A 55,981-nucleotide genomic window follows, 5' to 3' on the forward strand; every position below is an offset into this window, starting at 1 on the left:
AACCGAGACCACGCCGCACCCGCCCTCCCGCGAAGCGGGTTCGTGCATGGGGCGCGTTTCTGCCAGAATGTCATTTCCGCGGCATCGCAGCCGATGGGCGCTCCCGCTTTTGCGCGGCAATCCGGAACGGCGCATTGACAGCGCCATATCCCCGATACCCGGCCGAGCGCTGGACGACTTCAAAGAAGAAACCCTCCCCGATATTGGTCGAATAAAGCTGGAAGAACTCGCCATTGGCGTCGCGGTCATATAGCACATTGGCGCGTTTGAGCGCGTCGACCGTTTTCTGCGGCAGCGCCAGCCGGGCCTGCAGGTCCTGGTAATAGTTGGGCGAGATTTCCAGCGTCTGCATGCCATTGGCGGCTAGGGCGGCGGCGGTGGCAAGGATGTCATTGCTGGCAAAGGCCAGGTGCTGGATGCTCGAGCCGAAGGTTTCGGCGATGAAACGCCCAGCCAGCGTGCGGTGGCTTTCGGCCCCGTTGAGAGTGAGGCGCAGCGAGCCTTCTTCGTTCTCAATGACCTGGCTGCGGATGAGACCGGCCGGATCGACGACATCGACCATCGGGCTTTTCTCGGCCACGAAGATCGAGCGATAGAACAGGATCCAGGTCAGCATTTCCTCGTAGTTCATGGTCTGCGCAACATGGTCGATGCTTTTGAGGCCCGCATCCATCCCGGCCAGCGGGTCCTCGACGGTCTCGAACTCTATGTCCCAGACCCGGCCGAGCGGGCTTTTTTCGTCCAGGAAATAGATCACGCCACCGCCAATGCCACGGATGGCCGGTATGCTGAGTTGGTCGGGGCCGACGCGCTGGCTGAACAGCGGAGCACCCATGGCCTGGGCGCGCGCGACGGTTGCTGCCGCGTCCTCGACCAGCAGCCCCAGCGCATAGGCCGACGTGCCGTGCGTGAGATAGGCGGCGTGCGCCATGCCCTCGCGCTCGGTATTGACGACGATGTTGATATCGCCCGTGCTGAAGCGTTCGACGGCCTTGCGCCGGTGCCTTCCGGTAAGGCGAAAGCCGAGCTGGCGCAGGTGGCCGGATAGCGCGCTGGCCTCGTCCTCGTCGGCCGCGAATTCGACAAAGGCGACGCCCTGGACGGCGACGCGCGGCGGGAGCACCGGCACATCCAGAGCAATGCCGGGCTCGGCCTGGCGCACCTGATCCATCAGATAGACCAGCGAGCGATGTCCGTCGGCGGCAATGGCCCGCGGCGAGCCGCTGCGGAACTGGTCGTTGAAGATCTCCAGCGACACCGGACCGTTGTAGCCGGTGGCTGCCACGGCGCGCATGAAGTCGGTCACCGGCAGGTCGCCTTCCCCGGGCATGTTGCGAAAATGGCGGCTCCAATAGAGCAGGTCCATGTCGATGCGCGGTGCATCGGCGAGCTGCACGATGAAGATCTTGTCGCCCGGAATGGCCCGGATGGAATCGGGGTCGATGCCGCGCGACAGTGTGTGGAAGCTGTCGAGGATCAGTCCGACATTGGCGTGGTCGGCCCGCCGCACGATTTCCCACGCGTCGCGATGGTCATTGACGTGCCTTCCCCAAGCCAGGGCCTCGTAGCCCACCCGCAGTCCCCGCTTTGCAGCGCGTTCGCCCAGCGCCCGCAAATCCGCGGCTGCCCGGTCGATACCGCCCAGCGCCAGGGGCGAGACATTGGAGCAGATCAGGATCAGATCCGTCCCCAGCTCGCCCATCAGGTCGAACTTGCGCTCCGCACGCTCGAAGGCTTGGCCACGCTGGGGCTCCGGCAAGCCCTCGAAATCTCGGAATGGCTGAAACAGCGTAATCGTCAGTCCCAGGTCCGCCACCCTTTTGGCAACCTCGCGCGGCGACTGGTCATAGGCGAGAAAGTCGTTCTCGAAGATCTCGACCCCGTCAAAACCCGCCGCAGCGATGGCCTCTAGTTTTTCCGGCAGATCGCCGCTGATCGACACTGTCGCAATCGAGGTTTTCAAGGTCGCGCTCCCTTTTCAGACGAGAGTACGAACTAGTTAGTACATTTGCAAGGAGGCATCGGCCCGCAGTGGGAGCCTGACAGCAAGCGCCATTTCAGTGTCAGTGTGGCGTCGCCTGCAGTCGTCCCAATTGCTCTTGGACGAGGTGGATGGGTCTTGTGGCCTGCGACCTATGGCCCCGTCAGCTTCTCCGCTAGGACGACAAATCTCAGTACCATCTCGACCGTCTGCCTGCGCAACGATTCCTGAAAAGCCGGGCTGCCGACGTCCTTGCCAAAAATCTTGGAAAAGGTTGCCCGGTTGGCGACATTGAAAAAGCACAGGGCACTGATCTGCCAGTGGATTTCCAGCGGCTCAAGCCCCGGGCGAAACACCCCTTCGGCCAAACCCTTGGCATAGATTGCCTCGATATTGCCGATGGCCGTGACATTGAGGTCGGCAATGACGTCGGAACGCGCCAGGAATTCGGCATGATGGATATTCTCGATCATCACCATGCGGATGAATTCTTCATGCTGGTGATGGTGGTCGAAGGTAAATTCGACCAGCCGCTGCAGCGCCTCGATCGGCGGCAGACCCGCAATATCAAGCTTGGCTTCGCCGTCGCGGACCTGGCGATAGGCATTCTCAAGGGCGCTGAGATAGAGGCCCTCCTTGTTGCCGAAATAGTAGTATATCATCCGCTTGGACGAACGCGTCTTGGCAGCGATTTCATCGATCCGCGCGCCAGACAGGCCATTGAGGGCAAATTCCTGCGCTGCGACCTCGATGATATTCTGCCGGGTGCCCTCCGGATCCTGAATGCGCGTTGCCCCGTCGCGGGCCTTGGATCGGGATGATGAAACCGGAACATTCATTCGTTCAGAGCCTTCCTGGGCGGCAATTGACTAAACTAACCAGTTCGTACATTTTGCTCAAATCGTCTGTCAGCCATTTATCGGGTGCGGCGTGCCAAACACAAGTCCGCCGCTGCGTATCGCGCAACAGGGCGGCAGGGAGACGGGACTTGCATACTGCCAGCACGCCGCGGGAATCGCCGCTGTTCAGCGCCATTCTGCAGGGCCGTCGGCCGCGTCCTGGCGCCATAACGGTCGGGCTGATTGGTCGGGGCATTGCCGCGTCGCTCTCCCCACTGATGCATGAGCGCGAGGGCGAGCGCCTGGGCCTCGATTACCACTATCACCTGATCGATTTCGATCTGCTGGGCCTTGAGGATGCCGCCTTGCCGGTAGTCCTGGCGGAGGCGCGCGCGCTTGGCTTTTCCGGGCTCAACGTGACCTACCCGTTCAAGCAGGCAATGCTGCCGCTGCTTGACGATCTGGCGCCGGATGCCGCGGCCATCGGGGCGGTCAATACCGTTGTGATGGGCAACCGCACCATTGGCCACAATACCGATAGCTGGGGCTTTGGTGAAAGCTTCCGCCAGGGTCTGCGGGGCGCCCCGCTCCATCAGGTGCTCCAACTCGGTTCGGGTGGGGCAGGCGCCGCCGTTGCCTGGGCGCTACTGCAGGCCGGCGCCGTTGGCCTTGCCATCTATGACACCGATCCTGCCCGGGCGCACGCGCTGGCGGCGCGTCTGCGGGATCGGCTCGGCGCCGATGCCGAGGCGGTGAATGACGTGGCGGCAGCGGCAGCAAGGGCCGACGGCATCGTCAACACCACCCCGGTGGGTATGACCAAGATGCCGGGCCTGCCCTTGGCGGCCAACCTCATCGCGGCCCGCCACTGGGTTGCCGACGTGGTCTATTTCCCGCTCGAAACCGAGCTGGTGGCGCTGTCGCGGGCCAAGGGGTGCCGGGTTCTGCCCGGCGGTGGCATGGCGGTCTACCAGGCGGTCCGCGCCTTCGAGCTGTTCGCCGGCATCAAGCCTGAGGCCGAAGCCATGGCCGCCACGTTCAGCGCAGCCGTTGCGGCTGATCGCTAGATTCGACCCGAAGCCAGCACATGATCCACACCGGCCTTGATGTGGCTGCTGAGCATGATGACGCAGGGCTCGACATCGCGCCGCATTGCCAGCTCGAACAGCGCCCGGTGATCGTCCATGACCGCGGCACCGCGAAAGGAAGCGGCCAGCAGGTGGTAGCGGATGAAGCGGTCGAATACCGCCGCGTGCAGCGCCAGCAGCGTTTGCGAACCACAGGCCGAAATCAGCGCATTGTGAAAGGCGAAGTCGTAGCGCACCCATTGCAGGGTCCGGTCCATATCGCCATTGAGCAACTGCGTTTCCACCACCGACAGCTTGTGCTGGGCTGCCACCACGCGCCCCTCCCAATCCAGATCGCCCGCGCTCAGCGATAGCCGCAGCGCGTGACTCTCCAGCAGCAGCCGCAGATCGGCCACTTCGCGCAGATTGGCCGGGGTCGCCGGTGCGACCTCGAATCCGCGCTGGCCCTCCGCAACCACCAGGCTTTCGCTGGCCAGCCGGTTGAGGATTTCGCGGAGGGTGCTGACGCTGGCCCCGTAACGGGCCTTGAGCTGGTCGAGCTTGAGTTTTCTTGATGGCGGTAAAATCCCGGCAATGATGTCGCCGCGGATGCGCTTGAACGTGACGTCCGCCACGCCCTCTTCAATGTCCTGCCGATCTTCCTGCACCCTGGCCTCCAAGCATTCGTCATGCCGCCCGACGCACGGACAAGTCGGCATAAAATATCATATAATAAAAGAAATGCATGACGAAACTGCTTTACCCCGTTAAATTGCCGCCAAGCAAAAGCAGGGCATTGACTTGAACGAACTATTTCGTACATTGTGCCGTAGGACGAAAAACGACGGCTTCAGGCCGCACGTCCGCAGAGCATGCCCGCTAGAGGCGGGCGACAATTGGGAGGATGAAAATGCGTTTTGGATTGACGCGCCGTGCAGTGCTGCTTGGTGGTCTGATGCTAGCGGCAGCGATGCCCGCCATGGCCCAGGACAAGCCCGTGCTGCGGTTCTCGGCGGTGTTCTCGGAGCAGGATATTCGCGCCGAAATGGTAGGTCTGTTTTCCAGCCAGATCGCTGACGATTTCACGTTCGAGCCCTACTACGGCGGCAACCTGTTCAAGCAGGGCACCGAACTGGTGGCGCTGCAGCGTGGCAATCTCGAAATGGGCAACATCGCGCCACAGGACATTTCGAACCAGATCCCGGCCTGGTCCGTGCTGACCTCGGCCTATCTGTTCCGCGACGCGGCGCACCTGCGCACCTTCTTTGACAGCGATGTCGGCGCCGAATTCAAGGCGATGGCCGAAGAACAGCTGGGTATCCACATTCTCGGGCCGACCTATTTCGGCGCCCGTCAGGTTGGGCTGCGCATTGACAAGGAAATCAAGAGCCCGGCCGACATGGCCGGCATCAAGCTGCGCATGCCCGGCGGCGACGCCTGGCAGTTCCTGGGCGAGGCGCTCGGCGCCAATCCGACGCCGATGGCCTATGCCGAAGTCTATACGGGCCTGCAGACCGGGGCCATCGACGGCCAGGACAACCCGCTCCCCAATGTCGAGAATATGAAGTTCTACGAAGTGATGAAGCAGATCGTTTTGACCTCGCACCTGGTGGGCTATGACTTGCTGGTGATCTCCAAGGCCTCCTGGGATGCCATGACACCCGAGCAGCAGACGGCCGTCGAGGCTGCCGCCACTGTGGCTATTGACTTCAGCCAGCAGGAGCACCTTGACCGTGAAGCCGAGTTGGCAGAGCGCTTCAAGAGCGCCGGCCTCAACGTCTATGAGCCCGATATCGCGGCGTTCCGTGCCCATGCCCAGCAGAGGTATCTTGAATCGGACCTGGCCAAGGATTGGCCCGAAGGCGTAATCGAGCGCATCAACGCGCTCTAGGGCCCTTCTCTAAAAGCTGGTGGCGCGCCCCTTAGCGCCGCCAGCCTCGAAACCGCCGCTGCGGAGACTGATCCATGAATTCCCGACTGGCCGGTATCGGCGCATGGCTGCATGCCCGGGCCGAGAACATCCTCGCCGCCATGCTTGCCGTGATGTTCGCGGTCTTCATCCTGCAGATCGTCTTCCGCTACGCGCTGAACCTGCCGATCGGCTGGACCCATGAAGTCAGCGTGGTGCTGTGGGTGTGGCTGGTGCTGTTCGGCACGGCCTTCGTGGTGCGCGACCACGAGGAAATCCGCTTCGACCTGATCTACGGAACGGCCAGCCCCCGCGTCTTTCGCGTCATGGTCGTGCTGACGGCGATCACCGTCATCGCCCTGTTCCTGATTTCCCTGCCCGCGGTCATCGACTACGTCACCTTCATGAAGGTGCAATCGACGGCCTATCTCGATATCCGGTTCGACTACCTCTACGCCATCTACCCCATCTTTGCGGTTGCCGTCATCGTCAAGCAATTTTGGGCCGGGTGCCGCGCCATCTGGGGCAAGCAAGCGCGGGATGTCGATCCGACCAAAGTGAGTTCGGGCGTATGACCCTGTCGCTAGCTTTTAATGCCGCGTTGATCGTCATCATCGTGACCGCTGTGCTGGGCCTGCCCATGGGGCTGTCGATGATCTGCGGCTCGATTCTTTATCTGCTGATCCGCGGCCAGGACATGGGCATCGTCGCCGAGCAACTGCTCAACGGCATGTATTCCAATTACATCATGCTGGCCGTGCCGCTGTTCATCCTCGCCGCCGAGATCATGAATTCCGGTTCACTGTCGGAACGACTGCTGAAGTGGTGCGACGCCATTGTCGGGCGGTTCCGCGGCGGTCTGGCCCAGGTCAATGTGCTGCAATCCATCGTCTTTGCCGGCATGTCCGGCTCGGCCGTCGCCGACGCCGCCGGCAGCGGCAAGATGATGCAATTCATGATGACCAAGGATGGCAAGTATACCCCCAGCTATGCGGCGGCGCTGACGGCGGTGACAGCCGTGATCGGCCCGATCATTCCCCCCTCGATCCCCATGGTGCTCTACGCGCTGATCTCGGACGCCTCGATCGGCTACCTGTTTCTGGCCGGCATCATTCCCGGCCTGCTGATGGCCGGCGCCATGATGGTGCTGATCGCCATTACTGCCCGGCTGAAGAATTTCCCCGTCGAGCCACCCACGCCCCTGCGCCAGTTGCCGCGCATGACCTGGGAGGCGCTGCCGGTCCTGCTGATGCCGGCCGTGCTGATGTTCGGCATCTATGGCGGCATCACCACGCCCACCGAAGCCGCTGCCATTGCCGCTTTCTACGCCCTGATCATTTCGGTCGTCATCTATCGCAGCGTCAGCGCCCGGGACTTCTATGCGTCACTGCTGACCAGCGCCAAGACCACCGCCTCGATTGGCATGCTGATCGCCGGGGCCCTGGTGTTCAACTATGTCGTGACGGTGGAAAATATCCCGCGCAGTCTCAGCACCATGCTAATCGCCTGGGACCTTGACCCGATCACCTTCCTGATCGCCGTCAACATCCTGCTGATCGTGCTGGGCTGCCTGCTGGAAGGTACCACCATACTTTTGGTCATCGTGCCAATTTTCATCCCCACGGCGCAGGCTCTGGGCATCGACATGGTGCATTTCGGCGTGGTGGTGGTGGTCAACATCATGCTCGGCCTGATCACCCCGCCCTTCGGGCTACTGCTGTTCATCATGACGCGTATCTCGGGCGCCTCGATGCGCGAACTGGTCACCGACGTATTTCCCTTCCTCCTCGCCCTGATCGGCGCCCTGCTGCTGTTCACCTTCGTCCCCGAGACCGTGCTTTGGCTGCCCCGCACCTTTGGCTATGGAGGCTAGTGCCATGAAACCAATCTATGTGCTCAACGGTCCCAATCTCAACCGCCTGGGCAAGCGCGAGCCCGCCATCTACGGCACCACGACCTTGGCAGAGGTCGAAGACCTCTGCCGCGCGAGCAGCGGCGACACGCCCATCGAGTTTCATCAGACCAACAGCGAGGAAAAGCTGATTGATCTGGTACATGAGGCGATTGACGAGGGCGCAGGGATCATCATCAATCCGGCCGCTTTCACCTTCACCTCGCTGGCACTGCTCGATGCGCTCAAGATGTTCGAAGGACCGGTGATCGAGTTTCACATTTCCAACATCCACAAGCGCGAGCCGATCTACCATCGCTCCTACGTGTCAATGCGCGCCGATGTTGTCATGGCCGGCCTGGGCGCAAAGGGCTATGCCACTGCCGTACGCGCCATGTTGGACTTGGTCGGCGGGCGCTAATCGCAAGGAAAGTCTTGCCCCTAGGATGTGGGCTTTCAGGCTTGGCATGTGAACCTGGCGACGGCCGGAATGGGGCGCGTTGCCGATTGTCGGATAGCCGTTCGTCCGCGCTAAGGCCGATTGCGTCGCGGTCGCCGCCTGATCATCAAGGCTTTGATGCCAGCAACCAGAACAAAGAACAGGGTAGCCGCCGCAACGATCCCGATGATTGGTCCATTTCCAATATCGCGTCCAGACGGGCATGCGTCGGCGCAATTCAAAGTTGACCAAAAGTAAATCCAGAGCCCCATGAGTCATACGGTGCCGGGCAATAGAACCAACAAAAGCAGGGGCCAGTTCCGAGCCGACAGTAGAAAGCCTGATGCTACAATGATGGCAGATGCCCAAAATTAGATGTTTTCCACATGGCTACCACTCTGCCACTTCACCGGTGAGCTGCGTCTCGCCTTGAGTTTTCGGCATCTGCAGAACCACAGCGTGACCCTCCCGTATCGAGTCAATGACAACGCTGAGATCGCCATCGGAAGCTGGCCGGCTCACGTTGCCGAAATACTCGGCAGTGAGCTGCTGTACCGAGACACGGCGAAGATCATAGGCAGCTTCGATCTCTGGGGCGCGGATAGCGTACAGGGTCGAGTGATTGTCGACGAGATCGCGTTCGGTGATGGTTTCAGCGAAGCGACCTCCAGAGATACGGGAACCGTGGTCGCCGTGCAGGACAATCGTAGCGTCGAAAAATGCGGGACTATCGGCCAAGCGCATGAGAAAGGCATCCAGCTTTCCCAGCAAGCAGGTCATCTGCTTGAAATAGGTGCGGTAGTGTCTGGCGCGGGCGTCATCCAGCTCCACGTCTGAAAGGTGTTCGTCATCGAGATTGTATGGAAGTTCCCACCCTTGTTGCGGTGCGCAGGAAGCATCGAGAATGTAGGGCGCATGTGGACTGAGCAAATGAGCGAAATAGTTGCTGTTGCCTTCTGACCGAACCACATCGTCGGAAAAGTGGTCAAACCAGGCCGGGAATGCGTGGACGTCGAAATACTCGGGGACCGCCTTGTTGAGGTCCAAACGTAAGGTAGCCGCCAGGAGTTGTATTCCGCCACGTGCCAACAGACTGCCAGACAGGGCCTCCCTGAGCGTGAAGAGGGTCTCGGCAGGACCGAGACCAAGCTGTGTGACCCATTCCCCCTGAGCGTCATAGGACTGCAGAGTTTCGCATCGCGTGGGCACGGAACTGCAAAAATTGATGTGCTTGGTCTGGTAGACAACGAGTGGCTTTGAAAGCGCCAGCTCTTCAAACAGCACCGACTGAACGACGCCATTGTTGCTGTGTCGAAGAACCATCCCCCAGCTATTGTCGTCAACGTCGTAGTTCAGCGTATTGGGTATCGAGCGAACCGTGAGCGAATGGCGACTGAAGGCGCTGCCGAACAAGCGGAAACCGTGCTTGTCGAACAGTTGGCGCACCGCCTGATAGGCCTTCTCACCGCCCTCGATATCCTTCGGAATACCCTCTGGGCCGATCATTTCGTCGAGCACGATGTAAATGAATGGCGGTGCTTCTTTCTGCGTTCCGCCCGACGCGCCGGCTTGCGCTGCAGGGGCCAAGAACGACAGGTGGACCTGTGGCGCGACAGTCGACAGCAGGAGCGCCAGAGCGCCGGCAAACAAAATTTTCGGAAGCTGCTGGCGAAGAAGCCAGAAGGTGGCGGCAAGGCAGGCCCAGAGCCCCAATGCCCAGGGGAGGTGAGCCAGCAGAAGGGATGCATCGAACCGATAGGTCGATAGGTCAATCAGAAGCAGGACTACCGAACCTAGCAGAACGGCTTGCAGGATCTGCCACGGACGGTCCTCCGCTTTGGTGCCTAACCAAGCCATGGCGGAGCCCAGCAGCAGGGCCAACGCGGCAATACCACCGCTCAGCAGCCAAAAGTGGATGCCCAGGGGCAGCTTTAATGTTGTGTAGGCGTGTACCATCGGGGGCAGGAAGGCAAGTAGCGGCAGGACGAAGAGAAGCACCCGGTCTGTGCCGGCGGTTCGTCCCTGATCGATGCGGTTCGCTGTCTCGTCGCCCACCGTATTGCTACTTCTGAAACACAAACATGCGGCGCCCCGACGCCGATATCTGTTCCTCGCGCACGATCCTGGCGCGCGCTGCGAGCAAATGCCGGAAGTTGCCTTCGCTATAATCGGGGAAGATGTCCTCGCGCAGCGCCAGCATCGTCTTGATCGTGGGGTCGTCTTTGGGGACGAACTCCACGACGCCCTGGGGAGCGGTGGACATTATGAAGTCGAGGGTCTGATCAAGTGGCACATTGTGCGCGATCGCCAGATGGTGCTCGAAGGCCAGCGCCAGTACCGCATCCGCCTCGAAGCGTTTTGCAAACCCCATGCGTTCCGATTGCAGCCAGCCCTGATCCGGGCTCGGATTGCGCGCATCGAGAAAGAGCGGGAGAAAATTCAGGTTCTCGGCCTTGGCACGGGAATGGGCACCATCGAGGGCCTGTTGATCAAAATCGAATCCAACGACGCGGCCCACGCCATTATCGAGGCAGATCCTGGCATAGTCGCCGGTGTTGCAGCCCAGATCAATGACCGACCTCGCGCCGCTCGAAGCGACGAAGTCGGCCACGAACTGTCGCTTTGCTCCGCCGTCTAGTTCTGAATATGTATTGTTGGCTGCGTAACTTGCCCAAGTGGTCGGGCGTGTGCCGGCGGGCGTCATCCGGCCGATCCACCTGAGCAATTGCTGCAGCATGGCCCTGAACTGGGCCTTCGGGAGTTGCCGCTGCCGCAGCGTCTGACCCAGGTCGACACGCGACACGGCGGATTGTTGGAACCGGTCTTGCAGCAGGATGTGAACCAGGACATTCCACGACAACCGCCGTTTCAGGGGCAGGAGCCGGGCGAGGTCGGCAACCGGAATGCCTTCTAATGTTCCTCGATACCAGGCGTTGTGCGCCACGCCGAGTGCAGACCGCAGCACCAGTGGGTTCAGGAACTGCTCGCAGAACTGGCGATGCGCCAGCCAGAATTCGCCTTCGCGATAGGGGCGGATAGATAAGTGGTCGAGAAAGACCGGGCGATGTCCATCATATTGTATATTGTAGGCGGACGCGTCCGTGAGCGTAAAGCCTTGGTCCAGCAGCCGGATCAAGAGCTCCAGCTGGAAAATCGCAGCGTCCTTTAGCAGAGAGAACGACCACTCATAGGGATGCGAAATGACTTCAAGCCGAGGATGCTGAAGCAGATGCACCATGCCGGCATCGGCTTCAACGGACGAAGGCGCGATCCTCTCATAGGGCACCAGCATGCCATCGGATACGAGGCCGTCCAGCACACCGGCGGTCACTGCGGCCTCATAATTCGAGGAGCCAGCCGCGCTCACGCTGCGGTAGATCAGATCGCCTGATTCAAAGACGCCGCCGGCGGGATCTCGAAAAGACCCTGCGACGCGCCGCAACGCTCTCTGTGATGTCACTTGCTGCGGGCGCGACCAGCAAAGATCGAGGTGAGCTTCTTCCAATAGACCGAGATTGTTGCCGCTCCAACCGCCACGCCGCCGATAATCCCCTGCAGGATCATGCTGCCGGTACCCGGATCCAGATAGGCGAACGCAGGAGAGTGAAGTGCCAAGTAAAATAGCAGCGATACTGTAGAAACCCGCATCGAAATTGCCCTTAATCAATGGAATGCTTCAAAGCGTACAAGCCGCACCCTAAGAAAGGGTAACTCCCGCTGCGTCAATGACGGCGGCAGTTCAACGGATTTTCACCTACTGCCGAAGCTACAAGATGGCAGGACCTTTTGTGTTCCCCGAAACAAGCTTATGAGTTCCGGAGCAAACGCTGCGCCAAAAAGACGTATTGACGCCGCCGTGGGTTCGGGCGTATTCGCCGTCTCAGGACATCTCGCCCTAACGCGAGACGCATAGACCTGGGAGGGTCGCTGAAGATGGCTCCAATGCCCCTGACCGCGCCGGCGGTAAAACCGGCCAATCCAAATTTCTCGTCGGGCCCCTGTGCCAAGCGTCCCGGGTGGACGGTTGAAGCGCTGGCCAATGCGCTGGTCGGTCGGTCGCACCGCTCCAAGCCGGGCAAGGCGCGTATTCAGCGCGCCATCGACCTGACCCGGCAATTGCTGGAAGTTCCCGCCGATTACCGCATCGGCATTGTCCCCGCCTCCGATACCGGCGCTGTGGAAATGGCCTTGTGGTCGATGCTCGGCGCGCGGGGCGTCGACATGCTGGCCTGGGAAAGCTTTGGCGAAGGCTGGGTCACCGACGTGTCCAAGCAGCTCAAGCTGGACGATGTCCGCATCATCAAGGCGCCCTATGGCGAACTGCCCGATCTCGGTCAGGTGGATTTTGACCGTGACGTGGTGTTCACCTGGAACGGCACGACCTCGGGCGTGCGGGTTGCCAATGGCGACTGGATCGCGGCCGATCGTCAGGGCCTGACCATTTGCGATGCGACCTCGGCCGCCTTCGCGCAGAACCTTGATTTCGCCAAGCTCGATGTGGTGACCTTCTCCTGGCAGAAGGCGCTGGGCGGTGAAGCCGCCCATGGTGTGCTGATCCTGTCGCCCCGTGCGGTCGAGCGGCTGGAGACCTTCAAGCCCGATCGTCCGCTGCCCAAGATCTTCCGCCTGACCAAGGGCGGCAAGCTGCTGGAAGAAGTGTTCCAGGCCGCCACCATCAATACGCCCTCGATGATCTGCATCGAAGACGCCATTGATGCGATGGAATGGGGTCTGTCGCTGGGTGGCCTCAGTGCCATGCAGGCGCGCGCCGACGCCAATTTCAAGGTGCTGGCCGACTGGGTCGCCAAGACCGGGTGGGTCGAGTTCCTGGCCAAGGATGAGGCTAACCGCTCCAACACCTCGGTGTGCTTCTCGATCGTCGATCCGGCGATCACGGCGCTCGATGACGCGGCGCAGGCCGCGTTTGCCAAGGCCATCGTGGCGCGGCTCGACAAGGCCGGCGTGGCCTATGACATCGGCGCCTACAAGGACGCGCCGTCGGGTCTGCGCATCTGGGCCGGCTGCACCATCGAAACGGCCGATCTGGCCGCGCTGGTGCCGTGGCTCGATTTCGCCTTCGCCGAAGAAAAGGCCGCGCTCGACAAGGCCGCTGCCTAACTCAATAGACCCCCACCCTTGATCCCTCCCCACAAGGGGGAGGGAGACGATGGAGCCGAAGCCTCTGCCGGCGCAGCTCCTGTGCATCCCTCCCCCTTGTGGGGAGGGAATGAGGGTGGGGGACGGTTTCACATCAAATTCAGGGATTACCCAATGCCCAAGGTTCTCGTTTCCGACAAGCTCAGCATGGCCGCCGTCCAGATCTTCAAGGACAATGGCGTCGAGGTCGACTATTTGCCCGATCTGGGCAAGGACAAGGAAAAGCTGCTCGAAGTCATCGGCCAGTATGATGGTCTGGCGATCCGGTCGGCCACCAAGATGACCGAGAAGGTCATTGCCGCGGCGACCAGGCTCAAGGTCATCGGCCGCGCCGGCATCGGTGTCGACAATGTCGATATCCCTGCTGCGACCAAGAAGGGCATCATCGTGATGAACACGCCCTTCGGCAATTCCATCACCACCGCCGAACACGCCATCGCCATGATGATGGCGCTGGCGCGCCAGCTGCCCGAGGCCGATGCATCGACCCGTGCCGGCAAGTGGGAGAAGAACCGCTTCATGGGTGTTGAAGTCACCAACAAGACGCTTGGCCTGATCGGCGCGGGCAATATCGGCTCAATCGTGGCCGACCGCGCGCAGGGCCTCAAGATGAAGGTTGTCGCCTTTGATCCCTTCCTGACGCCTGATCGCGCGCTGGAGATCGGCGTCGAGAAGGTGACGCTTGATGAGCTGCTGGCGCGCGCCGACTTCATCACGCTGCACACGCCGCTGATCGACGCGACGCGCAACATCATTGACGCTGCTGCGCTGGCCAAGACCAAGAAGGGCGTGCGGATCATCAATTGTGCCCGTGGCGGCCTGATCGATGAAGCCGCGCTCTACGAAGCCCTCAAGTCGGGGCAGGTGGCGGGTGCGGCGCTGGACGTGTTCCTCGAGGAACCCGCCACGGCCAACCCGTTGTTTGAAATGCCCAACGTGATCTGCACCCCGCATCTGGGTGCCTCCACCGGCGAAGCCCAGGAGAATGTGGCGCTGCAGGTGGCCGAGCAGATCTCGGCCTATCTCAATGCCGGCGAAATCAGCAATGCGCTGAACTTCCCATCGATCTCGGCCGAAGAAGCACCACGCCTGACCCCGTTCATCAAGCTGGCCGAAATGCTCGGCTCGTTTGCCGGCCAGATGACGGAAACGGCGATCAAGGGCATCAAGATCGAGTTCGAGGGCGATGTCGCCAGCATGAATACCCGCCCCATGGTGGCCTCGGCAGTCTATGGCGTGATGCGGCCGATGATGCCTGATGTGAACATGGTTTCGGCGCCGCAGATCGCCAAGGATCGGGGCATTGGCGTGGAAGTGGTGACGCGTGAGCAGCAGGGCGCCTATGAAAACTACATCCGCCTGACGGTTGTCACCGAGCGTCAGGAACGCGCGGTGGCGGGGACGGTGTTTGCCAGCGGCAAGCCGCGGATTATCCAGGTCAAGAACATCAATATGGAGGCCGAACTGACGCCATCCATGCTGTATGTGACCAATGAGGACAAGCCCGGCCATATTGGCCGGCTGGGCACGCTGCTGGGGACGCTTGGCATCAATATCGCCAACTTCAATCTGGGCCGCGCCGAACAGGGTGCGGACGCGATCGCGCTGGTGTCGATTGACGGGCAGCTGACCGAGGCGCAGCTCGCCGAGATCGCTTCGCTCGAGGGCGTCAAGCAGGCCAAGGCGCTGCGCTTCTAGGCTTTGACCGCGCTTGAACTATGAATGGGTCGGCGCTCTGGCGCCGGCCTTTTTGTTGCCGGCCCCCCGCGGGCCAACTTGTCCTTCTTGTCCCCGTCGCGAAAACCGCGCGCATACTTGCTCCCGTTCCCGCCAACACGCGGCCCCGACGCAGGGCCGGGCGGGAAGGCTGAAGACGGGGGCGCCCGTTTGGCCGGGCAGACAGTCGGCAACCGGGCTTGCAATACTAGTCCCGCTTGAACCGGACCCGGTGAGGAAACTCCAGATCCGTGATGGGCGGCCCTTGGCTCCCCGAGTAGTAAACTGGATCGAGCCAAAGGCCGCCCATTACCCGTGAAAACCGCAAGCGCAAGCCGGGCGGCGTTTCGGCGCGCGCCGGCATTGCAGCGCCGTCGGGCGATGCTCTAGCGCATGCGGCGGGCGGCCCATTCGGCCATGGCGATGCCGGCGATGATGATGGCGGCGGCGAGGTAATGATAGAGTTCGAGCCGTTCGCCCAGAATGATCACCGACCCCAGCGTGCCAAAGACCGGGATCAGATTATGGCTGGGGGCCGCCCGGTTGGCGCCCACCAGTTCGACGCCGCGGGCGTAAAAGATCTGGCTGAACATGGAGGGAAAGATCATCACATAGACCAGCACGGCCCAGACGGTGGGCGACATGGTGGGGATGGTGGCAAAGGCGGTGATGCCGGGGCCGAACAGCTGCAGCATGACCAGGCCGGTGATCGCTGCCCCCGTGAAGGCGACGGCCATGAAACTCATCATATGCACTTGCGGGCGGAACCGCAGGGCCAGCGTATAGGCGGTATAGGTCAGGCAGGCCAGCAGGACGAAACCGTCGCCGATATTGATATCGAGTGTGAGAATGCGGCGCAGGTCGCCATGGGTGGCGGTGAGCATGACGCCAGATATGGCGATCAGCACACCCAGCACCTGCAGCACTCTGGCACGAACGCGGAAGACGATGAAGTTGGCAGCGAGAATCATCATGGGCAGGGCGCCCGTCTCGATCGAGGAATTGACGGCCGTGGTGGTCGTCAGCCCCAGATAGAGCAGCACATTGTAAAGGGCATAGCCCAGGGCGCCATAGGCCATCAGCAGGGGCCAGGTGCGGCGGATCACCGGCCAGTCGGCGGACAGGAAGCGCCAGGAAAACGGCAGGATGAACAGCGTGGCGCCCACGCAACGGGCCGAAAGCAGCAGAAAGGGATCGATCTCTCCCACCACCATCTTGGCGGCCACGACATTTCCACCCCAGAACATGGGGGCCAGAATCAACATGAGATAGGGTTGGTCGAGGACGCGGGCGGAAATGCCGCGATTTTGGTGCACTAGCGGCTTTGTCATCGTAGCCCGGGTGATGTAAGGACAGTCGGACTTAGCAGTTATTCGACCCGGTTGAAACGTCAACCAAAGTTGGTCGGGGGACAGACGTCCAAATTGGGGAAGGGGCGACGACTTTGTCGGACCCTTCGTGTCGCGCCTATCCTGGAGATGGAATTTCATGGCTAATGTGGTTGTCGTCGGCTCGCAGTGGGGCGACGAGGGCAAGGGCAAGATCGTGGACTGGCTCAGCGAGCGCGCCGACGTCGTGGTCCGCTATCAGGGCGGTCACAATGCCGGCCATACGCTGGTTATTGACGGGGTGAGCTTCAAGCTCGCGCTGCTGCCGTCCGGTCTGGTGCAAGGCAAGCTGTCGGTGATTGGCAATGGCGTGGTGGTGGATCCGCACCATTTCGTCAGTGAGCTGGAGCGACTGCGCGCGCAGGGAGTGACGATCACCCCTGAACTGCTGCGCATCGCCGACAATGCACCGCTGATCCTGTCGCTGCATCGTGAACTGGACGCCATTCGCGAGGATTCCAATTCGGGTCTGAAGATTGGCACCACCAAGCGCGGCATTGGCCCGGCCTATGAAGACAAGGTTGGCCGCCGTGCCATCCGTCTGGTCGATCTGAGCGAACCCGATACGCTGATGGTCAAGATCGAGCGCCTGCTGACCCACCACAACGCGCTGCGTCGTGGCATGGGGCTGGCCGAGATCGACGCCCAGACGATCTATGACGAACTGATCGCCGTTGCCGCCGATATCCTGCCCTTTATGGATCAGGTCTGGCGGGTGCTCGACGACAAGCGCAAGGCCGGCGCCCGGATCCTGTTCGAAGGCGCCCAGGGCGCCCTGCTGGACAATGATCACGGCACCTATCCGTTCGTGACCTCTTCCAATACCGTGGCGGGACAGGCAGCTGCCGGCTCTGGGCTTGGCCCAACGGCCATCGGCTACGTGCTGGGCATCACCAAGGCCTATACGACCCGCGTCGGCGAAGGCCCATTCCCGTGCGAGCTTGATGGCGATATCGGCAAGCATCTGGCCGTGGTGGGTCGTGAAGTGGGCGTCAATACCGGTCGTCCGCGCCGCTGCGGCTGGTTCGATGCGGTGCTGGTGCGGCAGACCGTCAAGACCTCGGGCATCACCGGCATTGCGCTGACCAAGCTCGACGTGCTCGACGGCCTCAAAGAGATCAAGGTCTGTGTCGGCTACGAGCTGGATGGGGTGCGGATTGATTACCTGCCTGCCTCAATGGGAGCACAAGCGCGGGTTAAGCCAATCTACGAGACGCTTGAAGGTTGGTCGGAAACGACAGCCGGGGCACGCAGCTGGGCGCAATTGCCGGCGCAGGCCATCAAGTATGTCCGTTTTATCGAGGAACAAATTGGTACTTCGGTAGCAATGCTGTCGACGAGCCCGGAACGGCTCGATACCATCCTTGTCGTTGACCCGTTTCAAGACTGATTTTTTTTGCTACAACTCGGCGCAGAAATCGTGAGTATCAAGTAACCAATGGCGGACTACAAAGAGCTGTTGCGCCGGGCTATCTCGGCGTTGCCGGAGAATAACGGGGCCGCACGGCGTGCGGTCTATGAGAAGGCGCGTTCGGCTCTCGTGGGTCAGTTGCGGGCTATTTCTCCGCCATTGCCGGCACGGGACATCACCCAGCACCGTCTGCAGCTCGAAGATTGTATCCGCCGGGTCGAGCAGGAAGCCAGCGAGGCTGTTATCACGCTGGGACGTGAGGGAACGCTGGCGCCCCGTGCCCCCGAGCCAAAGCCGGTTGCCGTGCCGCCGACCGAAACCAGGCCCGATGAACCCAAGTCGTCCGAGAGTGAATCAACCGACCACGCTGCGGCAGAAGACCCGCCTGTGGGGCCGCCAAAGCCGGTCGCGGTAGCGGCGAAATCAACCGATGCCATGTCGATCGAGGAGATCATTGCCGAGGCGGCCGCTACCGGTAGCGTTTCGGTAATTCAGGTGCCGGTGGTCAGCAAACCCACGCCAAAAAGCGAATCAGCGGAATTGCCGTCGCGGCCGGAATTGCCCCGCAGCGCGCCGATGCAGCCGGTGTCAAACATCCGCCCCATTGAAACGACGCCAAGGCCGGCAAGTTATGGCTCGCGCCACGAGAATGCGGCGCTGGCTGTCAATTCGACAGCCGAAATTGCGCGCGGCGGGCGCGTCGAGCCCTTGCTGGGCGGATCGCAATCAGCGCTGCGGCGACCGGCCGAACCATTGGCGTCCGCTGCAGTCGAGCCGGCGCTGTCAACGGTGCGGGAAGTCGAGCTTGAGCCCGATGCCAGCGAAGCTGAGGGCGCGATTGAGCGTGCGATCGAAACACTGGATCGTGAAGCGCGCGGCGAATCGACTGCCGACACGCCCGAGACAGCCCAGGCCGTTGCCGAGCGCATGTTCGCGGCGCCGGACCACGGCGGGGATGACAGCGATGACAGCGGTTTCGTGTCGCCTCCTGCTGTCCCGCGCGCCGGATCCGGCCTTACTATTTTTCTTGTAGTGTTCGCTATCCTGCTGGTGGGGGTTGGCGGCGCCGGCTTCTGGGCATGGCGCGAAGGCTATGTCGACCTCGAGCAGATGTTTGGTCAGGCACAGCCTGCTGAGGAGCAGAATACCAGCGCCGCTGCGCCATCAACGCCAACGCTGGACCCTGTGCAGAGCCCTGAAACAGCGACCGATCCCGTAGCAGTTCCCGGTAATACGGCGACGGCGCCGGCCGTCGAACCCGCCACCACACTGGAGGGGCTGGAGGTCGAGGATCGCCTTGAACCCACGCCGCAGCCGAGCGCGTCGACCGGAACAGAAACCGTGCTGCCGCCGCTGGGTGGTGCTGATGGCAAGAGCGAAGAACGCCTTCCAGGACAGGCCGCGAACACACCGGCCATCGACGATCCGGGTGCATCGGTTGATCCGGCCGTACTGGCGGGCAGCCAGTCGCTGCTGCTGGAAGCCAGCGCCACCGGCACCACCGGAGCGGTCCCGTTCTCGGGCACCGTGGAGTGGCGTGAGGGCGTTGATGAGCTTGGGCTGCCAACATTGATTGGCCATGCCAGTATCCCGGCCCGCAATCTGGGCGTGGATCTGACGATCCGCAAGAACTCGGACCCCAGCCTGCCGGCCAGCCATTTGATGGAAGTGGACTTCCAGGTCTCGGACACCTTCATCGGTGGAACGGTGGCCAATTTGCCGGGCGTGCTGCTCAAGGATGAAGAACTGGTGCCGGGCACGCCGCTGGTTGGTGCATCGGCCCGCGTGGTCGGCAATTCGTTCCTGTTTGCGCTCAGCGCGTCGCCCACAGATACCACGGCCAATATTGATCTGCTTGAGAACCGCAAATGGATGGATCTGGCGGTGATATACGGGACCGGCCGCAACGCGATCATCACCCTGGAAAAGGATGAGGCTGCCCAGGCGCTGTTCGAGAAGGTGTTCGGCGCCTGGGCCCAATAGCCCCGCGCTAAGCTGGCTGTAGCCGACGGTCGACCAGCAGATAGCGACGATTGGCCAGTGCATCGACATCGTCGGCATGGTGGCTGACCAGAATGGTGTGCCAGTTGTGGCGCAGCGTCAGGGTTTGTACCAGATCGCGAATGGTGGCTCGGGTGTCGTCGTCCAGTGCCGAGAAGGGCTCGTCCAGCAGGAGTACCGGCCGGTCGCGCAATAGTGTGCGTGCGAGAGCCACGCGTTGCTTCTGGCCGCCTGAAAGCGTGCCGGCGATCTGGCTCTGGAGACCTTGCAACCCTACCTCATCGAGCGCCTGGTCGACACGGCGGCTGGCCTCGGCCTGGCGGGTGCACGGGGGCAGGCCAAGTCGAACATTGCGGTCGGTGCGCAAGTGCTCGAACAGGCTTTCAGATTGCAGCAGCAGCGATACCGGTCGCTGTTCGGGGGCGAGCGGCAGAATATCGGCGCCGTCAAGATTGATGCTGCCGGCCGTGGGTTGCAGAAAGCCTGCGATCAGGTCCAGCAGGGTGGATTTGCCCGACCCGCTGGTGCCGGAAATGGCGGTGATTTCGCCGGGCGCTGCTTCAAAGCTGAAGACATAGGGCGTGGTTTGCCCGGGATAGGCGAAGGTCAATTCTTCAATGCGCAGCATTGGCAATCCTTTGGAACAGGCGGGGCAGGCCGATAAAGGCCGTGACCGTGCTGAGCAGCAGGATCGTGGCAATGGCTGCGGCATCATTGCTGCGATAGCTGCCAAGGGCCCGGAACATCATCAATGGCAGGGTCTGAAAATCCTGGGTGCCAAACAAGGCAATAACGCCCAGATCACCCAATGAGAAGCAGAAGGCAAGAGCCAGCATGACGCCGATATCTCTGCCCAGCAGGGGGTATTCGACGGCCATGAACTGGCGCCAGCCAGATAGGCCCAGTGTGCGGATCAGCTTGCCACGGGTCTGGGCAATTGCCTCAAGCGGCGGGCCTAAAGTGGCCATGGCGAAGGGGAGGGCAAGCAGGCTGTTCGCGAGGACCACGATGTAGGGGGCGGCTGTGGCCGGCGCGATGCCCAGTGAGCGGACCAGCAGGAAAAAGCCGAGCGAGAGCACCACCGCTGGCACTGCCAGATAGGCAAAGGCGGGCATGCTCAACAGGGTTCGCATGACGCCGCTGGCGGTGGCGGCGCGGCCAAGGCCAAGTCCCAGTGCCAGCGCCAGGGTCAGCAGTGCCGAGGCGGTGCCGATGACGAGGCTGGCCAGGCTGGCTCGCCAGAACGCCGGCTGGCCCAGCAGTCGGCCCATGCCGGTGGTCAGCCCGTCCACCAGAACCGAAGCCAGGGGCAGTACGAAGCCGATGGTGCAGACTAGGAGCACCAGCGCCTGGATGGTACGGGCTGCGGGCCGGTCGCGCCAGGTTTGGGCAGAAGATGAGCCGAAACTGGTCGGAACGGGGGCCAGCGCGGCGGCAATCAGAATGACGGCGGAGCAGACGCCAATTTGCGTCAGTGCCAGGCGCACCGCGCCGGTCAAATCGAAATCCTGTCGTACCGCAGCGTAAATGGCGACTTCCAGGGTCTGGTTGGCCGGGCCGCCGCCGAGCAGCAGCACGATGGGAAAGCTGGTGAAGGCCAGCAGAAAGATGATCGCGGCCAGGCCCGGGACGGTGCCCCGCATGGCGGGCCAGTCGAGAATGGCAAAGCGCTGCCAGGTGGTCAGCGCCAGCGACTGGCCGGTCTTGAGCAGGTTGGGCGGGATGGTATCGAGCCGTGCCAGCAGGATGCGGGCGGCAAAGGCGCCATCGAGAACAACATGGGCCAGCAGAATGCCTGAGAGACCGAAGGCCGGATTGCCAAGCGGGAAACCGAACAGGGCCTCGCTGGCGCGGTTGATCCAGCCATTGCGCCCCCAGACTGCCAGCAGGCCAAAGGCCACCACCATGCCCGGGGTGACGATGGCCGAGGCAAACAGGCCAACCAGCAGATCGCGGCCGGGAAAGCGCAGCCGATTGAGCGCCCAAGCCAGTGCCATGCCGACACCGAGGGAGAGAATTGTGGTGAGGCTGGCCTGCAGCGATGTCATGCGCAGCAGGTGGGGCACGTCGATGCGCGAGCCGGCCCCCTCGCTGCCGGTGGCGGCAGCGAGGATGGCCCACAGAACAAGGGCGATCAGGCTCACAATGGCCAGCGCCAGGCCAATCGCGATGGCGATACGGGTTGGGCGATGGGGCAGGGTGAGCATGCGGCGTGACCCTTGTTACTGCACAGCCTTGAGCATTTCGTCGATCCAGGCCGAGGCATTGGCCGCGATTTCGGCGTCGGTCAAGGTCAGTGTCCCGGCGGGCTGGGGCAGTGTGGCAAAGGCTGGGTCGAGATCATCACCCAGGTCAATGACGGGGAACATCCAATTGGTGGTGGGGATGACCTTCTGGCCCTCAACCGAGGCCAGATAGGCCAGGAACTGACGCGCCAGGTCCTGGTTCTCGGATGACTTGAGAATGCCGGCCACTTCTGTCTGGGCGAGGTGGCCTTCGTCGAACATGGCCGCATGGATGGTGTCATCCTGCTCGGCGAGGATGTGGTAGGCCGGGGAGGTGGTATAGCTCAGGGCCATATCGGCCTCGCCGTTCAGAAACAGATTGTAGCTCTCGCTCCAGTCGCGCGTCACCGTCAGGATATGGGGTTTGAGGCCGGCCCAGATTTCGGGCGCGCGGTCGCCATAGGCGGCGCGGATCCATAGCACCAGGCCAAGACCCGGCGTGGCCGAGCGCGGATCCTGAATGGCGATCTTGAAATCGGCCGGCAGGGCAATCAGCTCCTCAAAGGATTTGGGTGGCGTGATGACACTGTCGGTGTCGTAGACAAAGGCGAAATGGGCGTAGTCGAATGGGACGAACTGGGCGTCGGTCCAGGGTTCTGGCAAGGTGAGGTCCGTCAGTTCCAGACCATGATCGGCGAACAATCCCGTGGCGCGGGCTTCGCCGGCAATGGCGGTGTCGAGGCCAACGATGAGATCGGCCTCTGTGGTGTCACCCTCAAGCTGGACACGGCGCAGCGTGCCAATCGAGCTGTCGGCGGCAATCCACTCAACCGCGCACCCATCACAAATGGCTTCGAAGCCTTGCTTGAGCGCCGGGCCGGGGCCCCAATCGGCGGCAAAGCCGTCATAGGTATAGATTTTCAGGGTCGGCGTGTCTTCGGCAAAGACGGGGGCCGCAAGCAGGCCAAAAAGGGCCGCAGCAACGATACGAGCAGATTTGACCATGGGTCATCCCTTCGTCGATTGCGGTCATGGAAGGGGGATGTGTGTCAATGGCAGGACGCAACGAGATGCCCTTGCCATCTCGAACTTCCTCCGCCAGCATGACCTGGTTCAGGTTCAATGGGTAACTCTCAGCTCCGGATAAATCCGGAACACCCCAGCGAGACGCCCCACACTTAGAGAGTGCCCAGTGACAGTGCAAGAGACTTCCGTGCGTCCACTGGCCGCCCAGATCTTCAGCTTTGACCAGCCGCTGGCGATAGTCGGCGGTGGCGTTGTTGATCCGGCTCTGCTGCGCGAACTGGCCAGGCGCGGGGTGGCACTGGTCGGCGCAGACGGCGGGGGCGACGCGATCGGCACAGCCGGGCTGGTCCCCGAATTGATCATCGGGGATCTCGATTCGCTAAGTGATCGCGCAGGCTGGGAACGGCGGACGCGGGTGATCCATATCCCCGAACAGATCACCACCGATTTCCAGAAGGCGCTATACTCAACCCAGGCGCCGGTGACGCTGGCGCTGGGCATGACCGGCAGGCGGTTGGACCACACGCTGGCCGCATTGAGCGCCGTGCTGAAATATGCGCCGCAGCGCAAGATTGTGGTGGTCGATGAGGTTGATGTGGCGCTCGCGGTGGTTGGGCCGATCGGCTTTGCGGCCAGCGCGGGGGAGCGGGTGTCGATCCATCCGCTGATCCCTGTCAGCTTCACCGGTTCGAGTGGGCTGCTCTATCCGCTTGATGGGCTGCGGCTGGAGCCAGGCGGGCTGGGCGGCACATCCAATGAAGGCATTGGCGGGCCGGTAGAGATTGTGCCGGCCGATCATACGCCCTGGCTGCTGATCCTGGCCAAGGAACGGCTATGGGACATGATTGGGATCGCGCAGGACAGCTGACAACACAGAAAAAGGCCCGACATGGCGGACCTTCTTCAAATTGTCAGAACTCTACTGGCCGCGATAGCGAAGGCGGCCAATCTCGTCATATTCGGACTGTTCGACCTTGAGCTGTTCAGCGGCTTCGCGCTGATGCTCACGCTGGTCCAGCAGCTCAACTTTTTTGAGGTCTTCGAGCGCTTCGGCCAGCGCATCCTGCGCCGCTTCGAGCTTGCCGCGCATATCTGCCGCCGAGGCAAGCAGATTGTCGCGCCGGCTCAGCGCCGCCTTTGCAAAGGTCGAATAGGCGAAATGGGCAATATCGGAGATGCCGGTCTTGGTGTGCTCGATGTCGATCTGCTGGTCGAGTTCGGACGCCATGCGCTCGAAATCGTTGACCATCATCTCAATCTGCGCAACCTGGCGGCGCTTCTCGTCTACTTGAAACTTCTTGAGCCTGATGAGGCTCTCACTGCGCGATTTCAAGACTTGTACTCCTTACACATCAAGCCAGTTCCGGGGTCAATACACTGCCCCATCAGTCTGCCGCGCCTGCTTCGGCGACAATGGCTTCGAGCATTTGATAGCCCGCAGCAACGGTTGTCGTCTCTTCCCGGTCCTGGCTTAGAAAAGCTTCCAGCGCCGGATAGATGGCAATAGCGCGGTCCACTTTCGGATCTGACCCTTTCCGGTAAGCCCCAAGCCGGATCAGTTCCTCCATGTCGGCATAAATCGACATGAGTTCTCGCGCCTTGGCCAGAACCGGTCGATATTCGACCGGTACACACCCTGGCATGGTGCGCGAGATGGACCGGAGCACGTTCACCGCCGGGTAACGTCCCCGTTCGGCAATCCCGCGCTCCATCACAATGTGCCCATCGAGAATGCCGCGAACGGCGTCGGCGATGGGCTCGTTGTGATCATCACCTTCGACTAAAACGGTAAACAGTCCGGTAACAGAACCGGTTGTTGGTGTGCCAGGACCGGCCCTTTCCAACAATCGTGGCAATTCTGTGAACACGGTGGGCGGATATCCCTTGGCAGTAGGCGGTTCGCCAATGGCCAGGCCGATCTCGCGCTGGGCCATGGCGAACCGGGTCAGACTGTCCATCATGCACAGCACCCGCTGGCCCTGATCGCGGAAATACTCGGACAAGGTCAGGGTCATATAGGCGGCCTGCCGCCGCATCAGCGCGGCCTCGTCGGAGGTGGCGACCACCACAACGGCGCGCGCCAGCCCCTCTTCGCCCAAATATTCCTGGATGAATTCGTGTACCTCGCGGCCACGCTCGCCGATCAGGCCGATGACGGCCACGTCAACATTGGTGTTGCGCGCCAGCATACTCATCAATACCGATTTGCCCACGCCCGAGCCTGCGAAAATGCCAAGCCGCTGACCCTCACAAACCGTGGTGAAAGTGTTGAGGCAGCGCACGCCCAGATCGAGCGGATCGCCGACACGAACCCGATCATGGGCCAGTAGCGGGTTCTGCCGCAGGGGATATGCCGTGGCGCCACGGGGGAGTGGGCCCTTGCCATCGATGGGGTCGCCATTGGCGTTGATCACACGGCCCAGCCAGCCTTCCGCGGGAAAGGCGGCGCCGTCACTGCGCTGGAAGATGGCCCGGCAGCCGAGCCGCACGCCGGCCAGTTGCCCAAACGGCAGGCACAGGGCGTGTCCATTCTTGAAACCGATGATCTCGGCGGCCAGTTGCTCGCCTTCGGTGGTCTCGATCTGTACCCGGCCGCCGATGCGCAATTCGCGCACCGGGCCGACGATTTCGATCAGCAGGCCCTGAACGGATTTGACGCGACCATAGACCTCGATGTCGTCGATTGCATCAATGGCCGAAATCAGCGCTTTCATGACAGGTCCAACATATGTCGCATCGAAGCTATTATGGTTTCCAGGCGCCTCGAATCGACGCGGTTTGCGAATCGGACAGTAACGCAACGTTAAGCAAAAGGCGCTATTGGTGGCGATGGACCGGTCCGTCTGCATCCTGACGTGTGACCCCCTCCAAACCCCATACAGTGCCAATTGCGTGAGTCCAAAGAGTCGGTTGCGGCTCTTACTTAAACCAATTTATTAAGAAAATTTGATAATTTTAACCGTTCAAATTCAATGACTTAGACTAAAATGTGCCTAACAACATTTGCGTATTGCGGAACCGAATTAAACTTTGTTAACTATTTGGACTTAGGGTTCAGTCATATCCAGTAGGGTTGGCGTGGGCAGGCCAGGTCCCACGGTTCCAGCAGGAACGAATGACAAGGGGAATATAATGCGGGTACTCCTTATAGAGGACGACAGCGCGACAGCGCAGAGCATCGAACTGATGCTCAAGTCGGAGAGCTTCAACGTCTACACCACCGATCTCGGTGAAGAAGGCGTCGATCTCGGCAAACTATACGACTATGACATCATCCTTCTCGATCTGAATTTGCCGGACATGAGCGGCTATGAGGTGCTGCGCACCTTGCGTGTCGCCAAGGTTCAGACGCCAATTCTCATTCTGTCAGGTCTTGCCGGTATCGAGGACAAGGTGCGTGGCCTCGGCTTTGGTGCCGACGACTACATGACCAAGCCGTTCCACAAGGATGAGCTCGTGGCCCGCATCCACGCCATCGTCCGGCGCTCCAAGGGCCACGCCCAGTCGGTCATCACCACCGGCGAGCTTACGGTCAACCTCGACACCAAGACCGTCGAAGTGCAGACCCAGCGCGTGCACCTGACTGGCAAAGAATACCAGATGCTTGAGCTGCTCTCCCTCCGCAAGGGCACCACGCTCACCAAGGAAATGTTCCTCAACCACCTCTATGGCGGCATGGACGAACCCGAACTCAAGATCATCGACGTGTTCATCTGCAAGCTGCGCAAGAAGCTGAGCGTGGCCACCGGTGGCAAGAATTACATCGAGACCGTCTGGGGTCGCGGCTATGTGCTGCGCGAGCCAGACGAGGTCGACAGCTACTCCGAGAACGTCGCCTAGTCCTCCCAGGCTCCTGACGTTCAACTAGACCCCCGTGCGACGCTGTCGTGCGGGGTTTTTCTTTGTCCGGCGGCCACAAAAATCTGCGGGTCTTGTCGAACAGGGCAATCCCAACTCGTCGTCTGGTCAGAGGCGCGGTCGTGTGGCCGCTTCACCCAGAGGAGACGATCCATGATCCGTACCGCGATCATCGCAGGAGCCTTGCTGATGGCTACCGCAATAGTTGCCCAAGCCGAACCTGTCGGCGCCACCATCGAGATCAATGGCATGCAGATGTATTACGAGGTGTCGGGGAAAGGGGACCCGCTGATCGTGCTGCATGGCGCCTATATGAACATACCCGCCATGGGTGCGATCATTCCCAAACTGGCCGAAACCCACGAGGTCTATGCGCTTGAGTTCCAGGGCCACGGTCGCACCACCGATATTGAGCGGCCCATTACCTATCCCAATCTGGCCGGCGACGTCGCAGCGTTCATGGATGCCATGGGCATCGAGAAGGCCGACATCTTCGGCTATTCCATGGGCGCTGCTGCCGGGCTCCGTCTGGCCATTGATCATCCTGAAATGGTCGACCAACTCGTCGCCGCTTCAGTCGCCTATGACAGCTCCGGCTGGCAGCCTGCCTTTGTCGCGTTCATTCCCCAGATGGTGCCCGAACTCTTCGTCGGTACAGCGATGGAAGATGAGTGGAAAAAGCTCGCACCGAACCCGGACGGCTTCCGCGGGGTGGTCGAAAAGCTGATCGCCCTCGAGCACGAGCCGATGGCCTGGGAAGAGGAGGTGAAGGCCCTCAAGACCCCCATCCTGATCATCGCCGGTGACGCCGATGTCTCCACGCTTGAGCACAATATTGCGCTCTTCCGCCTGCTCGGCGGCGGCGACATGGGCGATATGGGATCGCCGCTCTCATCGTCGCGGCTCGCCATCCTGCCGGCTACGTCGCACACCGCGGTAACTAACCAGGTGGAGCTGCTGCACGGCTTCATTGAACCGTTTCTTCGAGGAGAAATACCGAAGGGGATGTTTGAATAGCTCATTGGTTGCTTGCTCGGTGCTGGAGACGGGCGCCGGCCTGGCGTCGGTCCCCACATTGCTGCGTTTGTGCAGTTGCGGCATTGGCGACTTGCTGGTTTCATCGGGGTCATGGAACAGAATGCCGAAACCCACCGCGCCATCAACACGGTCTGGAAGATTGAACGTCCGCGACTGATTGCGGCGCTGACGCGCATGGTGCGCGATATCTCGTTTGCCGAAGAACTGGCCCAGGACGCCCTGTTGGCAGCGCTCAAGGCGTGGCCTGCGTCTGGCGTGCCGACCAATCCTGCGGCCTGGTTGATGCAGACGGCCAAGCGGCGGGCCATCGATCATTTTCGCCACAATTCGATGGCGGCGACGAAGCTGGAAGAAGTCGGCCGAAATATCGAGATCGACACACCAGACGTCACCGAGACCTTGCATGAGGCCATGGATGATGATGTGGGCGATGATCTGCTGCGGCTGATCTTTACGGCCTGCCACCCCATTCTGTCAGCCGAGGCCCGGGTGGCCCTGACCTTGCGGCTGCTGGGCGGATTGACCACAGAAGAGATCGCCCGGGCGTTTCTGGTTGCCGAGCCCACGATCGGGCAGCGTATCCTGCGGGCCAAGAAGACCATTGCAGCGGCAAATATCCCGTTCGAAGTGCCGCGCGGGCCGGAGCGGGTGGCCCGGCTCGGCTCGGTGTTGGGGGTGATCTATCTGATCTTCAATGAAGGCTATTCCGCTACGGCCGGGGAGGACTGGGTGCGTCCCCAATTATGTGCGGAAGCGATGCGGCTGGGGCGCGTGCTGACCCGGCTGGCGCCTGAGGAGCCCGAGGTGCATGCCTTGGTGGCGCTGATGGAAATCCAGGCGTCGCGCCTGGGCGCGCGAACCAGTCCGTCAGGGGAACCGGTATTGTTGCTGGACCAGGATCGGTCGCGGTGGGACTGGTTGCTGGTTGGACGTGGATTGGCGGCACTGGACCAGGCATTGGCGCTGGGCGGGGCGACGGGGCATTACGCCCTGCAAGCAGCAATAGCGGCCTGTCATGCCCGGGCACGCAGGGCCGCCGATACCGATTGGCCGAGGATTGCGGCCCTTTACGGGGTGCTCATGGCGCAGAACCCGTCGCCGGTTATCGAGCTGAACCGGGCGGTGGCGGTCGCCATGGCCGAGGGGCCGGCGCCGGCGCTGGTCCTGATCGAGGCCATCAAGGATGATCCGACGCTCAAGGACTATCATCTCCTGTTCAGCGTGCGCGGCGATATGTTGAGCCGGTTGGGGCGGCAGGAGGAGGCGGCGGCAGCGTTTCGGCGGGCGGCGCAGTTGACGCGCAATGGGCGGGAGCGGGCCTATCTATTGGGACGCGCCGAGGCGGCGGAGCAGCACTAGGCGGCCTGGTCGAGGTCGAATTTGGCTTCCAGAATGGCGCGGTCGAAGGGCTTCATCATGTAGTCGCTGGCACCCGCCTTGAGCGCCAGCGCGATGGCGCCGATATCGTTTTCGACCGTGCAATAGACCACATAGGGCCTTTCACCGCCGACGTAACCCCTGAGAAGCTTCAGGAAATCCAGCCCGGTCAGAATGGGCATGTTCCAGTCGAGCAGAATGGCGTCGGGCATTTCGGCCCGACATTTGTCGAAGGCCTCCTGGCCATCTTCGGCCTCATCGACAATGTAGTCCATGTTTTCGAGGATGCGTCGGGCGACCTTGCGCACCACGGTGGAGTCATCAACGATCAGGCAGGATTTCATTTCGGAGGCGCTCCAGCGCGAGTAGCACGGGTCTCATTGTGACGCAGCACTTCCTAGCATTTGGTTAGCAAATTGCTGACGGTTACGCCGCTTCGACGACCGGTTTGGGAATGGCGTTGAAATAGAACATATCGTTCTCGATGCCGATGGAGATTTCCATGTCGGTCATGCGCGCCAGAATGCCGGTGTAGAAGGGCTGAATGCCACGCGCATCGACGAAGCCTTCATCAGGCGTGCCGGCCAACAGGCCGGGAGCACCAGAGGGGATCAGCGTCTTCTGACGCTTTTCCGGATCGCTTTTGGACGTGAATTCAAACTTCTCATTGCCGGCGTCGCCGGAGATCGAGGCCGTCACCTGACCGCCGCGTGGCACCGACATGGCGGCAATCAGCAGCATGTTCATGAACAGCTTGGCCTTGTGCTTGGGCAGCAGGATCAGCGGCACGGTCCATTCCAGATCGGCCTTTTCGATCTCGAACAGGATGCGGGCAACGCGCTCGCACTCGCGGGTGTCGATATCGGTGCCCGAGGTGGAGGAGGCACCATAGGCGAGGCGGGCGAATTCGAGCTTGGCGCGGCTCTGGCGGGCAGCGCTGGCGATGAGGTCGCGGGCGCCTTCGGCCATCTCGGTCTGGGCGGGGTCGCCCAGTACTTCAAGGCCATTGCCGATTGCACCAATGGGGTTGATCAGGTCATGGCAGACGCGGCTGCAGAGCATCGCCGCGAGGTCGGTTGCCTTAAGGTCGATGATGTCAGCCATGCTGCTGTCTCCGTAGCGCGGGAATATCGGCAAAGAATCACTTTTGCAGACATTAGAGGGTGGTGGTTAAAAGTGGACCCCAAATTGCGGGGATGACGGGTGACTCCACCAGGAAGTTCAATTGATGGAGAGGTTTTTGGATAGCTCGGGCCATTTCTCCTCGGCCGTTCGCCCGGTGGCGTCGGGCGAGAGCAGGAAGGCTTCGCGATTGGCCGCAGAATAGAACAGATAGAGGCGCTGTTTGAACACGGCGTAAAAATAGGGGTCGGAATCGGCGACAAAGCCGCGCGATACGCCGGTGACATCGTGACCACCAAACTGGGGGGCATAGATTTCCGGCGCGCTGACGAAAATGTCGCGGTTCGCCGCCGTGGCGAAGTGCCAGGGCACATTCTGCCAGATATATTCATAATCGGAGACGCCCGACATCGGCGCAGGCTCAGTGAAATAGCTGACCGGATCCATCCCTGCCATGGCAATCCCGGTCAGTGGGTCGGTCACGATCAATGTGACCACGGACTGGCCCTGGGCGGGCTGGACGGTGAGCGAGCCTCCGCCCAATAGAGGCAAAACAAAGGCAAGAATGGTTAAGATTTGTTTACAGGTTTGCTTCATCTTCAAACCAAGAACGGCATGTGGACAAGGTCAACATGCCCGACAAAAGTTAAGGTCCAAGCCCTAACAAGCCGGCAATTGCCAAATTTGCCTTCCGTCCGGGAGTATTCCGATGATCAAGCGCCTCGTCATTCTATTTGCCATGCTGTGTGCCGTGGGGGCACCGGTGCCTGTGGCGCTGGCACAGGGCTCACTCAGCGACACCTATTCGGGCGAGGATCTGGTCGATAGCGGCAAACAGTTCTTTGGCAGCGCCTCGCAGGGTCTGGCGTCGGTGGTTGAGCGGGCGGTCAGCCAGTTCGGGTTGCCCAATGGCTATATTCTGGGCGAAGACGCAGGCGGCGCCCTGTTTGCTGGTGCCCGCTATGGCGAGGGCGTGCTGCACACCCGCAATGCCGGCGAATTCAACATTTTCTGGCAGGGGCCCTCGATTGGCTTTGATGTCGGTGGCGACGGCTCCAAGGTGATGATGCTGGTGTACAATCTGAGCCAGGTTTCCGACACGCTGGGGCGCTTCGCCGGTGTTGACGGCTCGGCCTATGTGCTGGGCGGCTTCGGCATGACGGTGCTCAAGCGGGGCAATGTGGTCATGGTGCCGATCCGCTCGGGTGTCGGCGCGCGGCTGGGCATCAATGTGGGGTATCTCAAGTTCACCAATGAGCCGACGTGGAATCCGTTCTGATCTGCTGACGGTGCTCGATCAATTTTGCCATGCCGGGGCCAAAAAACCCCGGCATTGTCGTGACGGGGCGACCGCGGCGCGTTAGGGTTAATCACTGGCGAAGATGGTGGTAGCGTCCCATAGCTGCCAGAACGGAGGAGTCCATGCCGGTTCAGGCCGCGTGGTTTCGGAGTTCGGCCGATGCTCATTGAGAACATCATGTATTTTGCGCTGGGCCTGCTGATTGCTGGCCTGGTGGCGCTGATCATCCTGCCGGCGGTGTGGAAGCGCGCCGTGCGCCTGACCAAGCGCCGCATCCAGGCGGCCACGCCCATTACCATGGCTGAGTTCCGCGCTGACAAGGATCAGTTGCGCGCCGAGTTCGCCTTGTCCACACGGCGGCTGGAAACGCATGTCGAGACGCTGCGCGGGCGGCTGGCGGAACAACTCGGTGACGTCAACCAGAAACGCAGTGACCTGGCACTGCTCCAGGCCGAGCGCGACAAGAACCTCGAAATCATCAAGGAGCTGGAACTTCGCGAGGCCGAACTGCGCCGTCGGGTGCCCGAGCTGGAACGCGAGGCCACTGATCTGACGCAGCGGCTGCGGATGCGCGAACGTGATCTGGACGCCCGCGGCGACGAACTGGAGATGCTGCGCAAGGCCGTCAGGAGCGGGTTGCCTGAAGCCACCAGAGGCGATGGCGTCGTGCTGACCGGCGATGACGCGCAGGATGTGGAGCGGTTAAGCACGGCGCTGGCAATCGAGCAGAAGCGGGCGGGCTTTCTTGAGGAACAGGCCAGAAGCCTGCTGGCGCGGCTCGAATCTTCTGACCGGCGCAGTGCCGAAACCACGACGGCAATTGCCCAGATGCGCACCGCCCTGGCCGGGCAGGATGACCAGAAGGTTGCTGCCGCCGACAATCTGGCGACGGCCGAAGCGCGTATTGCCAGCGCGGAAAACCGGCTCAATGCCATTCTGGCCGAGAGCAATCAGGTCGTCGACAAGGCGGCAGGGCGCGCCGGGCAATTGCTCGCCGACAAGCTGGCGCTGGAAGCCGAGGTCGAGACACTGCGCCGGAAGGTGACCAGTGTAGAATCGACCATCATGGCGGACTGGGACAGCGAGCGTGTCGAAGAGGCCTATCTGCGCGAGAAGCTGAACGATATTGCGGCCAGCGTCAGCCGACTGGTCTATGCGGTTGATACCGATACGCCCGTGCCAGCAACTGACGGCGAAAGCCTGTTTGACCGGGTGCAGCGGTTTGCCGATGACGGTGAAGGCAGTGATGCGCTGCCGATGGACCCGGTGCCGCAAGGGCGGGGCGGCTCGGTAACCGATCGCATGACGGCGCTCCGGGAAATCCAGCAGCGCTAGAGCTCCAGAACTTTTATGTGCCGCGTTTTTCGAGCCGCAAAAGTGGCGCCACTTTTGCTGAAAACGCTTTGGCCTGCGCTGGCTATGGGTGCCAGCTGCGGACTGGCGGGGCGAGCCAGCTAGCGGATCGTGACGCTGCGGGTGAGTTCACCGGTCTCCTGATTGAACAGGGAGAGTGTGGTCACGCCGTCAATGGTGTAGGTTACGTTGATGGCGCCCTCATTGACGGAAGCGCCGATTATCACGGCACCGGCAGGAAGCGTTACGGCCTCGGCCACGGGCGGCGGCGGGGCATCGCGCATCACGCGATAGACAAGGGCGAAGCCAATCGCCATAAAGCCCAGCAATAGGATGCCGATCGAGATACCGAACGAGCGGCGTGCCTTCCCCAGCATGGCAAGAGCTTCTGGCGTCAGCGGCGCATCCGCTTTTGGCTCGCTGGGCCCAGTTTCGTTAGGATTGTCCATGGCCGAAAATACCGCACTAGAGTTTGAGGGCGACGAGGTTGAAGTCGTGGTCGATGCCGGGATGGCCGGCGGGCGGCTTGATGCCACGCTGGCCAAGGCACATAGTGTGCTCAGTCGCAGCCGGATCAAGGATCTGATCCTGACCGGCGCGGTCAGCATCGACGGCAAACCCGTCAGTGAGCCCAAATACCGGCTTAACGCCGGCGAAACAATCATTCTTCTGGCGCCGCCCCCAGAAGACTCTGAGCCGCAGGCCGAAAACATCCCGCTCGATATCCTCTATGAGGACGATCAGCTGATCGTCATCAACAAGCCGGTGGGCATGGTGGTGCATCCGGCACCAGGATCGCCCAATGGCACGCTGGTCAATGCGCTGATCTACCATTGCGGGGAAAGCCTGCAGGGGATTGGCGGGGTCAAACGTCCCGGCATCGTACATCGGCTCGACCGCGACACTTCGGGGGTGATGGTGGCGGCCAAGACCGAGCGGGCCCACCGGCACCTGTCGGCGCAGTTTGCCGATCATGGCCGCACCGGCCCGCTGCATCGGGCGTATATCGCCTATGTCTGGGGCTCGACCGAGACGGCCAAGGGCAGCATTGATGCGCCGCTGGGACGCGACCAGAACAATCGGTTGAAGCAGACCGTGCGCAAGGATGGTCGCGAGGCGATTACCCATTATCTGGTCGAGGCGCGCTTCGGCGGTGAGGGCTGGGACATCACCCGTATCCAGTGTCAGCTCGAGACTGGCCGGACCCATCAGATCCGCGTGCATATGGCCCATATCGGCCATCCACTGGTGGCTGACAGTGTTTATGCTTCGGGATACGCCACCAAGCTCAATCGGTTGCCACCCGAAGTAGCGGCGCCCATTCAGGCGCTGGGCCGCCAGGCGCTGCATGCGGCCGAACTGGGGTTTGAACATCCAATCAGCAAGGAAGAATTACTGTTCGAGGCCCCGCTGCCGCCTGATCTCGAAGCGCTCGAAGAGGCGCTGGGCGACTATAACAAGGCGTTTGCGCGTTAGCGTCACCACATGGTGATGGAGCGTTCCGGCCCGTTGAAATGTTATTTGGGCAGTGCACTGGTACGACACGCAACCATTGCCTATTTGTAACGTTTGCCGGGGTTGGCACGTCTTACATTCGCCCAATTGCCAACTATATATATCATTCATCGTAATCTGCCGATGGCTCAGGTTGGGCAGGGGCGGATTTGGAGATTCCGCCCGCGGCATGCGGGGGAACAGGGAAAGGGGTGCATCAATGGCCCAAACAAATTTGCCAGTGCTCTCGGCCGAAGGCGGCCTGAGCCGTTATCTGCAGGACATCCGCAAGTTCCCCATGCTGGAACCGGACGAAGAGTTCATGCTGGCCAAGCGCTACAAGGAACATGAAGATACCGAGGCAGCGCAGAAGCTGATCACCTCGCATCTGCGGCTGGTTGCCAAGATCGCCATGGGCTATCGCGGCTACGGCCTGCCGATTTCGGAAGTGATTTCGGAGGGCAATGTTGGCCTGATGCATGCGGTCAAGCGGTTCGAGCCCGACAAGGGCTTCCGTCTGGCGACCTATGCCATGTGGTGGATTCGCGCGGCGATTCAGGAATATGTGCTGCGCTCCTGGAGCCTGGTCAAAATTGGCACCACGGCCGCCCAGAAGCGGTTGTTCTTCAACCTGCGCAAGGTGAAGGGGCAGATTGCAGCGCTGGACGACAATGGGCTGCATCCCGATCAGATCAAGCAGATCGCCACAACGCTCAAGGTAACCGAGGCCGATGTGGTGTCGATGAATGCGCGGCTGTCGGGCGATGCCTCGCTCAACTCACCGATGCGGGCCGATGAAGGCACGTCGGAATGGCAGGACTGGCTGGTCGATGACACGCCGAGCCAGGAAACCGCGCTGGGCGAAAGCGAAGAATATTCCGAACGCATGGGCTTGCTGAACAACGCCATGGATGTGCTCAATGAGCGCGAAAAGGCGATCTTCCACGCCCGTCGCCTGCAGGAAAGCCCATCGACGCTGGAAGAGCTGGCGCAGCAATATGACGTCAGCCGCGAGCGGATCCGGCAGATCGAAGTGCGGGCCTTTGAAAAGGTGCAGGAAGCGGTGCGCGAAGCAGCAACCGCCGCCTGAGTGGCGCTGATCGGTATTGAAATAGGCGGGCCCGGGCCCGCCTATTTTTTGGTCAGGGGCTGACGATCATGCGCTGAGCATCGCGCTCCTGGGAATAGGTAGCTGGATCATAAACCGGCTGAGCTTCAAGCTGAGCACGCGTGGTGTTGAGGAAGAGGTAGCGGCTATCGGTGGTGTCGGTGGAAAAGATGAGGCTGTCACCGGCCACCGCCACGGGCTTGGCGCCCAGGCCGAGAAAGCCGCCGACATCGACGATGACGGCGTCGATTCCGCCATCGGGTTGGCGCAGTACATCGCCAATCGTGCCGATCTGCTGATCATCCATGCCATAGACGGCCACGCCGGTCATCTGCTCGTCGGTCAGCTCAACGATATCGGCGGCGGGGCTGACGGCGTCCTGGCGTTCGGGTTGGTCGGTGGTGAGATCGGGATCGACTGCCACAGCATTCGGATTGCCGTCGACCAGTTGGGCTTCTTCCTCGGATTTGGTGAGGGCGGGCGTGCCCGTAACCTCTTCGCTATCGGCCCAGATAAAAGCGGGGGCTGACGAGAGGGCCTCGGCCGTGGTCGGCAATACCCAGCGATAGCTGCCATCGGGACGCTCGGCCCATTCGAGCTGGGCGAAGTCGACAGCGACATCCTTGGCGCCGACGCCGAGAAAGCCGCCGACGCTGATGATGGCGGCGGACAGGCCCAGGCCGGGGGTGACCACAAGGTCGGTGATGGTGCCGATTTCGTCGGCATCATCGGTCGTGGCGGTGAAAACGGTGGCGTTGAGGAGCTTGGTGACCAGCGTGTCATTGCCGGTGATGGAATAGCCATCCGACAGCAGCAGCGGCGTGGCGAGGCCGGTGCGGGCGAGTTCGCTGCCGGGCGCGATCACCGGGGCATCCTGGGCAAAACCGGCAGGGACCAGCAAGCTGGCAAACATGGACAGGGTGAGCAGACGGCGCATAAATCAATCCTCCAACAAGACGCAAAAGAAGGGCCGGCGGTGCCGGCCCTTCGGGGTTGATCCGCGAAGGACCTGTTATCGTTGCGCGCGATTACATGTCGGTGGCGCGCTGGGTCGGATCGTTCGCGTAAGTGGCTTCGTCGTAGTCGGGCTGGGTTTCAAGCTGCTCGCGGGTGAAGTCGCTGTAGATCACCAGGTCGCCACTCTCATTGGCAGCAAAGTCGAGATTGTCCAGTGTCACAGCCACACGCTTCTGGCCGAGGCCGAGGAAGCCACCGAAGTCGACAACCATGGCATCGATCTCGCCATCGGCGGTCAGCAGGATGTCACCGACTTCGCCGATGTCTTCGCCATTGGGGCCGATAACGGTCGCGCCGGTCAGGTTTTCGGCCGTGAGGGCCTCATACTCGATTGGTGCGTAGCCTTCACGGGGCAGCGTCGTCGTTGCTGCACCGTCAGTGGCAGGGGCCGCCGGGGCGACGGCTGGATCGGCTGGGGTCATGCCATCAGCCGGGGCCATGGCATCGGCTGGGGCCATGCTGTCAACCGGCGCCATCGCATCAGCCGGTTCATCTTCCTGCCAGACGAAGTCTGGAGCGGCATTCAGCGCGTCAGCGGAGGTGGGCAGGACCCAGCGCTCGGTGTTGTCGGTCGCGACGGTGAATTCAAGCGACGCGAAATCCACGGCCACTGACTTCTCGCCAATGCCCAGGAAACCGCCAACGCCGATCACCACTGCGGTGATCTGACCGTCATTGCTGAACACCAGATCGGTAACGTTGCCGATTTCCTCGGCGTCATCGCCCGAGCTGGAATAGACGGGCTGGTCGATCAGGCGTGTAGCCAGATTGTCGGTGTCGACTGCAGTGTAACCAGTCGCCATATCGAATGGTGCAGCGCTATGGGCGGCGCCCATGGCATCGGTGGCCGGGGCTTCAGTGCTGGTTGCTGGCGCCGCCGGATCGGTGGCAGGAGTGGCATCCTGGGCAATGGCGCCGGTCGACATCAGGGCAGCAAGGGCCGTAGTGGCCAAAAGGGTGCGGATCATAGTAAGCTCCGTATGTTCATTCTTGTGGTGAACGGGCCGTGCGATGCAAAACTTGCAGGTGGCGCATCGTGCGGCCCATGATGTCACAACAACGCGACGACTCGCCGAGACGTTCCCAATAAAGTCGCCTCGTGGGGTCGCCCTGCCCGGATGCCGGTCAATCGGTCAGTTGGGCGCTGTCGCGATCATAGGTGCGCATGGCCCGGTGCGGCATGCCGCCATCCTGGAATTCAGGGCCAAAGGCGACAAAGCCCAGCCGCTGGTAAAAATCCAGCTTGTCGGACTGTGCTGTCAGATAGAAGCGATCACGCCCAGCGGCGCGGGCGTGGGCCATGGCGGCATGGATCATCGCCTTGGCGATGCCCTGACCGCGAAAGGCCTGGCGCACGGCGACGCGGCCAATTTTGACGTGCTCAGGCCGGTCGAGCAGGCGCAGCGTGCCAACGACCTCCCCGGCAGCGATAGCGACAAAATGAGTCGCCGTCAGATCATCGGCATCGTGTTCCTCGGCCTCGGGGACCTTCTGTTCCCAGACAAAGACTTCGCGGCGCAGCGCGAATGCGGCATTGCACAGGGTCGAGAACGGCGGGACGATAAGGATCGAGATGGTCATGGCGCCACGATAGCCGAGCGGGCGCCCTACTGCCTAGTGGTCTGGCCCGTCAGCAACCGTCACGGTGTAGTGCCGGTTGAGGCCCGCAGTGACTTCGGCCCAGGCCGACGCTCTGGTGCGGGCCTGGTGCAGGTCGAAGGCGGCCTGATCGACAAAGGTCTCAGCGACCAGAAAATGTCCGGGCGTGGTTGCGCTCTGGCTTACCTCAAAGGCCAGGCACCCGGGTTCTGCACGGGTGAGGGCGATGTGGGCGGGCAGGGCGGCAACGACCTGAGCAATCCGCTCCGGCGGCACCTCAAGATAGCCTTCAAGCCGAACCCTGCCCACTTCTAGACGCTGCCGACTGTCTTGAGGCGAATGCGCGGATGCACTTCATTCTGGCTCATGACCACGGTTTGTGGCCGGAAGCGCTCGATGATGGCGCGGACGTGGGAGCGAATGCCCGGGGAGGTGATGAGGACCGGAATTTCACCCGTCTGGGCGGCCTTCTCATAGGCTACCTGGACGGCGCCGATAAACTGCTGCAGGCGTGACGGTGCCATGGCCAGATGGCGGCTGTCGCCTTCGCCAACCATGGCTTCGGCGAAGTCGCGCTCCCATTGGGGGCCCAGTGTCAGCAGCGGCAGATTGCCGTCGGGGCCCAGATTGGCGGCGCAGAGCTGGCGCGCCAGGCGGCTGCGGACATGCTCGGCAATGGTCTGCACCGAGCGGCCATTGCCGGCGATTTCGGCAATGCCTTCGAGAATGGTCGAGAGATCGCGGATGGAGATGCGCTCGTTGAGCAGGGTCTGCAGCACGCGCTGCACGCCCGAGACGGTGATCAGGCCGGGCACGATATCCTCGACCAGCTTCTGCTGTTCCTTGGGCAGACCCGAAAGCAGGGACTGGACATTGGCGTAGCTGAGCAGGTCGGCCACATTGGTCTTGAGTACTTCGGTCAGATGGGTGGAGATGACCGTCGAGGGATCGATGATGGAGAGCCCACGCAGTTCGGCCTCGTCGCGCAGCGCCGGTTCGATCCAGGTGGCGGGCAGGCCAAAGGTCGGCTCGGTGGTGTGGTGGCCCGGCAGGTCGATCTGGTTGCCGTAGGGGTCCATGACCATGAGCTGGCTGGCGAAAATCTCGCCGGCACCGGCCTCGACTTCCTTGATCCGCACCTTGTAGCTGTTGGGCTCGAGCTGCATGTTGTCGAGAATACGCACCGGCGGCATGATGAAGCCAAGCTCGGTCGCCAGTTGGCGGCGCAGTGCCTTGATCTGTTCGGTGAGGCGATCAGAGCCGTTCTCGTCTTCCTTGACCAGGCTAAGCAGACCATAGCCGAGTTCAAGCTTGAGCTCATCGATCTTGAGGCTGTCGGTGATGGGCTGTTCGTCAGATTGCCCGTGCGGCCCGCCGGGCAGGGCTGGCGCATTGGCGGCGGCGGCGAGGCTGGCGTCCTCGCGGTGCTCATCCTTGGTGCGGGCCGAACGCCAGGCGACATAGCCGACAAAGCAGGCGATGGAGAGGAACGGAGCGATGGGCATGCCGGGCAGGAAAGCCAGCACGCCCATGACGGCCGCGGACATGCCCAAGGCCCGTGGATAGCCGGTGAACTGGGCCGACAGGGCCTTGTCCGCTGAACCGGTAACGCCGGATTTTGACACGAGGATACCGGCCGCGGTCGAGACGATCAGCGCCGGGATCTGGGAGACCAGACCATCACCGATGGTGAGCAGGGTATAGACATTGCCGGCCTCCTGGATCGTCAGTCCCTCCTGCATCATGCCGATGAAGATGCCGGCAATGACGTTGATGAAGGTGATGATCAAGCCGGCGATGGCGTCGCCGCGCACGAATTTGGAGGCGCCGTCCATATTGCCGAAAAAGGCGCTCTCGCCTTCGAGCTCGGCGCGGCGCTTCTTGGCAGCGTCTTCGTCGATCAGACCGGCACTGAGATCGGCGTCGATGGCCATCTGCTTGCCGGGCATGGCGTCGAGGTTGAAGCGTGCGGCCACTTCGGCGATACGGCCCGAACCCTTGGTGATGACGATGAAATTGACCAGCACCAGGATGGCGAACACCACCACGCCGATGACGAAATTGCCCCGCATGACGAAATTGCCAAAGGCTTCGATGACGTGGCCCGCCGCTGCGGTGCCGGTGTGACCATCAGACAGGATCAGGCGGGTGGTGGCCAGGTTCAGACCGAGGCGCAACATGGTGGCGATCAGCAGAACTGTGGGGAAAGACGAGAATTCCAGCGGCTTCTGAATGAACAGCGCCGTCATCAGAATCATCACCGAAAACACAATGGAGATGGCCAGCAACCCATCGAGCAGGAAGGGCGGCATCGGCACGATCAGGATGACGATGAGGCCCATGACGCCGGTCGCCAAGGCGATGTCGCCTGAACGCAGCATGTCCACGACCGATGCGGGGGTCGGGATCTTGAAGGGCGAATGCTGGCGGCCGGTGGGCAGGTCGGTCATGCCGCAATCCTAGATTGTGTCAAACCGCCAACCCTCCCCCGTGCGGGGAGAGTTGGGGAGGAGGATTGGCTGGTCAAATGTTCCAACTACGCCACGCTGCGGCGTTCGCCGGGATCGGGCACGGGCGTGCCTTCATCGGCATATTGGTTGAGCTTATTGCGCAGCGTGCGGATCGAGATGCCCAGGATAGTGGCGGCATGGGTGCGGTTGCCCAAGGTATGATCCAGGGTATCGAGAATCAGATCGCGTTCGACATCGGCCACGGTGCGGCCGACCAGGGCCGCCGACATGGTTTGAGCGGTGTGGGCCAGCTGAGAGGAGAGCGAGCTGGCGGCAGCCACTTCGTTGAGACCCATGCCATCGGGCAGGACAATGGCATCGGAACCGATGACATCGCCTGAAGAGAGCAACACCGCGCGATGCAACGTGTTTTCCAGCTCACGGACATTTCCCGGCCAGGGGGCCTTGAGCAGGGCAGCACGAGCGTCAGGGGAAAGGACGCGCGGTGGCAGGCCATTGGCCTTGGCATATTTGCCGACAAAATGCTCGGACAGCGCAGCGATATCGCCGGGACGATCGCGCAGGGGCGGGAGCTTGAGATTGACGACGTTGAGACGGAACAGCAGGTCTTCGCGGAAGCTGCCCTCGCGGACGGCCTCGTTGAGATTGCGATTGGAGGTGGCAAGAATGCGAATGTCGACGGGAACGGGCTTGCTGCCGCCGACGCGGTCAATCAGACGTTCCTGAATGGCGCGCAGCAGCTTGGCCTGCAGGCGCACATCCATCTCGCTGATTTCATCGAGCAGCAGGGTGCCCCCCGAGGCTTCCTCGAACTTGCCGATACGGCGGGCGATGGCGCCGGTAAAGGCACCCTTTTCGTGACCAAACAGTTCCGATTCCAGCAGCGCTTCGGGAATAGCGGCGCAGTTGATCGAGATGAAGGGCTTGTTGGCGCGCTTGGAGCGGGCGTGAACATATTTGGCCAGGACTTCCTTGCCCGTGCCGCTTTCGCCGGTGATCAGGATTGAGGCATCAGAACCGGCGATCTGGTCGGCCATTTTGACGACCCGCTCCATGGCCGGATCGCGGAACAGGAATTCCGAACTGTCGCGGGCGACGGCGGCGATGACGGCGGCGATCAACTCGGCATCGGGCGGCAGGGGGATATATTCCTTGGCGCCGGCGCGGATGGCATTGACCGCTGCAGCAGCATTGGCCTCGACGCCGCAGGCGACCACTGGAATGGCAATGCGCTCGGCTTCAAGCCCGGCAATCAGGCCGGCAATGTCCATGACCACATCGACCAGCAACAGGTCGGCGCCACGGCCGGCGCGCAGGGCAGCCAGCGCGATCTCGACTGACGGGGCGTGGGCGACTTTGGCGCCGCCATTCATGGCCATCTTGGTGGCGGTGCTGAGCTGGCCTTCGAGGGCCCCGACGATGAGCAAACGCATCTTGAGTTCTCCCTACTGCGGCTTGATGATTTCGGTCATGGTGACGCCCAGCTTGGACTCGACCAGCACGATCTCGCCCCGCGCCACCAACCGTTCATTGATGAAGATCTCAACGGCCTCACCAACCTGGCGGTCGAGCTCGATAACCGTGCCGGTGTCGAGCTTGAGCAGATCGGAAACGGCCATCTTGGTGCGCCCCAGCACGACCGAGATCCGCACAGGAACGTCAAACACCGCCTCCAGATCGGCAGCGCTGCGTTCAACATAGGCCTCGGGCGTTTCCTCGCGGACGCTGGCCAGCATCTCTTCGAAGTTGATGGCTTCTTCGGTGTCATTATCAGAATCGCTCAATGGCCACTCTCCTGTGCAACGGGCTTGCCGGACTTGGCGGCGAGATAGGTGGTGATCTTGTTGTCGATATCCTTGGACGTGGCGCCGATATTGCGGACCAGACCGCCATCGACCCATTCCAGCTTGCCATCACTCATCCGCTGATCGGGATCGCCCATGACCACCAGACGGCCGGAAAAGCCGGAGGTCTGCATATGGGCAGTGGCGATGTCACGGATGCCATCGGCAATCTTGGGATGGCAGCGAACCACCAGGTGGGGAACGCTACCAAGACTCTGCATGCATTCGGCAATCAGGGCATCGAGTTCGGCGGTGGGGTAGCGGGCCAGCAGGTGCAGGGCCAGCTTGCGGCCAATCGCAGCGGCAAGTTCGATGGCGTCGTGCTGGGCCTGGTTGATGGCGTCATCCAGCGCTGCCGCCATTTCGGCGCTCTGCGTAGCCAGGGTGCCAGCCGCCGAGGCCAGCGTCTGAGCCGCCTGGCTGACAGCACTGCGTTCGCCAGCAGCCAGACCTTCCGCATAGGCATCCTCGCGCGCCTGGGCAACCAGTTGGGCGACCAGTTCCTCGGGTACGGTGGGCTTGGGCGCAGCAGCGACGGTCTTCTGCCCCATATCCAGATCAAAGGTGAAACGAGCGGGTTGTGCCATTATGCCACCATCTGATCGTCAGCTTTGGTCTTCATGATCATGATCTCACCCTTGGCGGCGAGATCCTTGGCGGTGGAGACCATGCGGCCCTGGGCTTCGTCGACATCCTTGAGGCGGACCGGGCCCATGGCCTCCATATCGTCGCGCAGCAGCCTGCCCGTGCGGGTGGCCATGTTCTCGAAGAAGGTAGCCTTGACGGCGTCGTTGGCGCCCTTGAGCGCCATGGCCAGTTCCTTCTTGTCCATCCGCGCCAGCAGGGTCTGGATCGCCGAGGATTCGAGCTTGGCCAGGTCTTCGAAGGTGAACATCAGCGCCTTGATGCGTTCGGCGTCATCGCGATTATTCTCTTCGAGCGTGGTGATGAAGCGCGCTTCGGTCTGGCGGTCGAAGGAGTTGAAGATTTCGGCCATCTGTTCGTGGCTGTCGCGTCGCTTGGAGTGGTTGAGCGTGGACATGAACTCGGTGCGCAGTGTGGATTCGATCTTTTCGAGGATTTCCTTCTGCACCGGATCAAGGCCAAGCATGCGCTGGACGACGTCCATGGCGAGCTCTTCTGGCAGTACGGCCAGGACCTGCGAGGCATGATCGGTGGCAATCTTGGAAAGCACCACAGCGATGGTCTGGGGATATTCGTTCTTGAGATAGGCAGCCAGCACGTCGGCCTGCACATTGGAAAGCTTTTCCCACATGTTGCGACCGGCCGGGCCACGGATCTCTTCCATGATGGAATCGACCTTGTCCTGGCTCAGGAAGCTGAGCAGCAGGCGTTCGGTCGTATCGGTATTGCCCGCCAGTGAACCATTGGACGACACGGCGGTGACGAACTCGATCATCAGATCGTCGAGCATTTCCTGGGTGATCGGACCCAGGCGTACCATGGCGCGGCTGAGTTGCTTGATCTCGAGCTCGTCGAGTTCGTCAAAAATGGGCTTGCCGTAGTCAGGGCCGAGCGCCAGCAGCAGCGCTGCCGCTTTTTCGTCGCCCTTGAGGACGCGCGCCTCGGTTGTCTCGCTGACAATGAGCTGGGCGGCTGCCTTGGCAGCCTCGGGGGGTGTTTCGCCGGATTGAGATACGAGGGCCATCGGGGTTACGCCGCGCTACCAAGCCAGTCGCGCACAATCAGCCCGGCCTGTTTGGGGTTCTCTTCGACAAGCTCGCCGACCATTTTAAGGGTCTGGAGCTGGGTTTCGCCCATGGATTTGGCGTTGGAGACCCAGGCGGGGGTCTTGTCCCTGGGTTCTTCAGGAGGCGCGGTGATGATCTGACCATTGGGGCCGAGTACGCCCTGGTGGCCGACTTCGGCTGCTGGCGGCAGCGACAATGGCTTGATTTCAGGGGTCAGCACCTTCTTGAGCAATGGTCGCATCACGAAGAAGACGAGGGCCAGGGCGATCAGCAGGGTGACGGCCATCTGGGCGCCATTCATCAGATCATCACGGGTGAAGTCGAACAGGCCACCGCTGGCATCCGTACCGGGTGTGGCCAGTTCAGGACGTTCGGCAAACTGCAGGTTGACCACCTCGACGCTGTCGCCGCGGGTTTCCGAGTAGCCCACCGCGGAGCGAACCAGGGTCAGTATCTGGGTGACGTCCTCGGCACTGCGGGGGGTGTAGGTGACATTGCCGGCGCCATCTTCAACATAGGTGCCATCAACCACCACAGCGACCGAGAGGCGCTTGACCTGACCGGCTTCGGTGACGGCGGTCTGGGTCGTTTTGGAGATTTCGTAATTGGTCACTTCCTCGGTGGAGGTGCCCTGCTCGGTGCCGCCGGCACCGCCATTGGCGGAGGCGCCGGGCAGTTCATTGGCCACGGTCACCTGGCCATTGGCGCCAGCGGTGAGATTCTCGGTTTCCCGGATCTGGCTGGAGCGAACCACCTGGGATTCGGGGTCGAAGGTCTCCTGGGTCGTGGTGGAGCGGTTGAAGTCAATTTCGGCGCTGACTTCAACGCGGGCCCGTCCGACCCCGACAATATTGGACAGCATGTCCTCGACACGCGTGCGCAGGCGGTTTTCGTAATTCAGGCGGCGCTCGGCGCTCTGGCCCGACAAGGCGCCCTCGCCCTCGTCGCCGGAGCCCGAAGCGAGCAGATTGCCCTGATCATCGACAACCGCAACATGGGATGGGGTCATGCCTTCGATGGCCGAAGCGACCATGTGCTGGATGGCGCGAATTTCGCTGCTCGACAGTTCGCCCCGGACCGAGAGCACGATGGAGGCGCTAGGGTCCTTGCGTTCGCGGCGGAACAGTTCGCGCTCGGGCAGCACGAGATGAACGCGTGCCGACTTGATGCGGGTCAGCGAATTGATGGTACGAGCCAGTTCGCCTTCAAGGGCGCGCACATTGTTGATGTTCTGCACGAAGCTGGTGGCGCCCAGCGTGGACTGCTGGTCGAATATCTCGTAGCCGACCTGGCCGCGCTGGGGCAGGCCAGAGCCGGCCAGGGTCATGCGCAGGGTGGTGATCTGGTCGCGTGGCACCAGAATGGTGTCGCCCTCGCCGCGCAATTCATAGGGCACGTTAAGGGTCTGCAACTCGCTGATGATCGAGGAGGAGTCTTCCAGGCTCAGGCCGGTATAGAGCGGCGCCAGGTTCGGTGTCTGGGCGCGCATGACAAGGAAGGCAAAAAAGCCCAGCATGAGGACAGCGACAGTCGCCATGGCTGCCAAGCGCGGCAATCCTATGCGGTTCATCAACTGTGTGAAATTATCCAAGCCGGCACTCGATTCAAACGGGACTCATGCCAACGCAACAATGCACGCTGATCGCTGGGCAAAAATTACCTAGCTGGTGGTAAACAGAGGGTTAACGAATTGTTGCATAATGCAATTCTCGGCAGATATTGCCGGGCACAGTGAATGAAGGGTTCTCGAACATGCTCAAAGTCCTCGGGCGGGTAACGTCGATCAATGTGCGCAAGGTGCTGTGGGCACTCGATGAATTAAACATCGCCTATGAGCGCGAAGATTGGGGCATGCCGCTGCGCGATCCCAAGGTGCCGGCATTTATGGCGCTCAATCCGAACGCGCAGGTTCCCGTGCTCGTCGAGGACGACTTCGTGCTGTGGGACAGTATCGCCATCATGGGCTACATCAACCAGGCTCATGGCAAGGGCGCGCTGACCCCGGGCAATGTGCGGGAACAGGCGTTGGCGATGCAATGGGTGCAGTGGCAGAGCAACGAGATGGGTAGTCATTGGGGTTACCCGTTGATGTCGATCGCGCGCCGGGCGCCGGGCTTTGATGATCCGCAGAAATTGGCGAACAGTATCGCGGCGTGGACGGGCAAGATGGAGATCATCGAGGCGCATCTGGCCAAGGGCGGTGCGTTTGTCGTCGGAAACCAGTTCTCGCTGGCCGATATCGCCATCACGCTGGGCCTGCACCGCTGGTTTGCCATTCCGTTCGAGCACGCGCCGATGCCCGCCGCAGAGGCCTATTATCAGGCCATGGCGCAACGCCCGGCCGCCATGGCATGGCTGACCGCCAACGCGCCGTAACAGCAAAGCCCGCCCGGCGAGCCGGGCGGGCTTTGGATATCTGAGCTATGAGCGCGTGCGCTCAGCCTTCGCGATAGTGCTGGATCCAGGTGGTCCGTAATCCAGCCAGGCCATGCTTATCGATAGCCGCTTGCCAATTCAAAAATTCATCGACGCTGAGTGTATAGCGGTCGCAGGCCTCCTCGAGGCTGAGCAAACCGCCGCGCACGGCAGCGACGACTTCGGCTTTGCGGCGAATGACCCACCTCCGCGTATTGGCGGGGGGAAGATCTGCAATCGTGAGCGGACTTCCGTCCGGCCCGATAACGTACTTAACGCGAGGTCGCATCTGTACGGTCATTTTACTCTCTACTCAAACCTGACCATATGTTGAGTAGACTAGGGCAACTGCCTTAAAATTCGACTAAGGCAAAGCTTACAACAGGTTAAGGGCTGTCCTGACTTTGTGGGTATTGGCGGCGCGCGGATTTGACTGACTCGCGGTCAGCAAAACACCCTCAGTTGGTGCCTGAGGGTGCGCATAGTTTGTCCGGAGCGGGGTGCGCTAAGCGTCCGTCTCGGTCTCGGTCTCGGTCTCGGTATCGGTATCGGTATCGGGGTTCGGCACGGCGGTCACGTCAGGAATGCGCACATCGGTCACATCCGTGATGGCGACCCTGCGGCTGCCCACAGTGAGGATCGGTATGTCGCCGGTGAAATCGACAGCCGTGACGACACCGATCGAGGCGGTGCTGATTTTGACGGCCTTGCCATTGGCGTCGGTGCCCTTGATATCGATGGTATAGACGCCGTTCGGCTTGGCACTGCCATCGCCGCCGATACCGTCCCAGCGGAACGTGCCCGGGCCTACATTGAGCGGACCGTTCTGGGTGTAGACGACCTGGCCATTGGCGTCCTTGATGGTCACGTTGGCGTTGGTCGCATTGGCGTCGGCGCTATAAGCCCAGAACACGGCGTCATCATCGGTGAGCTCGCCCGTCTTGCCCGATGAGGTTACTTCCTTGCCGATATAGGAGACGGCATCGGACTTGGCGGTATTCTGACCCGCCAGCATCAGGGTTTCCAGAAAATCATTGGTCTTGAGCTGCTGCTCGACGCCGGAGAACTGCACCAATTGCTGGGTGAACTGGTTGGTGTCGAGCGGATCGAGCGGGTTCTGGTTCTTGAGCTGGGTGGTCAGAATGCTCAGGAAGGTGTCGAAATTGTCAGCAATGCCGGCACGCGCTGATGCCGTCTGTGTTGCGCTGGTGGATCCGGATACGCCACTGACTGCCATGACATCTACTCCTTACGCGATGATGTTGACGCCGCTCGCCGTGAGGCTGCCGCGATACAGGTTGATGATGGGTGGAGCCTCGTCGAGATCGTCGGCTCCGTTTCCGTTCAGGCTGAACTGCTGGCCCTGATCATCCCGGCCCTGCTGCTGGCCGCCGCTGAAGGGGCTCTGCTTGAGCGAGAATTCGAGATTGGTCTTGCTGGAATCGAGCCCGGCCTGCTGCAGTGCCTTTTCCAGCGCGCGCTGGTCGCGTTGCATCAGATCAAGGGTTTCGGACTTTTCCACCACCAGGCGAGCATTGATCTGGCCGGACTTGTCGATGTCGAGACGGACGTCGATCCGGCCCAGTTCGGCCGGATCAAGCCGGAGCTGGAACCTTGTATTGCCATCAGTGACCTGACGCACCAGCTCAAAGGCCAGTTGCGGCAGGTTCAGCTGTTGCTGGCTGGTCTGGTAACCGGCCTGAATCACGCGCGGAGCGACGGCGTCGACGCGGGCGGCCTGGGGCGCTGTTGCCGTCATCGCCGGCGCCTCGCTACGGGCATCGCTGGGCGTGGCGGGGGCTGCGAGGGGCTTGTTGTCGCGCTTGTTGCTATCGGCTGGCTCGCCATCGGACTTGTCGGCATTGCCGCTGGTCGCCGCGAGCTTGACTGCCGCGTCGCCAGTGTCGCCACTTGTCCTGGAACCGCTGCCGGGCGTGCTGGAATCAGCGCTGGCGCCGGGTGGAGCGGGCGCGCCGATGGCACCTGGATCGGCCTTGCCGGTCAGAACCGGCTCGGTCAGTTTGAGGGTTGGAGTGGCCAACATTGTTGCGTCGGCCGTACTGGCAAGCTTGGGTGTCGCGTTGAGCAGTCTGGCCAGCGCGGCTTCGAGATCGGCATCAAAGCTGGCGGCTTTGTCGAGACCGAGGGCTGCCAGCTTGTCAGTGCTGAGCGCGTCATTGTTGAGGGCCTGGAGCAGTGCTGCCAGTTTGTCGCCGATCGCCTTGATCTGGGTGGAAAGCTCAGCGCTGGCTGAGGGAGCCGCCTCGCCGCCGAGCAGGGTCTGCGCCAGCGGGACCAAGGCATTGGTCAGTTGCGCGGCCGCATCGGTCTGATCGGCGGCGGTCAGGGCCGCCAGATCCGGTATCGCCGACAGATCGAGGTCGAGCTGTTCGGCCAGGCCATCGAGGGCGGTGTTGATGTCAGCGAGCAATTCGGGATCGAGCGTTTCGCCGGCATCCAACGCCTGCTTGAGGCTGGCGAGGTCGTTGATCAGATCGGTCAGCAGCGCCTTGGTCTCGGCAGTGGTCTGAACGGTCTGGGTGCCGTCCGTGAGTGCAGCGATGGCGTCGGGATCCTCGGCATCGCCCGTGCCCTTGCCTAGACCCTGCAGCAGGTCGACGATCTTGTCCGCGTCCTGCTCGGACTTCTTGCCAGCAGTTGGACCGCTGATGGCCTGGCTCGCCCCGCCGAGCAAGGCGGCAAAGGTATCGGTGGTACCGTTGTCGGCTTCCGCTCCATTGGGGTTGCCGAACGGCTTGGAGGCCGGGGCGCCCGTTGGCGGTTTAGAGGTAACGGTGAGATGAGATGCCACGACAGAGGCTCGCAAAAATAGACCAATCCACCCTTATCAATGCAAGTGCCTTGCCAAGTCGGATTTTTTACAAAAATCCTTGGTTTGTCAGATGGTTATAGAAGGTATGTGGACGTGGTCCGGGCAACAGAACGGGACGGGACGGCAAATGTTGCCGGGCAATTGTTGCGGGCAGGGGACGAAAGGAGTATCTAGCGGCCACCAAAATTTGGTCCGCTGGCCCTTGAACCCAACCGGATACAGGACAAAAATGAACTCGCTTGATATTGCCAAGCGCCCGGAGGACACGCGCGTTGTTGTCGCGATGTCTGGTGGCGTGGATTCCTCGGTCGTGGCGGGCCTGCTGGCCCAACAGGGTTATGACGTCGTCGGCGTCACGCTGCAGCTCTACGATCATGGCGAGGCCACCCATCGCAAGGGCGCCTGTTGCGCCGGGCAGGATATTCACGATGCGCGCCGGGTGGCGGCAGCGCTCAATATTCCCCATTACGTGCTCGATTATGAAGAGCGCTTCAAGCAGAGCGTGATCGCGCCGTTCGCCAATGCCTATCAGCAGGGCGAAACGCCCGTGCCATGCATCGCCTGCAACCAGTCGGTCAAGTTCGTAGACCTGATGACGGTGGCCCGGGATCTGGGCGCCGACGTGCTGGCGACGGGCCATTATGTGCAGTCACGGCTGGGCGCTGACGGACGCCGGCAGCTATTCCGGCCGGTAGATGGGGAGCGCGACCAGACCTATTTCCTGTTTGCCACCACGCAGGAGCAGCTCGACTACCTGCGCTTCCCGCTGGGCGGCATGAGCAAGGCTGCGGTGCGCGAAATGGCGCGCGAGATGGGGCTGGAAATTGCGGAAAAGCATGACAGCCAGGATATCTGCTTCGTGCCACAGGGCAAATACGCCGATATCATCCGCAAAATGCATCCCGAGGCGGTGGAAGGTGGCGAGATCGTGCATCTGGATGGCCGCGTCCTGGGCAGCCATGCCGGGATCTTCAATTACACCATTGGTCAGCGCAAGGGACTGGGCATTGCGGCGGCCGAGCCGCTCTATGTGATCAAGCTGGAGCACAAGACACGCCAGGTCATCGTCGGGCCGCGTGAGGCGCTCAAGACCCATACGGTGCGGCTGCGCGATGTGAACTGGCTGGGCGGCACGCCACTGGCTGAACTCAGCGCTGGCAATGGGGCGCCGGTCGAGGTCAAAATCCGCTCCACCACCGGGCCGCAAGCGGCGGTGATCCAGAGCCGGGATGGCGAGGTGTTCGTCACGCTGGTCAGCGGCGAATATGGCGTGTCACCGGGCCAGGCCTGCGTGTTCTATGCCGATGACAGCGCCACCTCGGAAGTCTGGGGTGGCGGGTTTATCGCCGAAGCCGTGCCGCAGGTGTTTGCCGCTGCCTAAGGCGATTACTGGGCTGGCGTCGCGCCGGGAGCGGCTTCTGCTTCAGCCTTGGCTTCGTTGGCAGCTTGTTTGAGCTGCTGATAGGAGCTGAGACCGCCCATGGCAGTGGAGATGGCGATCAGCACCAATACAGCCCCCAGGATGAGCATGATGACGCGCCCCTGGTTGAGGGCGAAAGGTTTTTGCTTGGGTTCGTCCATTGGATTGGCCTTCATAAAAAACTGCGGACGCCACCCAAAGGATAGGCGGCGCACCGGCGTCTTACCACTAAGGTGAGACCAAAGGTAAGCACGAGTGTACGCTCCGGTGATGGGACTGACTGCCGCATTGGCCAAGGAGGACGCCAGCGCCGTGACGCGGGCGCTGGTCGTGCGCGCGCAGAATGGTGATGCGGCGGCGTTCAGCACCTTGATTGCAGCCCATTATGAGCTGATCCACCGGGCGGCCTGGAAATGGAGCGGCAATGCCAGTGACGCTGAAGACGTCGCACAGGATGTCTGCGTCAAGCTGGGCCGGGCGATTGCCGGCTTTGACGGTCGTTCGGCATTTTCGAGCTGGGTGTACCGCATCACCATCAATGCGGTGCGCGACATGCAGCGCCAGTCGATGCGGCAGGCGCGCCATGTCGATGCCTATGCCGAGGTGGCGCCAGCGGACCACCCTGCCGAGCAGGAAGAGGCGGCAACCAGCGCCCAGATATGGACGGCGGTGCGGCGTCTGCCCGAGAAACAGCGCGATGCAGTGCTGCTGGTTTATGCCGAAGAACTGAGCCATGCGGCGGCGGCCGAGATCATGGGTATTGCCGAGGCCACCGTGTCGTTTCATGTGCATCAGGCGCGCAAGACCCTGAGGGAATTGCTATGAGCAATGAGTTTCCAAACGATCCCTTCGAACAATTGCGCGGCGCCCAGGCGCCAGCGCCGCATGCTGATGTGCGGCAAAAGGCGCTGGCAGCCGGCATGGCGGCCTTTGCAGCGCAGCAGAATAAATCGAGGGCACCGACCCAAGGAAGCGGCTGGGGGCAGCGTCTGACTGCCATCATCACTTCCTGGAAAGGGAAATCGATCATGGATCTGCGTATCCCCATTGGTACTGCCGCCATTGCACTGCTGGTGCTGCCGCTCGGCTATCAGCTTTATACGAGCACCTCGATGACGCCCGCCGATTTGGTGGAACAGTTGCCGGCGGCAAATATTCAGCCGCCAGCTGAACTTGCCACTTCGGAGGGGCAGGTCACGGTGCCGGAGACGGCCAGCAAAAGCGTGGCGCCCATTGTGGGCCGCGACAAGTCGATCGCGGCGCCTGAGCCAGCGCCGCTGCAGACCATGCGGGTGATGACGCCTGCGGCCACGGCCGAAAGTGATGCGCTCGCCATGCCGGCGCCGCAGCCGTCCATGGTGGCGCTACCGAGCCAACCGAGCGGCGACACCTTCGCCGGCTTTGACGAACAGCGGCTGAAGTCCGTGACAGATGAGCCGGTCTCAACCTTCTCGATCGATGTCGATACCGCGAGTTATTCCTATGTCCGGCGCATGCTGGAGGATGGCTATGTGCCCGAGCCCGACGCAGTGCGTATCGAGGAGTTGCTGAACTACTTCCCCTATGACTATCGCTCTGCCGAGAGCGCTGCGGCGCCGTTCAGGCCGAGCCTGGCGGTCTATCCGACGCCGTGGAACGCCAGGACGCAATTGCTGCAGATCGGCATCAAGGGCTATGAGCCCGCTGGCGGCGCGGACAAGGCGAGCAATCTGGTGTTTCTGATCGACAGCTCGGGGTCGATGGACGAGCCCGACAAGCTGCCGCTGCTGAAGCGCGCGTTCGCCCTGCTGGTCGATCAGCTTTCGGCCAATGATACGGTGTCCATTGTGGTGTATGCCGGTTCGGCCGGGGTGGTGCTGGAGCCGACTGTGGCGACGCAAAAGGCAAAAATTCTCGGCGCGCTGGATCAGTTGTCCGCCGGCGGCAGCACGGCGGGGGCGGCGGGCATCGCGCTGGCCTATCGACTGGCCGAGCAGAGCAGGGTCGAGGGTGGCACCAATCGGGTGATCCTGGCCACTGACGGCGATTTCAATGTCGGCATCGATGACCCCGACGCGCTGGAGGATTTCATCAAGAGCAAGCGCGATGGTGGGGTGACCCTTTCGGTGCTGGGCTTTGGCCGGGGCAATCTCGACGATGCGACGATGCAGGCGCTGGCCCAGACCGGCAATGGCAATGCCAGCTATATCTCCAGCTTCCGAGAAGCGCAGAAGGTGCTGGTCGAGGAAATCGGGGGTACGCTGGACATGATCGCCAAGGACGTCAAGATCCAGGTCGAGTTCAATCCGGCCGTAGTCAGCGAGTACCGGCTGGTGGGCTACGAGACGCGGGCGCTCAACCGCGAGGATTTCAACAATGACGCGGTGGATGCCGGCGATATCGGTGCGGGCCACACGGTAACAGCGATCTACGAAATCACGCCGGCTGGCTCGGGCGCCGGGCTGATTGATCCGCTGCGCTATGGGCAGACGACGGTGGCGCCGGAGGCCGGCGGGGAAATCGCCTTCCTCAAGATGCGCTACAAGCTGCCCGATAGCGATGTGAGCCAGTTGATCGAGCAGCCCGTGACGGCAGACGTGGTCTATGGCGACATTGCCGAAGTGGGCGTGGACCAGAAATTTGCCGCTGCGGTGGCCGCGTTCGGGCAGAAGCTGAAGGGGTCGGATTACGGCGCGGCGATGGGCTGGGATGCGATTGAGGCACTGGCCCGGTCGGGCATGGGCAGCGATGAAAGCGGCTATCGCGCCGAGTTCATCCAGTTGGTCAGGACGGCGAGCCTGTTGAAGCCCGATGTGGCCAGGTCTGCTCCCGAAAGCGAGGGAGATGAAAAGGTCCCGCAACCCTTGCTCTGACCTGGTGCTCAACGCGCCAGATCACCCTCTCCCACAAGGGGAGAGGGGAAGAAAGGGTCCTAAACCAGCGGCTTGAGACCGGCTTCGATGCTGGCCCGCCGCCCTTCCAGGAACGGTGGCAAAGCCAGGCTTTCGCCCAGGGTTTCCAGCGGCTCGTCGGCGGTAAAGCCGGGTACATCGGTGGCAATCTCGAACAGGATGCCATTGGGTTCGCGGAAATACAGCGAGGTGAAGTAGTAGCGCTCCACTTCGCCGCTCGAACGAATGCCGGCCCTGGTCACGCGGTCGATCCATTGCCGCAGACTGTCCTGGTCAGGGGTGCGGAAGGCGACGTGATGCACGCCTCCAGCTCCGGGGCGAGCCGGGCCCATGCCAGGATCAACCACGACATGCAGCTCGGCGCCGGGGCCGCCAGGTCCCATTTCAAAGACATGGGTTTCTGCCGTGTGGCTGGTGGCGGCATAAGAGCGGGTCTTGCGCATGTTCATCACCTGGGTGAGCACCGCCTCGGTCCGATCCAGCCGGGGCACAGCCAGGGAGATGGGACCCAGGCCAATGATCTGGCGTTCGGCGGGCACGGGCGACTTGGCCCAGGGCATTGCCTTGTTGGCCTCGTCGATCACCATGCGGAAGCGCTGGCCCTCGAAATCCTCGAAATCGAGCGAGAGCTGACCATTGCGTTCCTTGATCGCGCTGGTGCCGACATTGCTGGACTGCAAATGGTCTTTCCACCAGTTCAGGCTGTCGCGGCTATCGACGCGCAGGCCAGTGCGGCTGACCGTGTGATTGCCGCGCTGCTCGCGGACCGTGTCGAAATCAAAGAAAGTCAGATCGGCGCCGGGCGAGGCCACGCCATCGCCATAGAACAGGTGATAGGCAGTGGTGTCGTCCTGGTTGACGGTCTTCTTGATCAGCCGCATGCCCAGGGTCTGGGTGTAAAAGGCCAGGTTCTTGTTCGCCTCGGCGGTGACCGCCGTGAGGTGATGGATGCCTCCGAGTTCGAGCGTCATGGGTACTGTCTCCTGTTGGCCGACGCGGGGGGCGTCGTGCCTGTTGGCCTAGATGTAGTGCATCACGCCAGGATTTGGCAGCAGCGCTATCAGGACAGACTGGTGCCAATATTTGAACAGCGCGCGTATGATCGCAGAAGCAAGTCGGCAAGCCGCTTGACAGTGGCGGTCGCCAAACCTAAATAGTCGGCAATTGCACCGCGTCCCGATCGGGCGCGCGCAAGGCTTTTGGCGAAGTAGCTCAGTTGGTTAGAGCAGCGGAATCATAATCCGCGTGTCCCCAGTTCAAATCTGGGCTTCGCTACCAATTCAAGACCCTCGGAGACCGAAAGGTTTCTGAGGGTTTTTTTTATTTGGGCGTGCCGTGAGACCCGTCAACTGCGGAAAGCTGTTCTCCGCAGCCAGGTTGCTACTGTCCCGATCGGTCGCGCGTTCGAGTGGACGAGAATAAAACGTCGGCTCATGGCGGCAGCGGGCGCCGGTATTTTATGTCGTACGACAGAGTCTGATGTCTCTCGCCCCACTGCGGACGCGGGGCTATGCCGGTCTGGCAGCCAAACTTGGGGGTCGGTGCAAGGGACGAATGGACTGGCCGGTCGCCTTCAGGTGACGCGGCGGGAAATCTATAATTCTCCTGCTTGATAGAATTGAGCAAGTCGAAGGGAGGATCGCCCTAACGGCGTGGGAGAGGGTGGTGATTAATTGAGGTCATCGGCGAACAACAGAAGCCGAAGCAACCTCGAAAGGAAATTCACTATGTTTCGCAATATCAGCGTCGTCCCCGTCGCCCTCGTTCTTCTCTCGTCCGTCGCCATCGGCTCGGAAAACGCGTCCGACGATTACGACATCCACGGTCGCTCCATCCCGTCGATCACCGCCGATCTGGCTGAGTATTCTGGTATCGATGCGAACCGGGTCGAAGCCTGGGGCGACAATATCGTTGTTCATACGCAAGACCAGAACGGCGCCAATCTTACGGTCCTCGTGGACAAGAACACCCTGCGCCCCGTTGCAGACGGTTCGAGCTCCTAAGCTGTGCAGTAAGCCGACAGCCATGTCGTGACACAGCGACAGGGCCATGATTTCGGACGGCCTGAGCACCCGCAAG

At 61.7% G+C, this 55,981-nt stretch carries 52 protein-coding genes, 1 tRNA gene and 1 riboswitch; of the genes, 23 read left to right on the top strand and 30 right to left on the bottom strand.

The genetic code is table 11. The features are described from left to right. Nucleotides 1-70: 70 nt before the first annotated feature. Together ABFY71_RS16580 and ABFY71_RS16585 are read right to left on the bottom strand one after the other, a co-directional pair. Nucleotides 71-1,963, bottom strand: coding sequence for a bifunctional sugar phosphate isomerase/epimerase/4-hydroxyphenylpyruvate dioxygenase family protein (locus ABFY71_RS16580; RefSeq protein WP_347947056.1), 1,893 nt, complete (start codon nucleotides 1,961-1,963; stop codon nucleotides 71-73). 170 nt (nucleotides 1,964-2,133) lie between these two features. Continuing rightward, nucleotides 2,134-2,820: a TetR/AcrR family transcriptional regulator gene (locus ABFY71_RS16585; protein WP_305579491.1), complete on the bottom strand. Its 687-nt coding sequence runs from the start codon at nucleotides 2,818-2,820 to the stop codon at nucleotides 2,134-2,136. A gap of 149 nt (nucleotides 2,821-2,969) precedes the next feature. Here ABFY71_RS16585 and ABFY71_RS16590 point away from each other — a divergent pair, with 149 nt between their 5' ends. Then, on the top strand, nucleotides 2,970-3,887 hold the full coding sequence (locus ABFY71_RS16590; RefSeq protein WP_347947057.1) for a shikimate dehydrogenase: 918 nt from the start codon (nucleotides 2,970-2,972) through the stop codon (nucleotides 3,885-3,887). Here the strand turns inward: ABFY71_RS16590 and ABFY71_RS16595 are convergent. Continuing rightward, nucleotides 3,884-4,555, bottom strand: coding sequence for a GntR family transcriptional regulator (locus ABFY71_RS16595; protein ID WP_347947058.1), 672 nt, complete (start codon nucleotides 4,553-4,555; stop codon nucleotides 3,884-3,886). The genes ABFY71_RS16590 and ABFY71_RS16595 overlap by 4 nt on opposite strands. A gap of 242 nt (nucleotides 4,556-4,797) precedes the next feature. Between ABFY71_RS16595 and dctP the strand changes: the two genes are divergently transcribed. The 4 genes from dctP to ABFY71_RS16615 all read left to right on the top strand — a co-directional run bounded on the left by dctP (nucleotide 4,798) and on the right by ABFY71_RS16615 (nucleotide 8,108). Next, entirely contained in the window at nucleotides 4,798-5,778 is a 981-nt protein-coding gene (gene dctP / locus ABFY71_RS16600) for a TRAP transporter substrate-binding protein DctP (protein WP_347947059.1), read from the top strand. 74 nt (nucleotides 5,779-5,852) lie between these two features. Further along, nucleotides 5,853-6,371, top strand: a complete 519-nt coding sequence (locus ABFY71_RS16605) for a TRAP transporter small permease (RefSeq protein ID WP_347947060.1) — start codon at nucleotides 5,853-5,855, stop codon at nucleotides 6,369-6,371. After that, on the top strand, nucleotides 6,368-7,669 hold the full coding sequence (locus tag ABFY71_RS16610) for a TRAP transporter large permease (protein ID WP_347947061.1): 1,302 nt from the start codon (nucleotides 6,368-6,370) through the stop codon (nucleotides 7,667-7,669). The genes ABFY71_RS16605 and ABFY71_RS16610 overlap by 4 nt, the downstream gene beginning before the upstream one ends. A gap of 4 nt (nucleotides 7,670-7,673) precedes the next feature. After that, entirely contained in the window at nucleotides 7,674-8,108 is a 435-nt protein-coding gene (locus ABFY71_RS16615; protein WP_347947062.1) for a type II 3-dehydroquinate dehydratase, read from the top strand. Nucleotides 8,109-8,516: 408 nt separating this feature from the next. Here the strand turns inward: ABFY71_RS16615 and ABFY71_RS16620 are convergent, their stop codons facing one another. Together ABFY71_RS16620 and ABFY71_RS16625 are read right to left on the bottom strand one after the other, a co-directional pair. Beyond that, nucleotides 8,517-10,181, bottom strand: a complete 1,665-nt coding sequence (locus ABFY71_RS16620; protein ID WP_347947063.1) for an alkaline phosphatase family protein — start codon at nucleotides 10,179-10,181, stop codon at nucleotides 8,517-8,519. Nucleotides 10,182-10,188: 7 nt separating this feature from the next. Continuing rightward, nucleotides 10,189-11,586, bottom strand: a complete 1,398-nt coding sequence (locus tag ABFY71_RS16625; protein WP_347947089.1) for a class I SAM-dependent methyltransferase — start codon at nucleotides 11,584-11,586, stop codon at nucleotides 10,189-10,191. 473 nt (nucleotides 11,587-12,059) lie between these two features. On the opposite strand from ABFY71_RS16625, the gene ABFY71_RS16630 reads away from it, so the two are divergent. Further along, the gene (locus tag ABFY71_RS16630) at nucleotides 12,060-13,244 is read left to right on the top strand and encodes a phosphoserine transaminase (RefSeq protein WP_431021548.1); all 1,185 of its coding nucleotides are present in this window, start codon (nucleotides 12,060-12,062) and stop codon (nucleotides 13,242-13,244) included. A gap of 153 nt (nucleotides 13,245-13,397) precedes the next feature. After that, nucleotides 13,398-14,981 (top strand): phosphoglycerate dehydrogenase, encoded by a 1,584-nt coding sequence (gene serA / locus ABFY71_RS16635; RefSeq protein WP_347947064.1) that lies wholly within the window; start codon nucleotides 13,398-13,400, stop codon nucleotides 14,979-14,981. Nucleotides 14,982-15,385: 404 nt separating this feature from the next. Here serA and ABFY71_RS16640 read toward each other — a convergent pair whose 3' ends face one another. Then, nucleotides 15,386-16,315 (bottom strand): DMT family transporter, encoded by a 930-nt coding sequence (locus ABFY71_RS16640; RefSeq protein ID WP_305579664.1) that lies wholly within the window; start codon nucleotides 16,313-16,315, stop codon nucleotides 15,386-15,388. A gap of 172 nt (nucleotides 16,316-16,487) precedes the next feature. Here ABFY71_RS16640 and ABFY71_RS16645 point away from each other — a divergent pair, with 172 nt between their 5' ends. Together ABFY71_RS16645 and ABFY71_RS16650 are read left to right on the top strand one after the other, a co-directional pair. Then, nucleotides 16,488-17,777 (top strand): adenylosuccinate synthase, encoded by a 1,290-nt coding sequence (locus ABFY71_RS16645; protein ID WP_347947065.1) that lies wholly within the window; start codon nucleotides 16,488-16,490, stop codon nucleotides 17,775-17,777. Nucleotides 17,778-17,825: 48 nt separating this feature from the next. Further along, nucleotides 17,826-19,781: a hypothetical protein gene (locus ABFY71_RS16650; protein ID WP_347947066.1), complete on the top strand. Its 1,956-nt coding sequence runs from the start codon at nucleotides 17,826-17,828 to the stop codon at nucleotides 19,779-19,781. Between the two features lie 7 nt (nucleotides 19,782-19,788). Here ABFY71_RS16650 and ABFY71_RS16655 read toward each other — a convergent pair whose 3' ends face one another. Genes ABFY71_RS16655 through thiB form a run of 3 tightly spaced genes read right to left on the bottom strand, consistent with a single transcriptional unit; the run spans nucleotide 19,789 to nucleotide 23,029 of the window. Beyond that, nucleotides 19,789-20,427 (bottom strand): ATP-binding cassette domain-containing protein, encoded by a 639-nt coding sequence (locus ABFY71_RS16655; protein ID WP_347947067.1) that lies wholly within the window; start codon nucleotides 20,425-20,427, stop codon nucleotides 19,789-19,791. Then, entirely contained in the window at nucleotides 20,414-22,006 is a 1,593-nt protein-coding gene (locus ABFY71_RS16660) for an ABC transporter permease family protein (RefSeq protein ID WP_347947068.1), read from the bottom strand. The genes ABFY71_RS16655 and ABFY71_RS16660 overlap by 14 nt, the downstream gene beginning before the upstream one ends. A gap of 15 nt (nucleotides 22,007-22,021) precedes the next feature. Beyond that, nucleotides 22,022-23,029 (bottom strand): thiamine ABC transporter substrate binding subunit, encoded by a 1,008-nt coding sequence (gene thiB, locus ABFY71_RS16665; protein ID WP_347947069.1) that lies wholly within the window; start codon nucleotides 23,027-23,029, stop codon nucleotides 22,022-22,024. Nucleotides 23,030-23,095: 66 nt separating this feature from the next. After that, a riboswitch (TPP riboswitch) is annotated at nucleotides 23,096-23,196 on the bottom strand. Nucleotides 23,197-23,237: 41 nt separating this feature from the next. On the opposite strand from thiB, the gene ABFY71_RS16670 reads away from it, so the two are divergent. After that, nucleotides 23,238-23,918 (top strand): thiamine diphosphokinase, encoded by a 681-nt coding sequence (locus ABFY71_RS16670; RefSeq protein ID WP_347947070.1) that lies wholly within the window; start codon nucleotides 23,238-23,240, stop codon nucleotides 23,916-23,918. A gap of 51 nt (nucleotides 23,919-23,969) precedes the next feature. On the opposite strand, the gene fliJ is transcribed toward ABFY71_RS16670, so the two are convergent. Together fliJ and fliI are read right to left on the bottom strand one after the other, a co-directional pair. Then, complete coding sequence (gene fliJ, locus ABFY71_RS16675) at nucleotides 23,970-24,383, bottom strand: flagellar export protein FliJ (RefSeq protein ID WP_305579671.1); 414 nt, start codon at nucleotides 24,381-24,383, stop codon at nucleotides 23,970-23,972. A gap of 52 nt (nucleotides 24,384-24,435) precedes the next feature. Beyond that, entirely contained in the window at nucleotides 24,436-25,764 is a 1,329-nt protein-coding gene (gene fliI, locus ABFY71_RS16680; protein WP_305579672.1) for a flagellar protein export ATPase FliI, read from the bottom strand. A gap of 418 nt (nucleotides 25,765-26,182) precedes the next feature. On the opposite strand from fliI, the gene ctrA reads away from it, so the two are divergent. The 3 genes from ctrA (at nucleotide 26,183) to ABFY71_RS16695 (ending at nucleotide 29,305) form a co-directional block, all read left to right on the top strand. Continuing rightward, complete coding sequence (ctrA, locus tag ABFY71_RS16685) at nucleotides 26,183-26,890, top strand: response regulator transcription factor CtrA (RefSeq protein WP_305579673.1); 708 nt, start codon at nucleotides 26,183-26,185, stop codon at nucleotides 26,888-26,890. A 171-nt stretch (nucleotides 26,891-27,061) separates the two neighbouring features. Then, on the top strand, nucleotides 27,062-27,925 hold the full coding sequence (locus ABFY71_RS16690; protein WP_347947071.1) for an alpha/beta fold hydrolase: 864 nt from the start codon (nucleotides 27,062-27,064) through the stop codon (nucleotides 27,923-27,925). A gap of 111 nt (nucleotides 27,926-28,036) precedes the next feature. Continuing rightward, complete coding sequence (locus ABFY71_RS16695) at nucleotides 28,037-29,305, top strand: RNA polymerase sigma factor (protein WP_347947072.1); 1,269 nt, start codon at nucleotides 28,037-28,039, stop codon at nucleotides 29,303-29,305. Here ABFY71_RS16695 and ABFY71_RS16700 read toward each other — a convergent pair. The 3 genes from ABFY71_RS16700 to ABFY71_RS16710 all read right to left on the bottom strand — a co-directional run bounded on the left by ABFY71_RS16700 (nucleotide 29,302) and on the right by ABFY71_RS16710 (nucleotide 30,943). Then, nucleotides 29,302-29,667: a response regulator gene (locus ABFY71_RS16700; protein ID WP_305579676.1), complete on the bottom strand. Its 366-nt coding sequence runs from the start codon at nucleotides 29,665-29,667 to the stop codon at nucleotides 29,302-29,304. The genes ABFY71_RS16695 and ABFY71_RS16700 overlap by 4 nt on opposite strands. A gap of 82 nt (nucleotides 29,668-29,749) precedes the next feature. After that, nucleotides 29,750-30,427 (bottom strand): histidine phosphotransferase ChpT, encoded by a 678-nt coding sequence (gene chpT, locus ABFY71_RS16705; protein WP_305579677.1) that lies wholly within the window; start codon nucleotides 30,425-30,427, stop codon nucleotides 29,750-29,752. 117 nt (nucleotides 30,428-30,544) lie between these two features. Next, nucleotides 30,545-30,943, bottom strand: a complete 399-nt coding sequence (locus tag ABFY71_RS16710; protein ID WP_347947073.1) for a YHS domain-containing (seleno)protein — start codon at nucleotides 30,941-30,943, stop codon at nucleotides 30,545-30,547. A 211-nt stretch (nucleotides 30,944-31,154) separates the two neighbouring features. Between ABFY71_RS16710 and ABFY71_RS16715 the strand changes: the two genes are divergently transcribed. Beyond that, a complete protein-coding gene (locus ABFY71_RS16715; RefSeq protein ID WP_371136180.1) occupies nucleotides 31,155-31,724 on the top strand; it encodes a DUF1134 domain-containing protein in 570 nt (189 codons plus the stop codon). 180 nt (nucleotides 31,725-31,904) lie between these two features. Further along, nucleotides 31,905-33,080: a coiled-coil domain-containing protein gene (locus ABFY71_RS16720; RefSeq protein WP_347947074.1), complete on the top strand. Its 1,176-nt coding sequence runs from the start codon at nucleotides 31,905-31,907 to the stop codon at nucleotides 33,078-33,080. A 119-nt stretch (nucleotides 33,081-33,199) separates the two neighbouring features. Here ABFY71_RS16720 and ABFY71_RS16725 read toward each other — a convergent pair whose 3' ends face one another. Then, a complete protein-coding gene (locus ABFY71_RS16725; RefSeq protein WP_347947075.1) occupies nucleotides 33,200-33,475 on the bottom strand; it encodes a DUF6476 family protein in 276 nt (91 codons plus the stop codon). A 70-nt stretch (nucleotides 33,476-33,545) separates the two neighbouring features. On the opposite strand from ABFY71_RS16725, the gene ABFY71_RS16730 reads away from it, so the two are divergent. Together ABFY71_RS16730 and rpoH are read left to right on the top strand one after the other, a co-directional pair. Next, nucleotides 33,546-34,574: an RluA family pseudouridine synthase gene (locus ABFY71_RS16730; protein WP_347947076.1), complete on the top strand. Its 1,029-nt coding sequence runs from the start codon at nucleotides 33,546-33,548 to the stop codon at nucleotides 34,572-34,574. A 238-nt stretch (nucleotides 34,575-34,812) separates the two neighbouring features. Further along, a complete protein-coding gene (gene rpoH, locus ABFY71_RS16735; RefSeq protein WP_305582004.1) occupies nucleotides 34,813-35,682 on the top strand; it encodes an RNA polymerase sigma factor RpoH in 870 nt (289 codons plus the stop codon). Nucleotides 35,683-35,734: 52 nt separating this feature from the next. Here rpoH and ABFY71_RS16740 read toward each other — a convergent pair whose 3' ends face one another. The 10 genes from ABFY71_RS16740 to fliF form a co-directional block, all read right to left on the bottom strand. Beyond that, a complete protein-coding gene (locus ABFY71_RS16740; RefSeq protein ID WP_347947077.1) occupies nucleotides 35,735-36,637 on the bottom strand; it encodes a PRC-barrel domain-containing protein in 903 nt (300 codons plus the stop codon). A 91-nt stretch (nucleotides 36,638-36,728) separates the two neighbouring features. Next, nucleotides 36,729-37,685 (bottom strand): PRC-barrel domain-containing protein, encoded by a 957-nt coding sequence (locus tag ABFY71_RS16745; RefSeq protein ID WP_347947078.1) that lies wholly within the window; start codon nucleotides 37,683-37,685, stop codon nucleotides 36,729-36,731. A 157-nt stretch (nucleotides 37,686-37,842) separates the two neighbouring features. Beyond that, nucleotides 37,843-38,298 (bottom strand): GNAT family N-acetyltransferase, encoded by a 456-nt coding sequence (locus tag ABFY71_RS16750; RefSeq protein WP_347947079.1) that lies wholly within the window; start codon nucleotides 38,296-38,298, stop codon nucleotides 37,843-37,845. A gap of 33 nt (nucleotides 38,299-38,331) precedes the next feature. Further along, entirely contained in the window at nucleotides 38,332-38,625 is a 294-nt protein-coding gene (locus tag ABFY71_RS16755) for a putative quinol monooxygenase (RefSeq protein ID WP_347947080.1), read from the bottom strand. Nucleotides 38,626-38,627: 2 nt separating this feature from the next. Further along, a complete protein-coding gene (gene flhA, locus ABFY71_RS16760) occupies nucleotides 38,628-40,766 on the bottom strand; it encodes a flagellar biosynthesis protein FlhA (protein WP_305581994.1) in 2,139 nt (712 codons plus the stop codon). A gap of 86 nt (nucleotides 40,767-40,852) precedes the next feature. Next, nucleotides 40,853-42,220, bottom strand: a complete 1,368-nt coding sequence (gene flbD, locus ABFY71_RS16765; protein ID WP_305581992.1) for a sigma-54-dependent transcriptional regulator FlbD — start codon at nucleotides 42,218-42,220, stop codon at nucleotides 40,853-40,855. Nucleotides 42,221-42,232: 12 nt separating this feature from the next. Next, on the bottom strand, nucleotides 42,233-42,523 hold the full coding sequence (gene fliN / locus ABFY71_RS16770) for a flagellar motor switch protein FliN (RefSeq protein ID WP_305582016.1): 291 nt from the start codon (nucleotides 42,521-42,523) through the stop codon (nucleotides 42,233-42,235). 44 nt (nucleotides 42,524-42,567) lie between these two features. Continuing rightward, nucleotides 42,568-43,218 carry a FliH/SctL family protein gene (locus ABFY71_RS16775; protein ID WP_305581990.1) on the bottom strand — a complete coding sequence of 217 codons (651 nt, stop codon included), beginning with the start codon at nucleotides 43,216-43,218 and terminating at the stop codon, nucleotides 42,568-42,570. Further along, a complete protein-coding gene (gene fliG, locus ABFY71_RS16780; RefSeq protein ID WP_305581988.1) occupies nucleotides 43,218-44,300 on the bottom strand; it encodes a flagellar motor switch protein FliG in 1,083 nt (360 codons plus the stop codon). Before fliG ends, ABFY71_RS16775 begins: the two co-directional genes overlap by 1 nt. 5 nt (nucleotides 44,301-44,305) lie before the next feature. Then, complete coding sequence (gene fliF / locus ABFY71_RS16785) at nucleotides 44,306-45,934, bottom strand: flagellar basal-body MS-ring/collar protein FliF (RefSeq protein WP_347947081.1); 1,629 nt, start codon at nucleotides 45,932-45,934, stop codon at nucleotides 44,306-44,308. 161 nt (nucleotides 45,935-46,095) lie between these two features. Here fliF and ABFY71_RS16790 point away from each other — a divergent pair, with 161 nt between their 5' ends. Then, complete coding sequence (locus ABFY71_RS16790; RefSeq protein WP_347947082.1) at nucleotides 46,096-46,719, top strand: glutathione S-transferase family protein; 624 nt, start codon at nucleotides 46,096-46,098, stop codon at nucleotides 46,717-46,719. Between the two features lie 61 nt (nucleotides 46,720-46,780). Here the strand turns inward: ABFY71_RS16790 and sciP are convergent, their stop codons facing one another. The 3 genes from sciP to ABFY71_RS16805 all read right to left on the bottom strand — a co-directional run bounded on the left by sciP (nucleotide 46,781) and on the right by ABFY71_RS16805 (nucleotide 49,570). Next, nucleotides 46,781-47,059 (bottom strand): CtrA inhibitor SciP, encoded by a 279-nt coding sequence (gene sciP / locus ABFY71_RS16795; protein WP_035102845.1) that lies wholly within the window; start codon nucleotides 47,057-47,059, stop codon nucleotides 46,781-46,783. A gap of 204 nt (nucleotides 47,060-47,263) precedes the next feature. Further along, nucleotides 47,264-47,995, bottom strand: coding sequence for a flagellar hook assembly protein FlgD (locus ABFY71_RS16800; RefSeq protein WP_347947083.1), 732 nt, complete (start codon nucleotides 47,993-47,995; stop codon nucleotides 47,264-47,266). 12 nt (nucleotides 47,996-48,007) lie between these two features. Beyond that, nucleotides 48,008-49,570 (bottom strand): flagellar hook-length control protein FliK, encoded by a 1,563-nt coding sequence (locus ABFY71_RS16805; RefSeq protein ID WP_347947084.1) that lies wholly within the window; start codon nucleotides 49,568-49,570, stop codon nucleotides 48,008-48,010. 250 nt (nucleotides 49,571-49,820) lie between these two features. Here ABFY71_RS16805 and mnmA point away from each other — a divergent pair, with 250 nt between their 5' ends. Continuing rightward, nucleotides 49,821-50,972 (top strand): tRNA 2-thiouridine(34) synthase MnmA, encoded by a 1,152-nt coding sequence (mnmA, locus tag ABFY71_RS16810; RefSeq protein WP_305581970.1) that lies wholly within the window; start codon nucleotides 49,821-49,823, stop codon nucleotides 50,970-50,972. 5 nt (nucleotides 50,973-50,977) lie between these two features. Here the strand turns inward: mnmA and ABFY71_RS16815 are convergent, their stop codons facing one another. After that, the gene (locus ABFY71_RS16815; protein WP_347947085.1) at nucleotides 50,978-51,172 is read right to left on the bottom strand and encodes a hypothetical protein; all 195 of its coding nucleotides are present in this window, start codon (nucleotides 51,170-51,172) and stop codon (nucleotides 50,978-50,980) included. Between the two features lie 94 nt (nucleotides 51,173-51,266). Here ABFY71_RS16815 and ABFY71_RS16820 point away from each other — a divergent pair, with 94 nt between their 5' ends. Further along, nucleotides 51,267-51,836: an RNA polymerase sigma factor gene (locus ABFY71_RS16820; RefSeq protein ID WP_431021549.1), complete on the top strand. Its 570-nt coding sequence runs from the start codon at nucleotides 51,267-51,269 to the stop codon at nucleotides 51,834-51,836. Next, nucleotides 51,833-53,863: a vWA domain-containing protein gene (locus ABFY71_RS16825; protein WP_347947086.1), complete on the top strand. Its 2,031-nt coding sequence runs from the start codon at nucleotides 51,833-51,835 to the stop codon at nucleotides 53,861-53,863. The genes ABFY71_RS16820 and ABFY71_RS16825 overlap by 4 nt, the downstream gene beginning before the upstream one ends. 59 nt (nucleotides 53,864-53,922) lie before the next feature. Here the strand turns inward: ABFY71_RS16825 and ABFY71_RS16830 are convergent, their stop codons facing one another. After that, nucleotides 53,923-54,873: a ring-cleaving dioxygenase gene (locus ABFY71_RS16830; RefSeq protein WP_347947087.1), complete on the bottom strand. Its 951-nt coding sequence runs from the start codon at nucleotides 54,871-54,873 to the stop codon at nucleotides 53,923-53,925. A 230-nt stretch (nucleotides 54,874-55,103) separates the two neighbouring features. On the opposite strand from ABFY71_RS16830, the gene ABFY71_RS16835 reads away from it, so the two are divergent. Beyond that, a tRNA-Met gene (locus ABFY71_RS16835) sits at nucleotides 55,104-55,180 on the top strand. Between the two features lie 449 nt (nucleotides 55,181-55,629). Further along, entirely contained in the window at nucleotides 55,630-55,905 is a 276-nt protein-coding gene (locus tag ABFY71_RS16840; RefSeq protein WP_347947088.1) for a hypothetical protein, read from the top strand. Nucleotides 55,906-55,981: the final 76 nt, after the last annotated feature.

It is taken from the genome of Devosia alba (assembly GCF_039938915.1).
Classification (GTDB): Bacteria; Pseudomonadota; Alphaproteobacteria; order Rhizobiales; family Devosiaceae; genus Devosia; species Devosia alba.

Coding starts and splice junctions, on each gene's coding strand:
- ABFY71_RS16715 (WP_371136180.1), top strand. CDS start 31,155: ATGATCAAGCGCCTCGTCATTCTATTTGCCATGCTGTGTGCCGTGGGG.
- fliG (WP_305581988.1), bottom strand. CDS start 44,300: ATGGCCCTCGTATCTCAATCCGGCGAAACACCCCCCGAGGCTGCCAAG.
- ABFY71_RS16700 (WP_305579676.1), bottom strand. CDS start 29,667: ATGAAATCCTGCCTGATCGTTGATGACTCCACCGTGGTGCGCAAGGTC.
- ABFY71_RS16585 (WP_305579491.1), bottom strand. CDS start 2,820: ATGAATGTTCCGGTTTCATCATCCCGATCCAAGGCCCGCGACGGGGCA.
- ABFY71_RS16645 (WP_347947065.1), top strand. CDS start 16,488: ATGGCTAATGTGGTTGTCGTCGGCTCGCAGTGGGGCGACGAGGGCAAG.
- serA (WP_347947064.1), top strand. CDS start 13,398: ATGCCCAAGGTTCTCGTTTCCGACAAGCTCAGCATGGCCGCCGTCCAG.
- fliI (WP_305579672.1), bottom strand. CDS start 25,764: ATGAAAGCGCTGATTTCGGCCATTGATGCAATCGACGACATCGAGGTC.
- flbD (WP_305581992.1), bottom strand. CDS start 42,220: ATGCGTTTGCTCATCGTCGGGGCCCTCGAAGGCCAGCTCAGCACCGCC.
- thiB (WP_347947069.1), bottom strand. CDS start 23,029: ATGGTCAAATCTGCTCGTATCGTTGCTGCGGCCCTTTTTGGCCTGCTT.
- mnmA (WP_305581970.1), top strand. CDS start 49,821: ATGAACTCGCTTGATATTGCCAAGCGCCCGGAGGACACGCGCGTTGTT.
- ABFY71_RS16615 (WP_347947062.1), top strand. CDS start 7,674: ATGAAACCAATCTATGTGCTCAACGGTCCCAATCTCAACCGCCTGGGC.
- ABFY71_RS16815 (WP_347947085.1), bottom strand. CDS start 51,172: ATGGACGAACCCAAGCAAAAACCTTTCGCCCTCAACCAGGGGCGCGTC.
- ABFY71_RS16740 (WP_347947077.1), bottom strand. CDS start 36,637: ATGCGCCGTCTGCTCACCCTGTCCATGTTTGCCAGCTTGCTGGTCCCT.
- ABFY71_RS16690 (WP_347947071.1), top strand. CDS start 27,062: ATGATCCGTACCGCGATCATCGCAGGAGCCTTGCTGATGGCTACCGCA.
- ABFY71_RS16725 (WP_347947075.1), bottom strand. CDS start 33,475: ATGCTGGGGAAGGCACGCCGCTCGTTCGGTATCTCGATCGGCATCCTA.
- ABFY71_RS16800 (WP_347947083.1), bottom strand. CDS start 47,995: ATGGCAGTCAGTGGCGTATCCGGATCCACCAGCGCAACACAGACGGCA.
- chpT (WP_305579677.1), bottom strand. CDS start 30,427: ATGGCTGACATCATCGACCTTAAGGCAACCGACCTCGCGGCGATGCTC.
- ABFY71_RS16830 (WP_347947087.1), bottom strand. CDS start 54,873: ATGACGCTCGAACTCGGAGGCATCCATCACCTCACGGCGGTCACCGCC.
- ABFY71_RS16630 (WP_431021548.1), top strand. CDS start 12,060: ATGGCTCCAATGCCCCTGACCGCGCCGGCGGTAAAACCGGCCAATCCA.
- rpoH (WP_305582004.1), top strand. CDS start 34,813: ATGGCCCAAACAAATTTGCCAGTGCTCTCGGCCGAAGGCGGCCTGAGC.
- ABFY71_RS16750 (WP_347947079.1), bottom strand. CDS start 38,298: ATGACCATCTCGATCCTTATCGTCCCGCCGTTCTCGACCCTGTGCAAT.
- ABFY71_RS16610 (WP_347947061.1), top strand. CDS start 6,368: ATGACCCTGTCGCTAGCTTTTAATGCCGCGTTGATCGTCATCATCGTG.
- ABFY71_RS16775 (WP_305581990.1), bottom strand. CDS start 43,218: ATGGCACAACCCGCTCGTTTCACCTTTGATCTGGATATGGGGCAGAAG.
- ABFY71_RS16655 (WP_347947067.1), bottom strand. CDS start 20,427: ATGCTGCGCATTGAAGAATTGACCTTCGCCTATCCCGGGCAAACCACG.
- ABFY71_RS16720 (WP_347947074.1), top strand. CDS start 31,905: ATGCTCATTGAGAACATCATGTATTTTGCGCTGGGCCTGCTGATTGCT.
- ABFY71_RS16695 (WP_347947072.1), top strand. CDS start 28,037: ATGGAACAGAATGCCGAAACCCACCGCGCCATCAACACGGTCTGGAAG.
- ABFY71_RS16660 (WP_347947068.1), bottom strand. CDS start 22,006: ATGCTCACCCTGCCCCATCGCCCAACCCGTATCGCCATCGCGATTGGC.
- ctrA (WP_305579673.1), top strand. CDS start 26,183: ATGCGGGTACTCCTTATAGAGGACGACAGCGCGACAGCGCAGAGCATC.
- sciP (WP_035102845.1), bottom strand. CDS start 47,059: ATGACCGTACAGATGCGACCTCGCGTTAAGTACGTTATCGGGCCGGAC.
- flhA (WP_305581994.1), bottom strand. CDS start 40,766: ATGACCGACCTGCCCACCGGCCGCCAGCATTCGCCCTTCAAGATCCCG.
- ABFY71_RS16605 (WP_347947060.1), top strand. CDS start 5,853: ATGAATTCCCGACTGGCCGGTATCGGCGCATGGCTGCATGCCCGGGCC.
- ABFY71_RS16840 (WP_347947088.1), top strand. CDS start 55,630: ATGTTTCGCAATATCAGCGTCGTCCCCGTCGCCCTCGTTCTTCTCTCG.
- ABFY71_RS16650 (WP_347947066.1), top strand. CDS start 17,826: ATGGCGGACTACAAAGAGCTGTTGCGCCGGGCTATCTCGGCGTTGCCG.
- fliN (WP_305582016.1), bottom strand. CDS start 42,523: ATGCTGGCCAGCGTCCGCGAGGAAACGCCCGAGGCCTATGTTGAACGC.
- dctP (WP_347947059.1), top strand. CDS start 4,798: ATGCGTTTTGGATTGACGCGCCGTGCAGTGCTGCTTGGTGGTCTGATG.
- ABFY71_RS16825 (WP_347947086.1), top strand. CDS start 51,833: ATGAGCAATGAGTTTCCAAACGATCCCTTCGAACAATTGCGCGGCGCC.
- ABFY71_RS16790 (WP_347947082.1), top strand. CDS start 46,096: ATGCTCAAAGTCCTCGGGCGGGTAACGTCGATCAATGTGCGCAAGGTG.
- ABFY71_RS16730 (WP_347947076.1), top strand. CDS start 33,546: ATGGCCGAAAATACCGCACTAGAGTTTGAGGGCGACGAGGTTGAAGTC.
- ABFY71_RS16745 (WP_347947078.1), bottom strand. CDS start 37,685: ATGATCCGCACCCTTTTGGCCACTACGGCCCTTGCTGCCCTGATGTCG.